Raw genomic sequence first — 53739 nt, 5'->3', positions numbered from 1 at the left:
GCTGAAGTCCTCCAGCGAGGGGCCGTGACCGTAGACCGGGGCGTTGTCGAAGTAGGGCCGGAACTCGTCGACCGCGTCCTGGGAGTTGGGCCGCATGAAGAACTGCCCACCCAGCCCGACGATCGCCTGGTCGGCGGTGCCGTGGCCGTAGTGCTCGAACCGCTGCCGGTAGAGCTGCACCATCTGCTTGGTGTGCGAGGCCGGCCAGAAGATGTGGTTGTGGAAGAAGCCGTCGCCATAGTACGCAGCCTGCTCGGCGATCTCGGGCGAACGGATCGAACCGTGCCAGACGAACGGCGCGACGCCGTCCAGCGGCCTCGGCGTCGAGGTGTAGCCCTGCAGCGGCGTACGGAACCGGCCGGACCAGTCGACGACGTCCTCGCTCCACAGCCGGCGCAGCAGCGCGTAGTTCTCGATCGCCAGGTTGATGCCCTGGCGGATGTCCTTGCCGAACCAGGGGTAGACCGGGCCGGTGTTGCCGCGGCCCATCATCAGGTCGACGCGGCCGTCGGTGAGGTGCTGGATCTTGGCGTAGTCCTCCGCGATCAGCACCGGGTCGGTGGTGGTGATCAGCGTGGTCGCGGTGCTCAGGATGATGTTCTCGGTCTTGGCACCGATGTAGGCCAGGGTGGCGGTCGGGTTGGAGGCGATGAACGGCGGGTTGTGGTGCTCACCGGTCGCGAAGACGTCCAGACCCACCTCCTCGGCGTGCTTGGCGATCTCGACGGTCGCCTTGATCCGCTCGTGCTCCGTCGGGGTCCTGCCGGTCGTCGGGTCCATCGTGACGTCACCGACGGTGAAGATGCCGAACTGCATACCCATGGTTCCCTGCCCCTTTCGTGGACATTTCCACGATAGTTGAAATCCGAACTACTCGGCAAACAGTTGCTGCATCAACGTTATTCCAGGAAACCCCTTGGCGTAGGCAGGCCCCGTTGTGCCAACGTACGTCAGGTGTCCGGGGCGCTGCATTCACAGCTGAGTCTGTATGCGGCGATCGCGACGAGCTCCTTCCGTCGCTACTCGACCTACACCGCGGCCACGCTCGCCGGGATCTTCACCAACTCGGTCTTCGGGATCATCCTCAGCTTCGCCTATCTGGCGCTGTGGGAGCAGAACCCGACCGCCGGTGGGTACGAGGCCGACCAGGCCGTCACCTTCGTCTGGATCGGGCAGGCGCTGCTGATGACCGTCGCGCTGTGGAGCGGCGGCTCGACCGACGAGCTCGCCGAGCGGATCCGCACCGGCGACATCGCCGTCGACCTCTATCGCCCCGTCAGCGTCCTCGGCTGGTATCTCGCCGCCGACCTCGGCCGCGGGCTCTACCACTTCACGACGCGAGGGGTGGCGCCGGCGATCGTCGGCGCGCTGCTGTTCGGGCTCGTCTCCCCCTCCCCCGCCGGCGCAGCCGGGTTCCTGGTCAGCGTCGTCCTCGCCGTGGTGGTCAGCTTCGCAGTCCGGTTCCTCTTCGCAGCCAGCGCCTTCTGGCTTCTGGACGCGACCGGGCCACGGGTGCTGCTGAGCGTGCTGACCACCTTCTTCAGCGGACTGACGCTGCCACTCACCCTCTTCCCCGACGGCCTGCGCCAGGTCGCGCTCGCGCTGCCGTTCGCCTCCTACATCCAGACCCCTGCCGACATCTGGCTGGGCCGCCACACCGGTCTCGACATGCTCGCCGCGATCGGGCTGCAGGTCGTGTGGGCGGTCGTCCTCCTGGGGGTCTGCGCGCTCGTGCTTCGCGCCGCGACCCGCAAGGTGGTGGTCCAGGGTGGCTGAAGCCGACACGCCGGCTGCGTACCTCGCTCACGCGGTGCGCTCCTACTGGCTCATCGCGGCGCTGTGGATCCGGGCGGCGATGGCCTATCCGGTCTCGTTCTGGACGATGACTGTCGGTGGCGTACTCATCACCTTCCTCGACTTCGTGGCGATCTGGCTGATGTTCAGCCACATCGACACCTATGGCGGCTTCACACTGCGCGAGGTCGCGCTGCTCTACGGAGTTACTTCGATCGCTTTCCGGGTCGCCGACATGCTGGTCGGGAGCGTGGAGAAGATCGGACAGAAGGTACGCAGCGGCGATCTCGACGCGATGATGACCAAGCCGGTCCCGGTGCTGGTGCAGCTGTGCGCCGACCGGTTCGAGCTGCGTCGGCTCGGCCAGATCGCCCAGGGCATCGCGGTCTTCGCGTGGGCGGCACCGATCGTGGACTGGAACCCACAGCGCCTGCTGGTGCTCGTGATGACGCTCGTCTCGGGTGTGCTCATCTACTTCTGCGTGTTCATCACCTTCTCGACGATCCAGTTCTGGACCACGGACGCCTCCGAGTTCGCCAACGCCTTCACCTATGGCGGCAACACGATCATGCAGTACCCGATGACGATCTTCCCGCGCGAGGTCGTCCGGTCGCTGACCTACCTACTGCCGCTGGCGTTCGTGAACTGGTACCCGTGCCTGTTCCTGCTCGGCCTCACCGACCCGTACGGCGCTCCGGACTGGTTCCGGTTCGCCTCGCCCCTGGCCGCGCTGGCGCTGGTCGGTCTGACCGCGCTCGTGTGGCGTCAGGGGCTCCGTCGCTATCGATCCACCGGGAGCTGATATGGCACTGATCGAGGTGCGGGACCTTTCCCGAGACTTCACGATCCGCAAGAAGACGGGTCCATTGAGACGTACGTCGGTGGTGAAGCACGCCGTCCACGATCTCTCCTTCGAGATCGACGCCGGTGAGATGGTCGGCTACATCGGGCCCAACGGCGCCGGAAAGTCGACCACGATCAAGATGCTCACCGGGATCCTGGTGCCCTCCGGCGGGTCGGCGCGGGTCGCAGGCCTGGAGCCCTCCCGCCAGCGCCGGGAGCTGGCCCGGCGGATCGGGGTGGTCTTCGGGCAGCGTACGTCGCTGTGGTGGGACCTGCCGCTGCGCGACTCCTTCGAGCTGCTGCGGCGGATCTACCGGATCCCGGACCAGACCTTCCGCCGCAACCTCGAGGACCACGTCGCGCTGCTCGACCTCGGCGAGCTGTTGGACACTCCGGTGCGGCAACTGAGCCTCGGGCAGCGGATGCGGGGCGACATCGCCGCCGCGCTGCTCCACGACCCCGAGATCCTCTATCTCGACGAGCCGACGATCGGTCTCGACGTCATCTCCAAAGGGCGCCTGCGGGAGTTCCTGCGCGCCCTCAATCACGAGCGTGGGACGACCCTGATGCTCACCACTCACGACCTGCAGGACATCGAGGCGCTCTGCGACCGGGTCATCGTGATCGACCACGGCACCGCGGTCTTCGACGGCCCGCTCTCCTCGCTGCGGGTCAACGGCGGGTCGTCTCGCACCCTCGTCGTCGACCTCGTCGACGAGGCCGCTCCGATCGACATCGACGGCGCCCGGGTCATGAAGGTCGAAGGCCCCCGGCAATGGCTCGCCTTTCCGGCCGGGGCCTCGGCCGCGCCGCTGGTCGCCCAGGTCGCCGCCGCCTACGACATCGCCGACCTGTCCATCCACGAGCCTGACATCGAGGACGTCATCCGGCAGCTCTACTCCCGCTGAGCCATGAGCCCGGTCATTCCGGTCGGGCACCGTCCGGGTTCGGTCCTACCCTGGCGACATGGCTACCCACTGGACGATCGGCGCCGACGCCCATGACCCGCAGCGGCTGGCACGCTTCTGGGCCGCAGCCCTCGGCTACGTCCTCGAACCCGGACTCGACGACCCGTCCGGCGCGTCGATCGTCGACCCCGAGGGTCGTGAACCCGCCATCGGCTTCCTGCGGGTGCCGGAGACGAAGACTGCAAAGAACCGGTTCCACATCGATATTCGCGTGGCCGGGGAGCCGCCCTGGGACTGGAGCGAGCGGACCACTCTGATTCGCGCAAAGGTCGCCGAGCTCGAGGCGAACGGCGCCACCAACGTTCGCGACGAGACCTATGCCGACGACGCCGGGCACTCCATCCTCGGCCACGTCGTCATGCTCGACCCCGAAGGCAACGAGTTCTGCGTCGCCTGAGGTCCTTCACAACCGCCGCCAGGGCATCCCGTGAACGCGTTCGCAAGGTCGGACCCTCTGTCATAGCCGTGCGCGACCTCCTAGCCGCCCTGCGCTGCCTGCCTGACGGGAGAGCTCGGTCAGGGTGTCGCGAAGGCGGTCGAGGAGCGAGTCGACGGACGCGGCCGCCGCCCCCGTGTCGGGGTAGCGGACACGGACGGCGAGGCCGGTGTGGGTGCGGGAGAACCAGATCTGGACGTCGTCGGCCAGCGTCGAGGCGGAGACGTGCTGCGCGTTGCGCTCGAGGTGGGCCGAACCACCGGGAACGTGGCGGTAGTCGACCCAGGAGACGACGAAGACATCGCTGCGGGTCTGCACCAGCGGCTCGGTGAGCGAGCCGAGGACCTGGTCGAGCGGCACCGACCCGAGGCGTACGCCGTGCCGGACCGCCTCACCGGCCACGGCCAGGCCCAGATCGGTGAGCGAGGCGGGCACGGTGAGCGGGACGGTGGTGGTGTACCAGCCGATGGAGCGTGCCAGAGGTTCAGCGGAGCGGGTGGAGACCGGCGCCATCGTGTCCAGGCGGTCACCCCCGCCGAGGTCGGAGAGCGCGGTGGCGAGGGCGGCCAGGACGGCGGCGTACGTCGAGGCGCCGTTGTTGCGGGCGCGGGTGCCGATGCGGTCCATCATGTCGGCGTCGGCCAGCGGCGCCACGGCGGTGGCCTGGGCAGCCCGCTCCCCCGGCTCGAGGCCGAGCGGCAGCGGGAAGGTCGGCAGCCGATGGCCGCGGCCGCTGAGGAACTCGCCCCAACCGCGCAGCAGCGGGTCGTCGGGGGCAACCCAGGCGGGGCCGTCGGATCCCTCTTCGACGGCGTCGAGGAACGACCTCACCGGTGGCAGCGACGGCTCTACGCCGCCTTCGGTGAAGGCGGCGTAGAGCTCGGCGAGCTCGTCGACCGCGACGGCGACCGAGTGGGCGTCGCAGTGCAGGTGGTCCATGCCGAGGACGATCGTGGAGCGGTCCGGGCGGGAGATGGCGGCCGGCAGGAACGCCGGGTAGGCGAACGGCCCGCACCGCTCGTCGAGGGCGGCGTGCAGCGCGGCTCGGGTCTCCTCGACGGTCGTGGTGTGGCCGACGGAGGTCGCCGACCAGGTCAGCGTGCCGGGGTGGTGCCGGCGGGCCTGCGGTCCCTCGGACCCGGCGACGACCTCGAGCTGCAGGCTGCCGTGACGGGCGAGGAAGGCACGCCAGGTGCGGGAGAGCGCGACCGGCTCGATGGGACCGTCGACGTCGAGGGCGGCCGCCAGCCACACGGTCGGCGCCCCGGCCATCGCCCCGGCCAGATGGTTGCGCTGGTTGAGCGAGAGGTCGGCCGGCACACCATGGGCGGTGGCGGAGAGGTCCCAGCGAAGCAGCGTGCCCGGCCGGGGCTCCCACAGGTCAGCGGTCGTGACCAGCATGCGCGGTCCCGATGATCCGGTCTGCCTCCACGGGACGCGCCGACAGACCGAGGTCGACGAGCACGTCGTGGACCGCCTCGAAATAGGTCGCCAGGGCGCGTCCGCCCTGCTCGGTGTCGGGGCTCTGGGTGGCCAGCTCGAAGCGGTCGGCGAAGCGGTTGACCCACAGGCTCGCGTTGGCGGTGCGGCCCTCGCCGGTGAAGTGCAGCCCGGTGTCGAACGGGGTCGTCCCGGCTCCGGGGAACTTGCGTACGTCGAGGTAGGAGACCATCTGCGGGCTGGTCAGCTCGCTCGGCGCGAGCACGCCGCCGGCCACCATGGCTCCCAGCGAGACGTGGACCGGGACCCGAGCGATCTCGCGGGCCGTCTCGAAGGCCTTCTCCGCCGCGAGCACGGTCTCGGCGAAGGTCTCCCCCAGCGACAGCGATACCGGGGCGAAGTTGCAGAACCAGCCGTGCGACATCGCGGTCTCCTGCGACCGGGTGCCCAGAACGGTGATCCCCAGATAGTCCGAGCCGCCGGTCAGCCGCTGCTCGGCGTGGGCCAGGAGCGCGAAGACGCCGCTGGTGAACCTTCCGCCGGCGGCACGGCACAACGACTCGAGCGCGTCCACCGCCTCACCCTCGAGAGCCGTCCACCGCCGGACCCGGACCGGCGCGGTCTCACCCGCGGCCAGTCCGAGGGCGACCGGGAACCGCGGCATCCGGCCGCCGTGACGCGAGACGATGTCGACCCACTCGCGCACTGCTGGTGTCTCCGCATCGCTCTCGGCAGCCAGCCGACGCTCGGCGGCTGCGTACGTCACGAAGCTGCCGGCCTCGGGCAGCGGCTCGACGTCGGCCCCCAGCGCTTCGGCATAGGCGGCGCCGAGCTCGGCCGGGACCATCAGCTGCGAGGCGCCGTCGGTGAAGGCGTGGTCGCAGCCCCAGAAGTAGGTGAAGCCCTCCTCGCGCACGATCGCGCCGAGCAGGAACGGCGCCCAGGAGTCGGGGCGGCACTGCTCGTCCCACAGGCTGACGAGCAGGTCCTCCCAGCCACCGGACCAGTCGGCCGGCGCCTCGACCACGGCGGCCTCGAAGGCGATCGCGTCAGCAGGCACCACGTGTCGCACCGGCGTGGCGCCGGAGAGGTCGAACCAGGTGCGCAGCCCTTCGTGACGGCCGACGAACGAGGTCAGCGCCTCGATGTAGGCCGTCTCGTCGAAGGCCACGTCGAACTCGCCGCACGTGCCGGTCCAGGCCCGGTGCACGCCTCCGGAGGCGGCCTTGGCGCGGAAGGCGTCCAGGTGGTCGGCCTGCAGGAACGAGGGGGCTCCGGGCGAGACCGGCGCCGAGTCGGCCGCCGCCCGGCACGCGACCGTCGGCCGCAGCACGACTACCCGGCCCGGCGCCGGAGCCAGCTCGGCGAGCGGCCCGATCCTCATCCCGCCGCCTCCGTCGAGGAGAGCAGAGCGATCTCGTCGAAGAGCGCGCTCATCCCGCTGATCAGGCCGCGTACGACCCGCTCCGCGGCGACCGTCTCCGGGTAGCGCGTCGAGACGTTGAGGCCGTCCCGGTCACGAACCAGCCAGAGATAGACCTCGTCGTCGGCGCGGACGGGGGCCCGCAGCGTACGCGCTTCCCAGTCGTTCCAGCGTTCGACGCCGGGAGTGAATCGGGTGTCGACGAAGGTGATCACGAAGTGCGGGGCGTCGTCGATCTCGAGCAGCTCCGCGACTCGCGCGAACGGCTGCCGGACCAGCGGCTTGGCCTCGGTGAGAGCCAACTGGACCCGGGTGGCGACCTCGGTCAGCGTCTCGGCACCGGTGATGTCGAGAGTGACCGGTGCCAGGCCGACGTACCAGCCGACCGCGGCGGCGTGCTCGGCGGCGTGGCGGGTGTGCATGGGCGCCACGAAGCGCATCCGCTCGACGCCGTGCTGGGCTCTCAGGACGTAAGCCATCGCGCCCATCATCCCGGCCTGGAACCCCACACCGGCGCTCTTGCACAGCTCGCCCAGGACCCGCGCCTGGCGGGGGTCGCCGAGCCACTGCGACAGGCTGGCCTGCGTCAGGGGCGATGCCGAGGCAGGTACGTCGGTGATGCCCGTGACCGGGAAGTCGGCGAACCGGCGTCGCCCGTCGGGACCGGTCAGCCAGTCCCGCCAGACCTGCACCGACTCGCTCTCCAGGGACATCGCCTCGCCGGCGGTCCGCTCCTCTGCGGCGTGGTCGATGTGGCTGCCGACGGCGGCCACGGCCAGCTCGGAGAACGGCTCGCCGGCCCGTGCCCGCTCGTAGAGCGTGGCGATCTCCTCGAACCAGAGCAGCTGGGAGTACGCGTCCATGACGCCGTGGTCGGCCCCGAAGACGAGGGTGAAGCCGTCGGCGTCGGCCACCGTCGCGAAGACGACGTGGGGCCAGGCCGACGGGTCGACGTGCTCGACCAGGAAGTCCGAGAGGCAGGATCGGGCGCCGAGGGCGTCGTATCGGCCCAGGACGGTGGCGCTCACCGACACGTCTGCAGGGGCGACCGTACGACGCCGGCGGCCGGCCGGGGTCTCCTCGACGGTCCCGCGCAACGCCTCGTGGCGTCCGATCCAGGAGCGGAGCGCGAGGGTCAGTGCTTCGCTGTCGAGCGGCCCGGTCAAGCGCATGATCGAGCCGATCCAGGAGCCGGCCTCGGCGGTGTCGAGGTGGAGCTCATGGTTGTGGGACAGTCGGCGGTCGTCGTCGATCCAGGTGGTGGGCGCCGCGGTGGGGATCCACGCGGTCACCTCGCCCGGAGGTACGTCGTACGCGGACAGCTCGGTGTACTCCATCGGAGGTGGAGCTTCCTCTCTGAGGTGGGGGATCGTTGCGGCAAAACGCCATCTCAGGGAGCTGAACGAACCTCAAGAACGCCGTAGCCCGAGAAGGCGACCCGCCTGTGATGACAGCAGATGTCGTCACATGTCGTCGTCCATTGTGCACACAGGTCCGGCCCCGAATTCGACCCCTCTGGAACGTGGTGATCCCCACACTCCGTTTGTTACCCCCAGGGGTTTACATGGGACATCAAGTTCGATTTACTCCTCCCCCTGCGCGCGCTTTCGCTGTGTGATCGTTCGACGGGCCTGTGCCCGGCCGCTCGCCTATCTCGAGGACCCCCCATGCCTGCTGTCATTCGTACGCCGATCGACAACTCCGGCCGCCTGCAGTTCGCCGACGATCTCTTCGCCCGACGCCATCGCGGCCTCGGGAGCCCGATCGCCAACCAGTGGATCTGGCGGCTCGAGAGTCCCTACGACCCCGACCGGCTCCGGCACATCGCGACCGGCCTCGCTGGGGGCGGACTGTCGCGGAGGCTGCACCGGGCGAAGCTCCCAGGCGCCCGTGACCTGTGGACGAATGCGGACCGGGAGCCGTCGATCGAGCTCTACGACGACACCCTCCCGGCCGCCGAGATCGCCGACTGGCTCCAGGAGCGTCACGGCGACCACCTCGACCCCCACGAGGGCCTGACCTACCGGCTCACCGCGATCAACCTCGACGACGGCACCTCGGTCGTCTCGCTGCTGCTCGCCCATGCGGTCGGTGACGGCGGCTCCGTCCTGGACGCGGTGTGCCGGGCCTCGCGCGGTGAGCCGCTGCGGCTGCCGCCCGTGCCGGCCAGCGGCTGGGACCGCCTCCGTGCGGAGGCGGCCGACAGCCGTGCACAGTGGCGTGCGGTCCGAGACTGGGCCACGGCACGTCGTCGGGCCAAGCAGGACGGCACCGCCGCACGCGCCACCAAGGCGCCCCGCGTCTACCCGAGGACCACTCCGAACCCGGACCCGCACGCCTGGCGGATGCCGCGGATGATCGCCGAGTTCGACACCGAGACGATGACGAAGGTCGCCGCCGAGCACGGCGGCTCGACCAACGCCTGGTTCATCAACGTGGTCGCCGACCTGCTGGTCCGCATCGACCACGTGCCGGTCGACCGTGGCGATGTCCCGGTCTCGCTGCCGATGAGCGACTTCCAGCCCGGGGACGTACGCGCCAACTCGACGCGCGTGGCCATGGTCGAGGTGCCTCGCGACGTGCTCGACAGGCGCGACCTCGCCGAGATCAAGAGGCTCTCCAAGGCGGCCTACATCCGGCTCGGTCAGGCGGGACCGGGCCTCGTGCCGGTGCCGCTGGCGATGATGCAGATGCTGCCCGACGCAGTCCTCGACAAGCTCCCCCAGCCCCCGGCCGCCGCGTGCATGGCCTCCAACCTGCCTCAGCTCCCCGACGAATACCGTTACGCGATGGGCGAGGACGTACGCCTCGTGGCCGGCCTCGCCGGTTACCAGAACGCGACCGCCCAGGACGCCTACGACGTCGGCGGCGGGATCATCTCCTGGCTGATCCAGTCGGGGCCGCGTACGACGCTCAACCTGGTCGCCGCCGAGCCCGACCGCGTACCCGATCTGGCATTCCTGAAGAGCCTGGTCGTCGAGGAGCTCGGCTCGTGGGGTCTGACCGTCGAGGTGTGGTGACCACGTGCCTGAGCCTGTGATCCTGCCCTCGCTGCCACCAGCGAGCCGCGGCGCTCGGCCGGCGCCGTTCGCTCCCGAGCGCACCAACCGGCTGACCTACGACGATGAGGTCTTCCTTCGCTCCGCGACCGTCATCGGCATCCCGGTCGTCAACCAGACCGCGTGGCGCTTTCCGACGGAGATCCCGGTCGAGGCGGTCCAGGAGCTCGTCGACGAGCTGGCCAGAGGTCCGCTCAACCGCCTCGTCGTACGCCCCAAGGTCCTCGGTGCACGCTCGCACTGGGTGCCGGCGACGAGGACCGAGCCGGTCCGCCTGCACCCTGACCGGATCGAGCCGGGCCAGCTGATGGCCTGGCTCGACGGCACCGCCGACGAGGTCCCGTTCGACCCGGTCGAAGGACCGCTGTGGGCGTTCTTCATGGCCCACAGCACCGATGGCGGCACGATCGTGGCCTACAACGCCTCGCACATCGTCTGCGACGGCGGGATGAAGCTCGGGGCCCTGATCGCGGCCGTACGCCGCCAGCGCCTGCCACAGCTCCCCGCGGCGTCCGCGGGCAGCCGGAGAGACGACTGGCGCGACGCCCGCACGATGGCGCGCGCTGCCGTCCGTGGTCTCCGCGCGGCGCGGAAAGCCGGGAAGCTCCCTGCGCCGGAGGCCCAGTCGTCCGAGAAGCGTCCGGTTCCTCCGCCACAGCCCGACGACGACGTGATCCACGAGGCCGCCTGCGTCGGCGCCGACTGCCCGCTCGGCGAGTGGGACGCCGCTGCCGAACGGGCAGGCGGCACCTCGAACGCCCTCCAGATCGCGATCTCGGTCGAGGTGCTGCTCGAGGCCGGGATCGTACGCCCCGGCGAGCCGGTCAAGATGTCGCTGCCCGTATCGTTGCGCGGTGAGGGCGACCTGCGTGCCAACGCCACCTCGGGCGTCTCGATCGCGGTGGAGACCGAGCTGCGCGACGGCGTCGGCCGGGTCACCGACCTCGCCCACATCCGGGAGCGGTCGAAGCAGGAGTTCTCCGCCCTCTTCAAGGGCACCCGGCCTGACGCGCTCGCGCACCTCGCGCCGCTGGCGCAGATGATCCCGGACAGGATCGCCCGGCCGCTGCTCAAAGACGTGGTCACACCGCTCGGCCTGGCTTCCAACCTGGGCCGGCCCGACCCCGACTTCATCGCCCCGTTCGGCGTGGCCGCCGACTCGATCCTGATCCGTGGCCTTGCCCTGGGCGCGACCCGTGGCGAGCTGCGCCGAATGCGCGGCGGAGTCGCCTCATGGTGGTCCGAGGTCGGCGATACGTGCAGCCTTGCCATCCGCGCACTCGACCCTGACGCCGTGCCCGACTCCGAGCGCCTCGAGGAGATCGTGACGAACGTCTACGGACGCTGGGGGCTCACACCTGGGTTCTGGTGAGAAGATGCGGTCATGACGATCGACGTACTCGGTGAGCCCTACACCGTCGAGACCATCGAGCTCGCAGACGACTTCGAGGGCACGGTCGTGGCCACGCTGGTCAAGCTCGCCGCCTATCCGGACGGCGACGACGACGCGAAGGGCGCCGTCCTCTACGTCCACGGGTTCTCCGACTACTTCTTCCAGAAGGAGTACGCCGAGTGGTGGACCGCGCGCGGCTACGACTTCTACGCCCTCGACCTGCGCAAGTACGGTCGCTCGCTCCGTGAGCACCAGTCGGGGACGTACATCGGCGATCTCTCGGAGTACTTCGACGAGATCGACGCCGCGTGGGAGCGGATCGCCGAGCGCGACGGTCACTCCCACATCATGCTCAGCGCCCATTCCACGGGCGGGCTGACCGTCTCGCTGTGGGCTGACGACCGCCAGCCCGACGCGTTGGCCGGGATGGTCCTCAACTCCCCTTGGCTCGACCTGCAGGGCTCGTTCCTGCTGCGAGAGCTGGCTACGCCGGTGGTTCGCCGGATCGGCCACCGGGTCCCGATGCGGGAGCTCGGTCGCGACGTGAGCGGTTTCTACACGATGTCGCTCCATGTCGACCACGACGGCGAGTGGGAGTTCGACCTCGGGCTCAAGCCGGTCGGCTCCTACCCGGTCCGGCTCGGCTGGCTCAAGGCGATCCGCGACGGCCACGCCAAGCTCCACCGCGGCCTGGACGTGAAGGCGCCCGTGCTGGTGCTCTCCTCCGACCGCTCCAGCAAGCCCAAGACGATGGGCGATCTGGTCCACTCCACCGACATCGTGCTCGACGTGCGCCAGATCAGGCGCTGGTCGACCGCCATCGGCAGCCACGTCACCTATGTCGCCGTCCCCGGGGCGAAGCACGACGTGATCCTGTCTCGTCCGGAGGTCCGCAAGCAGGCCTACGCCGAGATCGAGCGCTGGCTGGCTGCGTACGGCGTCTAGACGACCTCACTCAATTCCCGAACAGCTCTTCAAATGGCCCGACACAGTCGGGCCATCAGCTGTTGTCAATCTCCTGACCGTTTACCCCCGGTGAACGGAAGGCAACGCCGGTGCGCGTTAGGGTGCTGTGGTCCCGACCCCCGAACGGAAGGACACAGTGTGACTTCTGACAAGAAGACAGACAGTCCCAAACATTCCGACCACCATCCCACCGACCTCCTCAAGTCCCCCACGGGCGACGTCGTTCCACACCCAGCGTTGGACCTGCCGATCTCGAGCGACCAGGACCATCGCAAAGGTATTGACTGGGTCGTCTTCGGCACAGCCGCCGCCATCGCCATCGCCTTCATGGCTTGGGGGTTCATCAATACCGACGGTTTGAGCTCCGTGGCCAACAGCGCCCTTGGCTGGGTGCTCGACAAAGCGGGCTGGTTCTTCGTCCTGACGGCCAGCGGTTTCGTCATCTACATCATCTGGCTCGCCGTGAGTAAGTACGGCAACATCCCGTTGGGCCGTGACGACGAGAAGCCTGAGTTCAAGACGGCTTCGTGGATCGCGATGATGTTCAGCGCCGGCATGGGCATCGGTCTGATGTTCTACGGCGTGAGCGAGCCGATCTCGCACTTCGTCACCCCGCCTCCGGGCACCGGCGAGGCAGGCAACCCCGAGGCCATCCAGACGGCCATGGCGACCACCATGTTCCACTGGACGCTGCACCCGTGGGCGATCTACGCGGTCGTCGGCCTGGCGATCGGCTACGGCGCCTACCGCAAGGGTCGCGTCAGCCTGATCTCCTCGGCCTTCGCGCCACTGCTCGGCAAGAAGACCGTCGAAGGGCCGGCCGGCAAGGCGATCGACATCTTCGCGATCTTCGCGACCCTGTTCGGCTCCGCCACCTCGCTCGGCACGGGCGCGATCCAGATCGAGAGCGGCCTGCAGATCGTGGCCGGGCTCGGCGAGGTCGGCAACAACGTCCTCATCGGGATCATCGCGGTCCTGACCGTCTGCTTCGTGATCTCCGCGGTCTCGGGTGTGGCCAAGGGCATCCAGTGGCTCTCCAACATCAACATGGTGCTGGCGCTGTTCCTGGCGCTGTTCCTGTTCGTCGTCGGCCCGACGGTCTTCATCCTCGACCTGATCCCGACCTCGCTCGGCACCTACGTCGGCGACCTCGCCCAGATGTCTGCCCGCACCGGTGTCGGCGGCGAGGAGACCTCCGCATGGCTCGGTTCCTGGACCATCTTCTACTGGGCCTGGTGGATCTCCTGGACGCCGTTCGTCGGCATGTTCATCGCGCGGATCTCGCGTGGGCGCACCATCCGGCAGTTCGTCGCCGGCGTTCTTCTCGTGCCCAGCGCCGTCAGCGTGATCTGGTTCTGCATCATGGGTGGCACCGCCATCGACCTGCAGCGTGACGGCATCGTCGACATCGCCGGGCTCGGCGGGGTCGAGTCCCAGCTGTTCACCACCCTCGACCAGTTCCCGATGGCGACGGTCATGAGCGTCCTGGTCATGGTCCTGGTGGCGATCTTCTTCGTCTCCGGTGCCGATGCGGCCTCGATCGTGATGGGCACGCTCTCCGAGCGTGGCGCGGAGGAGCCCACGAGGCCCACCGTCATCTTCTGGGGTGTTGCGACCGGTGTCGTGGCCATCCTGGGTCTGATCGCCGGTGGCGCGGACGCGCTCTCCGGTCTTCAGACGATCACGATCGTGGCGGCGCTGCCGTTCACGGTGATCATGGTCGGACTGGCGGTCTCGCTGCAGAAGGATCTGCAGACCGACCCGCTGATCGTGCGTGGACAGTACGCCGCGGACGTGGTCGAGCAGGCCGTCATCACCGGTGTCACCGAGCACGGCGACGACTTCGCGCTCGCGGTCATCGAGGACGACCACAGCAACGGCTCCGGGTCCACCCCGGTGTCCGAGACCGGCGAGACTCCGACCGACAAGGTCTGATCTTCCAGGTCTGAAACTGATGGCGGGGTCTCGAGACCCCGCCATCAGTCGTCTGTCAGTGGTGTCCCGGCGTATGTCTCCAGGGTGACGAACTCCTCGACCGGCTGCCGCCTGAGCCGGGTGAGCTGCTTGACCGGCCTCCCGAGCGGGACGACGGCGGCGACGGCGTGGCCCTCGGGGGCGCCGAGAAGCTCCAGGAGCGCCGGCTCCTCCGCGACCGCCATCGTGGTGATGACCCCACCGAACCCTTCGTTGCGCGCGGCGAGGAGGGTGTTCCACACCAGCGGATAGACCGAGGCACCGGAGACGAGGCCCACCCGGTCCAGCTCGGAGTCGATCGAGGCCACCACGCCGAGGTCGACGAGGAAGACGAGCACCACCGCCGCGGTGAGCAGCGGCTCGGTCATCGCGCGTGGGACTCCGGTCGCAGCGATCTGATCGTCGGTGACAGCGCTCGGGTGCACCGTGTTCCACGGCATCTCCCCCGCCTTCTGCTGCGCGAGGTATCTGCGGGCGCCGGTCGCGCTCAGCTCGACCATCCGTTCGCGGGTCTCCCGGCTGCGTACGACCACCACGTGGGCGCCCTGCCGGTTGCCGCCGGAAGGCGCGAACCGGGCGTTGTCGAGGATCCTGGCGAGGATCTCGTCGCTCAGCTGGTCGTCGGTGAAGTCGCGTACGGCATGGGTGGTCCGCATCGCCTCGTAGAGCTCCATGGCTCCATCTCAGCAGACTCAGCCCAGGATCAGCCCACCAGGCTCAGCCCATTAGAAACATGACCAGTGCGGTGATGCCGACCACGACGATCACACCGCGGAGCACGTTGGGAGGTAGCCGGCGGCCGATCTTCGCGCCCAGCAGGCCACCGATCGTCGCGCCGACGGCGATCAGGGCGGCGATCTGCCAGTCGACGTCGGCCACGAGGGCGAAGATGAGCCCGGAGATGCCGTTGGTGATGGCGACCAGGATGTTCTTGAGCGCGTTGAGACGCTGAAGCGACTCGGCGACCCCGATGCCGATGATCGCGATCATCAGCACGCCCTGGGCAGCACCGAAGTAGCCACCGTAGACGCCGAGCATCGCGATCGCCGGCCAGACCCACCAGCGCTCGCTGCCATCGTCGGGCAGGTCGCCATGACGCTTGGCGACCCACCGGGAGATGCGCGGACCGGTGATCACCAAGACCACCCCGAGCCCGATCAGGACCGGGACGATGGCCTCGAAGGCGCCCGGCGGCAGCACGAGCAGCAGGACCCCGCCGACCGCGCCACCGATGAGCGCCGCGACCCCGAACCGCAGGATCCTCCTGCGCTGGCCGGCGAGCTCGCGACGGTAGCCCCAGGCCCCGGCCAGCGAGCCCGGGACCAGGCCGATCGTGTTGGACACGTTGGCGACCACCGGGGGTACGCCGAAGGCCAGCAGGGTCGGGAACGTGATCAACGTGCCCGACCCGACGGCGGCATTGATGGTGCCCGCCCCCACCCCGGCGATCAGGATGAGGGCGGCTTGGAGAAGATCCATCTAGGCCGTGGGCTCAGCCGGAGGCTGCGGAGCCTGCGGCCGGTTGGGAGCCTCTGCCTGCTTGGCCTCGGCGAGCGCCTCCTGGACGGCAGCGGCCGCAGAGGACTGCTCGAGGTCGATCGTCGGCTCGGCCGACCCCATGTCGACGCGCTTGACCGGGCCCTCGACCTCGTCCGGGATGCCCTGGAGGCTGTTCATCGTCGACCCGAGGCCCTCGAGCGCCTTGCCGATCTCGCTCGGCACGATCCAGACCTTGTTGGCGTCGCCCTCGGCGATCTTCGGCATCATCTGGAGGTACTGGTAGGCCAGCAGCGACTGGTCCGGGCGGCCGTCGTGGATCGCCTGGAAGACGGTCTGGATGGCCTGACCCTCACCCTGGGCGCGCAGGATCGCGGCCTCACGGTCGGCCTGCGCGGCCAGGATCTGCGACTCGCGCTGACCCTCGGCGTTGAGGATGGCGGACTGCTTGTTTCCTTCCGCGGAGAGGATCGCGGACTGGCGCTGACCCTCGGCAGTGAGGATCGCCGCGCGCTTGTCGCGGTCGGCGCGCATCTGCTTCTCCATCGCGTCCTTGATGGACATGGGCGGGTCGATCGACTTGATCTCGACGCGCTTGACCTTGATGCCCCAGCGGCCGGTGGCCTCGTCGAGCACGATCGAGAGACCGGAGTTGATCTGCTCGCGGCTGGTCAGCGTCTCCTCCAGGGTCATGCCACCGACGATGTTGCGCAGGGTGGTCATGGTGAGCTGCTCGACGGCCTGGATGTAGTTGGCGATCTCGTAGGTCGCCGCCACCGGGTCGTTGACCTGGAAGTAGATCACCGTATCGATCGAGACGGTCAGGTTGTCCTCGGTGATCACCGGCTGCGGCGCGAACGCGACGACCTGCTCACGCATGTCGATCATGTAGCGCACCTTGTCGACGAACGGGATCACCGCGTTCAGGCCGGGGTCACGCTTCGACTGGAACTTGCCGAAGCGCTCCACGATGCCGACCCGCGCCTGCGGGATGATCTTGATCGTCTTGGCCAGCGTGGTGATCACCAGCACCGCCAAGATGACCAGTAGGGCCAGGATGATGCCACCCATTGCCAATCAGTCCTTGTCTATTCGTTGTGCGTCAGGTTGCCCGGAAAGCTACGGAGTCCCGAGCTCCGGAAGAGGATGGACGTACGCCGTCGCTCCTCTGATCTCGAGCACCTCGACCGGCGTGCCGGCCGCGATCACGAGCGTCTCGTCATAGGGCTGAGCGGTCCAGATCTCACCGTCGAGCTTGAGCTGCCCGGGCTTGCGGGCGCTGATCTCGACGGTCGATACGGCCTGGACGCCGATCATCTTCTGGGCGCCGATCCGGATCTCCGGGCCGTTGTGGAGCCGTTTGGCCAGCCCGGGACGTACGACCGCGAGCATCGAGACCGAGACCGCCAGCGCGACGATCGCCTGGAGCACGAAGCTGTCGGTGAAGGCGCCGGTGAGAGCGCCCGCGAAGGCGCCGGTGGCGAGCATCAGCAGGATCAGGTCCAGGCTGAAGAGCTCGCCGACGACGAGCAGCGCACCGAGTCCCGTCCACAGCGCCCAATCCCAGTCCTGCCAGTCCATGGCGTCACCCTATCCACACGCGCCACACGTTGCGGGGAGGTTTGGGTACCGACTTCTTAACGTTCGGGCTACCGGGTGTGACGTGCGCGACGCTTGGCCCAATAACGGCCCTCGCTCGCCTCGAGCTCGAGCGGCATCCCGAAGGTCTTGGAGAGGTTGGCCGCAGTCAGAGTGTCCTGGATGAGCCCCTGGGCGGTGATCCGGCCGGCCCGCATCATCAGGACGTGGCTGAAGCCGGGCGGGATCTCCTCGACGTGGTGGGAGACGAGAACCGTGGCGGGGCTGTCAGGGTCGTAGGCGAGCGTGGACAGCGTGGAGACGAGGTCCTCGCGTCCGCCCAGGTCGAGGCCGGCCGCCGGCTCATCGAGGAGCAGCAGCTCCGGGTCGACCATCAGTGCGCGAGCCAGCTGGACCCGCTTGCGCTCGCCCTCGGAGAGGGTGCCGAACTTCCGCTCGCCGAGGTGCTTGATGCCGACCTCGATCAGCAGCTCCTGGGCACGGTCGTGGTCGAGGTCGTCGTAGTGCTCACGCCAGCGCCCGACCACACCGTAGGACGCACTCACCACGACATCGCGGACGAGCTCGTGGCGCGGGATCCGGTCGGCGAGCGCGGCGGAGGTCAGGCCGATGCGCGGGCGCAGCTCGAAGACGTCGATTCGGCCGATCTGCTCGCCGAGGATCTTCACGACACCCGACGTCGGGTGGAGCTGGGCCGCGGCGGCCTGGAGCAGCGTGGTCTTGCCGGCACCGTTGTGGCCGAGGATCACCCACCGTTCATCCTCCTCGACCACCCAGCTCACAGAGTCGAGAAGGGCGTTGCCCCCGCGGCGTACGGTGACGTCGGTGAACTCCAGCACAGCTGCCATGTCGGCAAATCTATCGGCAGGGGTTGCCTGGTCCGGGGTTAGGGTAGGCGGCTGTGAGTGTCGACGATTCCGAGTCGCTGGAGACCACCCCCGAGACCCTGCGCCTGGCCTGGTGGGTGACGGCGTGGCTGCGCGGCGAGGCGGTCACCGACCTGGTGCTCGATGCGGTGATCGGGCCTGACGCGACCCACACCGTCAGCGGGCTGGCCGTGCTCGGTCTCGGTGGCGCCGAGGGGGTCGCGGACACCCTGGTGAGCGGGATGGGACGGCTGCGTACGGAGGGGGCGACCGCCGTCGGGGTGGCCTTCCCCGCCGAGGGCGACCCGGTCGGCCTCGGTGGTCCCCGGGCCTTCAACGACGCCGCCCTGGAGGCTGGCGAGGCGGTCGTGTGCGACGCTGGCATCGGCCTAGTACCGGTCCGGGTCGGGGCGGTGCTCGAGTGGCAGGCGTACGCAGCCCAGCGACGTCAGCTCCCCGATGTCGGTGAGGCCGACCGGGCCCTGCGGCTCGCGCTGACCGAGTCCGCGACGGCGCTCGCCGAGCTCGACGTCGCCCGGTGGCGGCCCGAGGTCGCCGACCGGCTGATGAACCTCCGCCACCGGCCCGCGCTGGCCGGGGCTCCCGGGGTTCCGGCGCGGTGCGTGGAGCTCGCCGCTCGTGGCGTACAGGCTCGGGAGATCGTCGCGGTGGCGCTCGAGGACGAGGGTGGCGCCGTCTCCGCCTCGGAGATGATGCGGCGGCGACAGGCGCTGGTCGGCCTCGACCGCGCGGCGCGGAGGGCGCTCACGGCAGCGGGATCGCCCGAGGTGTGGCCGCCGAACTGAGACGCGGGCGCCGGCTCCACTATCGTTTGCAGAGATGACCGAGGAATTCGACGCGCTCGAGCGCCGTCCCGACACCCTGCTGATCACCCTCGCCGGAAATGACCGTCCCGGGCTGACCTCGGCCACCTTGGCGACGCTCGCGCTGGCGGGGGTCGACGTGGTCGACCTGGAGCAGATCGTGCTGCGGGCGCGGCTCGTGCTCGGGCTCCTGGTGACCGCACCCGCCGACGCGGCGAGCACCGACGCGCTCAAGCACGCGATCGAGGAGACCGCCCACGCCCTCGACATGACGGTCGAGATCGAGGAGGGCGTCGGCGACACCCCGCGCGAGCCCGCCGACCGCGCCCGGGTCACGGTGCTCGGTCTGCCGCTGAAGGCGGCCGCGCTGGCCTCCGTGACCCGCACCATCGCCTCGGCCGGCGGCAACATCGACCGGATCATCCGGCTGGCCCGCTACCCGGTCACCGCCTTCGACCTGCACGTCTCCGGCGCCTCTCCCGACGAGCTGCGGGTGACGCTCGCCGCCGAGGCCGCCGCCCAGGGCGTCGACATCGCGGTGCAACCGGCCAACCTGGTCCGGCGCGGTATGCGCCTGATCGTCATGGACGTCGACTCGACGCTGATCGACGGCGAGGTGATCGAGATGATCGCCGCCCACGCTGGCTACGAGAAGGAGGTCGCTTCGGTCACCGAGGCGGCGATGCGCGGAGAGCTCGACTTCGAGGAGTCGCTGCGCGGGCGGGTGAAGTATCTCAAGGGTGTCCCGGCGACGGCGCTGGACGAGGTCTACGCCGGCCTGCAGCTCAATCCTGGCGCGCGGACGATGGTCCGCACCCTGCGCCGTCTCGGCTACCGCTTCGCCATCGTCTCCGGTGGGTTCTCGCAGATCACCGATCGGCTCGCCGCCGACCTCGGCATCCACTACGCCCGTGCCAACGAGCTCGAGATCGTCGACGGCGTGCTCACCGGCGAGGTCGTCGGCGAGGTCGTCGACCGGGCCGGCAAGGCTCGGGCGCTTCGCGAGTTCGCCGCCGAGATCGGCATCCCCGAGGCCGCGACCGTCGCCATCGGCGACGGTGCCAACGACCTCGACATGCTCGCCGCCGCCGGCCTCGGCATCGCCTACAACGCCAAGCCCGCCGTACGTTCGGCAGCCGGGACAGCCATCAACGTCCCCTACCTCGACACGATCATGTATCTCCTCGGGATCTCCCGCGAGGAGATCGAGGCCGCCGACGCCGAAGCCGGCATCGTCACCCCCGCCCCTCCCCTCATCTGAGCCCTCCCGAAGCGTCACTCGCGTCGGCCGAAGCGTCACTCGCGTCGGCCGAAGCGTCACTCGCGTCGGGCGAAGCGTCACTCGCGTCGGCCGAAGCGTCACTCGCGTCGGGCGAGATGGCAGCGAGTGACCCCTCGGCCGACGTAAGCGACGCCTCGGCCGACGTAAGCGACCTCTCGGCCGACGGAAGTGACGCCTCGGCGGTCAGGCGCGGGCGACGTGGAAGGCGGTGACGGAGGCCTCTGCCTCGTCGAGCTCGGACCAGTCGCCGTCGTAGGTGAGTACGGCGACGGCAGCGGTCGGGAAGCCGAGGGCGAGCTCGTTGCCGGCCTCGTCGTCGCCCTCGCCGCTGTCCAAGAGCTGTACCAGCGAGAACATGGTGGGGTTGTGACCGATCACGACGACCGTCGAGTGGCCGTCCTCGACCCTGCGGACGAGGTCGAGCGCGGTGGAGGCGCTGGCGGCGTACAGACCTTGGTCGTACTCCGCCAGCGTCAGGTCCCACGACGCCCCGAGCGCGACGTCCTCCCAGGTCTGGGTGGTGCGGTCGGCCGCCGAGACCAGGACGTAGTCCGGGACCACGCCCTGCTCGGCCAACCACGCCCCCGCTGCGACCGCGTCGGCATGGCCGCGCTCGGTCAACTGCCGCTCGTAGTCGGTCGGTGCCGACGTCTCGGCCTTGGCGTGCCGCATGATGACAAGGGTCCGCATGCGGCAACCCTATGGCCTCACGCACCCAGCGAGTGATAGCCCCCGTCGACATGGATGATCTCGCCGGTGGTCGCCGGGAAGAAGTCCGAGATCAGCGCGCAGACGGCCTTCGCGGTCGGGCCTTGGTCGGTGTTGTCCCAGCCGAGCGGCGCCCGGCTGCCCCAGCCCTCGTCGAGCTCCTCGAAGCCCGGGATCGCCTTGGCGGCGAGGGTCTTGAGCGGACCCGCGGAGACGAGGTTGCAGCGGATCCCGTCGGGACCGAGATCACGGGCGAGGTAGCGCGAGGTCGACTCGAGCGCGGCCTTGGCGACACCCATCCAGTCGTACGCCGGCCAGGCGACCGTCGCGTCGAAGGTCAGCCCCACGATCGACGAACCCTCCGACATCAGCGGCCGGGTCGCCATCGCGAGGGACTTCAGCGAGTAAGCGCTGACCTGGACCGCCTGGGAGACGTCGTCCCAGGGGCCGTCGAGGAACTTGCCGCCGAGGAGGGTCTCGGGGTTGCCGTACGCGATCGAGTGCACGACCCCGTCGAGCCGCTCGACACCCTCGGCACGGAGCGCGTCGGCGAGGCCGTCGAGGTGCTCCTGGTTGGTGACGTCGAGGTCGAGGACCGGCGGCTCCTCGGGGAGCCGCTTCGCGATCCGCTTGGTGATCGACAGCGCACGCCCGAAGTTGGAGATCAGGACGCGGGCGCCCTGCTCCTGGGCGACCTTGGCCACCGCGAAGCCGATCGAGGAGTCCATCGTGACCCCAGCGACGAGAACAGTCTTGCCGTCCAACAAACCCATGATCAGTGCCCCATTCCAAGTCCGCCGTCGACCGGGATCACGGCCCCGGTCACATAACCCGCATCAGCCAACCACGTCACAGCCGAAGCCACCTCGTCCGGTGACGCGTAGCGACCCAGCGGCACCCGGTCCGTGATCGCCTTCTGCTGCTCATCGGTGAGGACCGCGGTCATCTCGGTCTCGACGAACCCCGGCGCGACCACGTTCGCGGTGATCCCCCGCGAGCCGAGCTCACGCGCGAGCGATCGGGCCATCCCGACCAGCCCGGCCTTCGACGCCGCGTAGTTGACCTGGCCCGGGTTGCCCATCAGCCCCACGACGGAGGAGATGAAGATGATCCGCCCGCGGCGCAACCGGAGCATCCCCTTCGAGGCGCGCTTGGCGAGCCGGAAGGAGGCGGTCAGGTTGGTGTCGATCACCGAGGTGAAGTCCTCCTCCGACATCCGAAGCACGAGGGTGTCCTTCGTGATCCCGGCGTTGGCGACGAGGACCTCGACGGGTCCGTGAGCGGCCTCTGCCGCGGCGTACGCCTCGTCGACGGCGGCGGGGTCGGTGATGTCGCACACCAGGTCCAGAGCCCCCTCCGGGGCCCCGCCCTTGCGGGAGGTCACGGCCACATGGTCGCCGTTGGCCACGAAGGCCTCGGCGATCGCACGGCCGATGCCACGGCTGCCACCGGTCACGAGCACCGAGCGAGGTGCCTTGGTTGTGGGGTTTTCACTGTCAGTCACAGGCGCGACGGTAGCGATTACTTCGGCGTACGACCAATGCCGTCGCTTTGCTTGTGAGAACCCTCCAACGTACTTCGGAGCGCCCCTGTCGGGACCACACCAACGGACGCGCGCCATCGGCCACGACCTAGACTGGCGGTATGTCCAAGGCGCAACCGATCAGGATCACGACCGCCGGCCGCAGCCGCGCCGAGGACATCGCGGTCCGTCAGAAGCGCTATGCCATCTCGATGTCGATCCGCTCGCTGTGCTTCATCGGTGCGGTCATCGCCGGCCTGGCCGGCATCGGCTGGCTGTGGCCGATCCTGATCGCGGGGGCGCTGATCCTGCCCTACATCGCGGTCGTCATGGCCAATGCGACCAACACCAAGAGCGACGAGATGAACCTGATGGACTCCCCCTACGGCCCGAGGCAGCTCACCAGCGGGCGCGAGCAGCAGCTCCGCGAGAAGGGCGAGCTCTGATGGGCGCGCTCGACTCCGACCTGTGCTCGGCCAAGGGCTGCCAGGACGCCGGATCCTGGGAGCTGCAGTGGAACAATCCCAAGATCCACACGGCCGATCGGCGTAAGATCTGGCTCGCGTGCGAGACGCACAAGCAATCGCTGAGCGACTTTCTGGGGGCGCGAGGCTTCCTCAAGGACGTCGTACCTCACTAGCCGTTGTCTCCGAGAGGTCGTGCGATGAACCCGATGCCCGTGCTCCTCGACTGCGACCCTGGCCACGACGACGCCATCGCGATCCTGTTGGCCCTGGGCAGCCCGCATATCGACCTGCTCGGCATCACCACCACCTTCGGCAACTGCCGGGTGGAGAAGGCGACCTACAACGCCCAGCGGATCCTGGCGCTGGCGGACCGGCCTGATGTCCCGGTCGCCACCGGAGCCGCCGCGCCGCTGGCCGGTGAGATCCACATCGGCGACTTCATCCACGGCGCGACCGGGATCGACGGGACCGACCTTCCCGAGCCGCTCGCTGCGCCGGTTTCGCTCGGAGCGGTCGAGTTCCTGCGTACGTCCCTCCTGGCCGCCCCCGACCCCGTCACCGTCGTCGCCACCGGACCGATCACCAACATCGCCCGCCTGCTGCGCGACAATCCCGAGGTCGGTCCGAAGATCGCCGAGATCGTCTTCATGGGCGGCTCGACCGAGCGCGGCAACACCACCCCGGCGGCCGAGTTCAACGCCTATGCCGACCCCGAAGCCCTCGACATCGTCCTCACCAGCGGCCTGCCGATCCGGATGGTCGGGCTCAACCTCAGCCACCAGGCGCTGGCGACGCCCGACGTCGTCGCACGGATGCGGGCCATGGAGAATCCGGTCGGGCGGGCGTGCGCCGACCTGATGGGCTTCTTCGGTGGCACCTACTCCGACGTCTTCGACTTCGCCGCTCCCCCGGTCCACGATCCCTGCACCATCGCAGCCCTCATCGACCCCGGGCTGATCACCTGGCAGAAGTCGTTCGTGGCCGCCGAGACCGAGGGCCGTTGGACCCGTGGAGCGACCGTCGTCGACCTTCACGAGCGCCTCGACGAGCCACCCAACGCGCAGGTGGCCCTCACCCTCGACGTCGAGGGCTACTGGGATCTCGTCCTCGACGCCCTCGACCGCGTCGGATCCTGACCCCGCCGAGGCGTCACTGCCGTCGGCCGAGGCGTCACTCCCGTCGACCGACACGTCACGGGATTGCCAACTCGGCCGACGGCAGTGACTTCTCGGCCGACGCGGATGACGCCTCGGCCGACGCGGGTGACTTCTCGGCTGGTGGTCAGCCGCCGATGGCGGACATGGGACGGTCGGGCTGCAGGAAGCCGAGGTCGTCGATGCCGTGGCCGGCGCGCTTGCCGGCCATCGCAGTGACCCACCGGCCGGCGAGGTCGGCGTCGGAGGCGCCGGCACGCAGCGGCGTACGCAGATCGGACTCGGTGCGCGCGAACAGACAGTCGCGCACCTGCCCGTCGGCAGTGAGGCGTACGCGGTCGCAGTCACCGCAGAACGGGCGGGTGACCGAGGCGATGATGCCGACCTTCGCCGCAGTGCCGCCGACATGGAAGAGCTCGGCAGGGGCGCTCCCTCGGGGTTCTTCGGCCGGGGTCAGGTCGAAGACGGCCGAGAGCGCCTCGAGGGTCTCGTCGGCGGTGACCATGTTGTCGCGCGACCATCCGTGCTGGGCGTCGAGGGGCATCTGCTCGATGAACCTCAGCTCGTAGCCCCGCTCGACCGACCAGCCGAGCAGCTCGGCGGCCTGGTCGTCGTTGACCCCACGCAGCAGGACCGCGTTGATCTTGATCGGTCCCAGCCCGGCCTCGGCGGCGGCCTCCAGCCCGGCGACCACGTCGTCCAGCCGGTCGCGTCGGGTGATGTCGGCGAACGTCTCGCGCCGGATCGAGTCGAGCGACACGTTGACCCGGTCGAGCCCGGCCTCCGCGAGCGTCTCGGCCATCCTGGCCAGTCCCAGCGCGTTCGTCGTGATCGAGAGCTCCGCCTCGGGAGCGACCTCGCGGGTGCGGGCGACGATGGAGACCAGGCCTCGGCGCACCAGCGGCTCGCCACCGGTGAACCGCACCTCCTTGACGCCGAGGTGCCCCGTGGCCACGCCGATCAGCCGCACCACCTCGTCATCGGTGAGGACCTCGTCCCCGGGCATCCAGTCGAGTCCCTCCGGCGGCATGCAGTAGGTGCACCGCAGGTTGCAGCGGTCGGTCAGCGAGACCCGCAGATCGGTAGCGACCCGGCCGAACCGGTCGACTAGCCGCGGCTGGGCCTGATCTGTCGGGGAGGTCGTCATCACACCAGTCTAGGCAGCCGCCACCCGGATCGTGAGCCATGACCGCATTCCAGTTAATCTCGTACGGTGAGTTCGTTCCGTTTCCTGCTCAGCCGACGCTGGGCCGGTTTCACGGTGTTCGTGCTGGTCCTGGCCTATGGGACGTGGTGGCTCGGCCAGTGGCAGTTCGATCGTCTCGAGGACCGCAAGGCCAGCAACCAGATCGTCCGCACCAACGAGCACGCCGAGCCGGTGCCCGTCTCGGACGTGCTCGCTCCCGGCGCGGACGTCGCGGAGAAGGACGAGTGGCGACGGGTGACCGCGACCGGGACGTACGCGGTCGACGACACGATCATCTGGCGTTACCGCACCCCCGAGAAGGCCAAGGGCGTCGACGTCGTGGTCCCGCTGGTGCTCGCAGACGGCACTGCAGTGCTCGTCGATCGCGGCTGGCTCCAGACCGACTCGCAGGACGAGTTCGACGACCTCCCTGCTCCGCCGGAAGGCGAGGTCACGATCACGGGCTGGGTGCGCGCCGACGGCACCGGCGACTCCACCGACGTCGCCCAGGTCGACGGCTACCATGCCACCCGCGCACTCTCCTCGGACCAGGTCGCCGAGGTCGTCGACGAGGAGCTGCTGACCGGCTGGCTCCACCTCGACACCGAGTCCCCCGAGCCCGCCACCCAGCTGCGCCAGGCCGACCTCCCCGAGCTCGACAACGGCCCCCACTTCTTCTACGGCCTGCAGTGGTGGTTCTTCGGCGTCCTCGCCCTCGCTGGGTTCTTCTACCTGATGTATGACGAACGGCGTACGCAACGCCGGGACGACCCAGTCGTGCATTCCGATGACGCCGCCGGCGACGATGACCAACTCGACGAGCGCGCCCGCGCGAAGGCCGCCAAGCTCGCCCAGAAGCAGGCCGTGAAGGCGGCCTACCAGGCTGCGTACGAGAAAGAGCGCAGCGGGAAGAGCTGATCCCGTCAGCGGCGGAACTGGGTCTCGTAGAGCTCCGCGTAGAGACCGCCGTCGGCGAGCAGCGACTCGTGGGTGCCGGACTCGACGACCCGGCCGGCCTCGATGACGAGGATGCGGTCGGCGGCGCGGATCGTCGAGAGCCGGTGGGCGATGACGATGGAGGTGCGGCCGGCCAGGGCGGCGTCCAGGGCGGTCTGCACCGCGGCCTCGGACTCGGAGTCGAGGTGAGCGGTGGCCTCGTCGAGCACCACGATGTGAGGGGCCTTCAGCAACAGCCGGGCGATCGCGAGACGCTGACGCTCGCCGCCGGAGAGGCGGTAGCCGCGGTCACCGACGACGGTGTCCAGACCGTCCGGGAGCGCCTTGACCACGCTCGCGATCTGGGCGGCCTCCAGCGCCGCCCACACGTCCTCGTCCGAGGCTCCGGGCCGGGCGTAGAGCAGGTTGCCCCGCACGGTGTCGTGGAACATGTGCGCGTCCTGGGTCACGTAGCCGACGGCGGCCTCGAGCGACTCCAGCGTCACCTCGCGCACGTCCAGACCTCCGACCTCGACCGACCCGGAGCGTACGTCGTAGAGCCGGGCGATCAGATGGGTGATCGTCGACTTCCCGGCACCGGAGGGACCGACCAGGGCGACCATCTCCCCCGGCTCGGCGGCGAAGTCGATGTCGGTCAGCACCTCGCGCACCTCGCGGCTCTCGGGCCGCGCGATGGTCTCCAGAGACGCGAGCGAGACCTCGTCGGCGCGCGGGTAGGTGAAGGCGACGTGGTGGAACCGCACCGAGGCCGCGTCCCGGGGCACCTCGGCCGCGCCCGGCTTCTCCTGGATCAGCGAGGGCAGGTCGAGCACCTCGAAGACGCGATCGAAAGAGACCAGCGCGGTCATCACGTCGATGCGTACGTTGGAGAGCGCCTGCAGCGGCCCCAGCAGCCTCACCAGCAGCAGGCCGAGCGCGGTGAGCGTGCCGAGCGTGACCTCACCGTTGATCACCATCCAGCCACCGACGCCGTAGACCAGCGCGGTCGCCAGCGCCGGGACCAGCTGCATCGTGGCTCCGAACATGCGGGTCAGCAGCGCGATCCGGATCCCCAGGCGGCGTACGACATCGGCACGCTGCGCGAAGGCGACATCCTCCTCCTCGCGACGGCCGAAGAGCTTCAGCAGCAGCGCCCCGCCGACGTTGAACCGCTCCGTCATCGTGGTCGCCAGCGCCGCGTTGCCGTCCATCTGCTCGCGGGTCAGCCCGGCCAGCCGGCGCCCGACCCAGCGCGAGGTCAGGAACAGGATCGGAAACAGCGCGACGCACATCAGCGTCACCTGCCACGACAGCACCAGCATCGCCGCGCCCACCACGACCACCGAGATCAGGTTGGAGACGCTGTTGGACAGGGTCGAGGTGAACGCCCGCTGGGCACCGAGCACGTCGGTGTTGAGCCGGCTCACCAGAGCGCCGGTCTGCGCCCGGGTGAAGAAGGCCAGCGACTGTCGTTGGACGTGCCCGAAGACCTGAGTACGCAGATCGAAGATCAGTCCTTCACCGATCCGCGTCGAGAGCCATCCCGAGACGACCCCGAAGACCATGTCGACCACGGCCACCAGCGCCATCGCGGCGGCCAGCCAGACGACCAGCGAGACATTCTTCTGGAGCACGCCGTCGTCGATGATCCGCTGGGTCAGCAGCGGGGTGACGACCACCAGCGCGGCGTCGAAGATCGTGAACAGCAAGAACGCCCCGAGCAAGGCGCGGTGGGGACCCGCGTAGGAGACGACCCGTTTCAGGGTGCCCTTGGGCAGTCCGCGCTCGAGAACCGTCCGGTCGGCACGCAGGTTGCGCATGATCCCGCCGCCGCCCATCGCCCCGCCGGAAGCACCGAAACCTGGACCCATTTGTGACACCCCGTCACCTTAGTCGGCCATGGCGGTTCGGCCGCGTCGAGGATGCATCGGCGAATTATGGTCAAAGTCACCTCAGAGAGGTGACCAAGCGCTCAGTTGGTGGTAAGAAGTGGGGCGCGTGTGTGCGCCGGTCTCTGAATGGCTGGATCAGGATTCCTCCAGACTGCTCCGACCCGCGGGTTCATGCCCTGACTGCCAGCCCCCACACCAGGTGCCTCCATGACCCGACCACTCCTGGTCCGACTCCATCGAGCCGGACCATGGTTCTGCAGTACCGCGATCCTCCTCTTCGTCGCGCTCTCGCCCGTCATCTTCGTCACCGCCCCCGGTGACCAGTGGATCTGGCGCTGGATCCTCGCCGGCGTACCCGTCGTCGCCCTCACCCTGTGGCTGACCGCGATGGCCTACGACCTCGCCCCCGAACGGGCGCCCGCCGAGGCGTCACCCGCGTCGGCCGAGGCGTCACGTACGTCGGTCGAGGCGTCAGGCCCGCAGGCCGAGACGTCGCTCGCGTCGGCCGAAGCGTCACCGGATGACACCTCGGCCGACGCGAGTGACGTCTCGGCCGACGTACGTGACGTCTCGGCCGACGTGCCTGACGTCTCGGCAGGGAGAGGCGGGGAGGCCGGGATGCGGGTGGCCGTGCTGTCGCTGTCTCGCAAGGTGCAGGCGTCGGCGCACCGGATCCAGGAGGAGTCGACGCGGATGGTGGCCAAGTTCCCGGCCGAACCGGACGTGCTCGAGGCAGGGATGCGGGTCGACCACGCGGCGGCGCAGCAGGCCCGGCTGGCGCAGAGCATCGCGACGTTGTGCGGGGAGCAGCCCGGGCAGCACTGGCGCGACCCGCTCCCGATCGCCGACATCGTCCGGGGTGCGGCCGGACGGATCACCGCCTATCGACGGGTCCGGGTGGAGGGGGACCCGCCGGTCGCGGTCCAGGGCGCGTACGTCGAGCCGCTGATCCATCTGGTCGCCGAGCTCCTGGCCAACGCGACCCAGTCCTCGCCGCCGGCGACGGAGGTGCTGGTCACCATCCGTTCCGTACGCCGCGGGGCGGCCCTCGAGATCGACGACGCCGGGGTCGGCATGGACGAGACCAACCTGGCCTGGATGCGTGAGATCGCCTCGGGCACCCGGCAGGTTCGCCTGCCCGACCTCGGCGAGATCCCGCAGACCGGCCTGGCGGTGGTCGGCACCTACGTACGCCGCCACGGGTTCCGGGTCGACCTGACCGAGTCCGTCCACGGTGGCCTGCGGGTCGCCGTCCTCGTCCCGGAGGCGATGGTCACCCCGATGAGCGCGGACGTTCCCGAGCAGCTCCCGCCGCGTACGCCGGCGTCGACCGCCCCCTCACCTCGAGAGCCGCACCAGCCGACGTCGTTCACCTCCGACGGCCTTCCCCAGCGCCGGTCCAGACGCGGCGAACGCCCTGCGCGCGGAGAGCAGCGAGCTGAGGGGAGCCCGGTCGTCGCTCCCCGCCCGGAGCCGACCGCCGAGCAGGCGGGCGCCTGGATGAGCAGCTTCCTCAGCACCACCACCGAGACCGAGTCCGCACCCGAGAGCCACTGGAGGAACCGATGACCGACGAGAACAGCTGGATGCTGGAGCTGGTCGCGGGAGTACGCGGCGTACGTCATGTCGTGGTCCTCTCCGCAGACGGCCTCGTCCGGGTTCGCACGAGCGAGACCTCACGCGAGGAGGCCGACAAGCTCGCCGCGGCATGTGCCGGTCTGACCTCCCTCGGCCACGGGATCAGCCGTCAGTTCGGTGCCGATGCCCATCCCCGGCAGGTGATGGTCGAGTTCAACGGCGGCTTCCTGTTCATCCGTGGTGCCGGGGACGGCTCGCGGCTCGCGGTGATCACCGAGATGAGCATCGACCCGGCGCTGGTCGCCCAGCAGATGCAGGCGACCGTCCTGATGATCGGGGAGCGCGCGATGAGCACCCCGAGGCGCTCGGTCTGACCCGAATCGACCAGAGCCGCGCCGATGCCCGACGCCCCCGAGGACGACTACGTCGACCACCCGATCCGGTCCTATGTCCGGACCGGTGGTCGCGCGCGGCCGACCCATCGGCTGACCCCGGCGACGCTCCTGATCGGCCACACCAGCCCGAGGGCCACCTCGGTCGGCCGGCAGGAGCGCGAGGTCCTCTCCCAGTGTCGGGGCGTGATCTCGATGGCGGAGATGGCCGCCCATCTGGGCCAGCCGGTCAGCGTCCTCGCGGTGATCGCCTCGGACATGATCGACGCCGGCCTGATCGGCGTGCGTCCCGACAGCGACACCGCCGCCGGCCCCTCCCGCGAAACCCTCCAGAAGGTCCTGCATGCTCTCAACCACCTCTGACGGCAACCACTATCTGGCGCCGACGGTCGTCGAGTCGGTCAAGATCCTGGTGGTCGGCTCCTTCGGAGTCGGGAAGACCACGTTGATCGGCTCGGTCAGCGAGATCGAGCCGCTGCGCACCGAGGAGACGATCACCCAGGCCAGCGAGGGGATCGACGAGCTCGAGGCGACCCCGAAGAAGACGACGACCACGGTCGCGATGGACTTCGGCCGGATCACGCTGACCGACGAGATCGCGCTCTACCTGTTCGGCACTCCCGGGCAGCGCCGATTCTGGGACCTGTGGTCCGGCCTCGCCGAGGGCGCCGCCGGCGCCCTGGTCCTCGTCGACACCCGCCGCCTGGCCGACTCCTTCGAGGTGCTGGACCAGCTCGAGACGCGTACGTCCCTGCCGTTCGTGGTCGCGATCAACCAGTTCCCCGACGCACCGAGCTACGAGCCCGACCAGATCCGCACGGCGCTCGACCTCGATGACGAGACGCCGATCGTGGTGTGCAACGCCAAGAACCGAAACGCCTGCGTCCGAGCGCTCGCCACGCTCGTGCGCCACGCCCTGAAGACGCGCTGACCCCGACCCACGACCGAACAGGCACCATCGCCATGACTCCCACCCGCACCGTACGTCTCACCGACCTCACCGACCTCGTCCAGGCCCCCGACACTGTCGGCCCGCAGGCGAGAGAGGTGCACCAACGGCTCCGGGCCGAGTGGGGTCCGGTCGCCCCCGGCGAGCTCTCCCCCGGCGTACGCCTCTGGTTCGCGATGGGCTACGCCGAGTTCAGCGAGGTCATCCGCAACGAGGAGGTCTTCTCCCGCAACGGCGACAACTGGAGCGCCGTGCAGGAGGGCAAGATCTCGCCGGACATGCCGATCTACCCGTTCGTGACCACCCGGCAGAACTCCTTCCACAACGACGGAGAGCTCCGCCGGCGGCTGCGCTCGCCGGTCGACCGAGCCCTCTCGCGGGTCGAGGAGCACAGCTACGCCGCGCAGGTACGCAGCATCTGCAACGACCTCGTCGACGACATGCTCGAGCGTGGCGAGGCCGACCTTGTCCAGGACTACGCCGTGCTGATCCCGCTGCTCTCGGTCGCCGCGATGTTCGGCATGGGCCGCGAGGTCGGCGACTCGATGCGCAAGGCGGCCCACAAGGTCCTCGGCGGCGGCCAGCTCGCCCAGGAGGGGGTCATCGAGCTCGCCGTGGAGATCGTCGACCACATCGCCAGGCGCCGCCGAGACCCGCAGGACGACCTCACCTCGCACCTGATCGACGACCCCGGTCTGTGGGACGACAACGAGGTCATGGAGGCGATGATCGTGATGATCATCGCCGGCAACGAGCTGACCATCGCGACCATCACCCAGACCCTGCTGCTGATGCTCTCCGACGAGCGTTTCGCCGGCCGCCTGCGCGGCGGTCGCCTCGACGTCGACCAGGCGATCGAGGAGGTCATGTGGCGCGACCCACCGTGCTACAACATCACCCCGCGGTTCGCGCTGCGCGACGTCGAGCTCGGCGGCCAGCTGATCCGCAAGGGTGACGCGGTGGTGCCGTGCATCGCGGCAGCCAACGTCGACCCGCTGATGACCGGCAGCGACCCGTGGCTCGAGATCGGCAACCGCGCCCACATGTCGTGGAGCGCCGGTCCGCACTCGTGCCCCGCGCAACGGCCCGGCACGATCATCGTCCAGGCAGCCGTACGCACCGTCCTGGAGCGACTCCCCGAGGTCTCCCTCGCGGTGCCGGCCGACCAGGTCGAGCGCAACACCGACTCGCTCTCCTACCGCTACCCGACCTCGATGCCGGTGACGTTCTCACGCACCCTGACCTGAGCGGTCAGGCGAGCGAGACCAGGTCGGCGTACTCCTCGTTCCACAGGTCCTCGACACCGTCGGGGAGGATGAGCACCTTGTCGGGCTCCAGCGCGTGCACGGCACCCTCGTCGTGGGTGACCAGCACGATCGCGCCCTCGTAGCGGCGGATCGCGTTGAGCACCTCCTCGCGGGAGGCCGGGTCGAGGTTGTTGGTGGGCTCGTCGAGCAGGAGCACGTTGGCCGCCGAGACGACCAGGGAGGCGAGGGCCAACCGGGTCTTCTCCCCGCCGGAGAGCACCCCGGCCGGCTTGTGCACGTCGTCACCGCTGAAGAGGAACGCACCCAGCACGGTGCGGGCCTCGGTGTCGGTCAGCTGTGGCGCCGCGGACTGCATGTTCTGCAGCACCGACCGCTTGGTGTCGAGCGTCTCGTGCTCCTGGGCGTAGTAGCCGACCTTGAGCCCGTGGCCGGGTACGACCTCACCGGTGTCGGGCTTGTCGACCCCGGCCAGGATGCGCAGCATCGTGGTCTTGCCGGCACCGTTGAGCCCGAGGATGACCACGCGGGTCCCCCGGTCGATCGCCAGGTCGACAGCGGTGAAGACCTCCAGGGCGCCATAGGACTTCGACAGGTCGTGGGCGGTGAGCGGAGTCTTGCCCGAGGGCGCCGGCGAGGGGAACTTGATCGCGGCGACCTTCTCCTGCTGCCGCTCGCCCTCGACGCCCGCCATGATCTTCTCCGCGCGCTTGAGCATGCTCTGCGCGGCGGTCGCCTTGGTGGCCTTGGCCCGCATCTTGTTGGCCTGGTCGGTGAGCGTCTTGGCCTTGTTCTGCGCGTTCATCAGCTCGCGCTTGCGGCGGGCCTCGTCGGTCTCGCGCTGGATCAGATACTGCTTCCACGGCATGTTGTAGATGTCGATCACCTCGCGGTTGCCGTCGAGGTGGAAGACCTTGTTGACCGTCTGGGCGAGCAGGTCGTTGTCGTGGGAGATCACGATGAAGCCGCCCTTGTAGGACTTCATCCAGTCGCGCAGCCAGATGATCGAGTCGGCGTCGAGGTGGTTGGTCGGCTCGTCGAGGATCAGCACCTCGGCGCTCGAGAAGAGGATGCGCGCCAGCTCGACGCGTCTCCTCTGACCGCCCGACAACGTCTTCAGCGGCTGGGTCATGATCCGGTCGGGGATGCCGAGCGACTGGGCGATCTGCAGGGCCTCGGTCTCGGCCGCATAGCCGCCGCCGGCGTCGAGCTCGTCGTGCGCGCGCTGGTAGCGCTTCATCGCCTTCTCGCGCAGCTTGGGGTCCTCGGAGCCCATCTCCTCCTCGGCGATCCGCATGCGGCGTACGGCATCGTCGAGGCCGCGCGCGGACAGGATCCGGTCCTTGGCGATCACCTCGGGATCGCCGACCCGCGGGTCCTGAGGCAGGTAGCCGATCTCACCGGTGTTGGACACCGTTCCGGCTGCTGGTAGGTGGTCGCCGGCGAGCACCTTCGTCAGGGTCGTCTTTCCCGCGCCGTTACGGCCGACGAGCCCGACCTTGTCGCCGGGTCCGACTCGGAAGGTGACGTTCTCCATCAAAAGTCTGGCGCCGACGCGGACTTCTAGGTCATGGGCAGTGATCATCTCCGTCACTAGTGTATGGGCGGGGCACTCGGTCCCACACATCAGCACCCCAGGGGGACAAGATGCGGTTCAACCCGAAGGCCAGACTCGACACCAGCCGGACCTCCGGCGGCGGTGGTCGCGGCGGGTTCGGTGGCGGCGGAGGCGGCGCCCGGATCCCGATCCCCGGCGGCAAGGCCGGCGGCGGGATCGGCACCGTCATCGTCCTGCTGGTCTTCTTCCTCATCACCCAGTGCACCGGCGTCGGCCCGCAGGTGCTCGGGGACGGTGGCAGCTCGTCATCGATCGGCACCGGCACCTTCGGCGGCATGCAGGGCGCCGAAGGCGGGGAGACCGGCGACTTCGGGGCGTGCAAGACCGGCGAGGACGCCAACAACGACGAGAACTGTGCCCTGGTGGCGCTGGAGAACTCGATGACCGGCTATTGGGACTCCCAGCCCGACCTCGCCGGCCGGTTCCAGCCCGAGCAGTCGGTCCACGTCTTCACCGACCAGGTCCAGACCGGCGGCTGCGGCTCCGCGTCGAGCTCCGTCGGCCCCTTCTACTGCCCGGCCGACCAGACCATCTACCTCGACCCGACGTTCTTCGACTCCATCTTCGAGCAGCTCGGCGGACAGGACACCACCTTCGTACGCGCCTACGTGCTCGCCCACGAATACGGTCACCACATCCAGAACCTGCTCGGCACCATGGGGCAGGTCCGCACCCAGCAGGGCCCCGACTCAGACGCAGTGCGCCTCGAGCTGCAGGCCGACTGCTACGCCGGCATGTGGACCGCCGCTGCGGAGAACGACGGTTTCGTCGAGGACATCACCGACCAGGACATCACCGAGGGCATCGACGCCGCTAAGACCGTCGGCGACGACCACATCCAGTCGAGGGCGACCGGCCGCGTCGACACCTCCTCGTTCACCCACGGCTCGTCCGAGCAGCGGATCGCCTGGTTCCGCAAGGGCATGACCACCGACTCGATCGCCGACTGCGACACCTTCAAGGCGCGCGATCTCGACAACCCGTAGGCCCGGGCAGGCTCACATCTCGAGCAGAGCCTCGACGAGCGGAGCCTGCTTCTGCAGCGTACGCAGATGCGGGGCGACCGCGGGATGACGGAACTTGGCGAGCAACGGACCCTCCCCCGGAGTGATCCGGCTGAGCGCCCACTCGGCCCGGCTCAGCGCGGTGTAGACGGCACAGATCTGCGCACCGATGGTCGCCTCCTCACGTGTCGCGAGGCCGGCGGGCAACCCCAGGACGTACGCCTCCAGCAGCGGTTCGAACGACTCCCTGGCGTGCAGCAGATAGAGGCCGAGGTCGCCACCGACGGGACCGCGGCCGAGGCTGGACCAGTCGATCGCGATCAGCCGCTCACCGTCCTCGGTGCGTCCGAGGAGGTTCTGCGGCGCGGGGTCACCGTGCTGGGCGACCTGAGGCAGCCGGTCGAGAAGGTCGATGAAGCGCCCGCGTCGCTCCCAGAGGACGTCGGCGATGTCCGCGGCAGTGGTCCGCATCAGGGTCGGCCAGCCGCCGCTGTATTCCACTCGCGCCATCCGATCGCGGAACTGGTCACGCGCGAGCCAGCGGACCTCGCCGAGGTCCGCCCCTGCGAAGCGCCCCATGGAGAGTGCCGCGAAGAGCCCGGAGTTGGCCGCGTCCTCGACCCAGTCGGTGGTCAGCGTGATCCCCTCGTCGTCCTCGGCGACGCTCGTGCGCACGCCGATCATGCCGGGGGTGTCGTCGACGAGACCCGAGGTGGCGACATCGGCAGCCCGCCGCCAGTAGGCGAAGTGTCGCCGTCGGCTCAGCTCGGCCGGATCGTACGTCCCCGGCTGCCCGAGCCGCTTGATGACCACGGGTTCCTCGCCCACCGCAGTGCGCCAGACCCCCAGCGTGGAGGGTCCGGTGCCTCCGGGAAGGACGAGCCACCCGGGATCGGGCTGCCACATGCTTGTCAAAGTAGCGCATCCTCGCAGGTCGCACCGGCATCCATCGCCGGGACGGCACGACAGGATGCAGAGTCCGGGGCTGGGGCCGATATGGTTGTGCTGATGTCCGAGACTGACTATTGCGAGCTGTGCGACCTGCCGAGGTCACAATGCATCCATGGGCGGCCCCCGGCCCCGCCCGCGCCGGCTCCGGTGAAGAAGCCGACAACCCGGGTGCGCAAGACCACGACGAGCTCGACGGCCGCCGCGCCGAAGGTCGTCACCAAGTCCGCTCCCCGCAAGTGGACCCCGCCGGCCGCCTTCGCGCCGCTCATCCTCGAGATCCTCGCCGACGCCGGTGGCTCGATGCCCGCCGACGACGTCCTCGACGAGCTCGAGACCCAGCTGGGCGACAGCCTTCTCCCCGGCGACTTCGAGACCACGCCGGAAGGCGAGCTCCGCTGGCGCTACGCAGCACGACGCGCCCGCCAGACGCTCTTGTCCGACGGCCAGATGACCAAGGGCTCCCCGGGAGTCTGGCAGCTCCCCTAGCACGCCGAGACGTCAGTTCTCGACGCCGAGACGTCAGTTGTCGGCGTTGAGAACCTCGATACGCACCTTCTGGGCGTCCTCGATGGCCTGATCGAGCACCGCACGGTTGGGATCCTGCACCGCGAGCCACGGTCCGGTCACCGAGAGCGACTGCAGTCGCCGGTCCCCGAGCACGTCGTCGACGCCGCCATGGTCTCCACCGGTGACGAGCGGACCGGTCAGCCCGTCGAGGATCCGGGCGGCGTGCTCGGCCGCTGCCTCGTACGCAGCGCTGGCCTGGTTCGCGCGACGGCGGGCGAAGCGCTGCTGGCTCCAACCACCAGCCTTGGTCTTCCCCTGGACATGGCGCCGCCCGATCTTGTGGTCGGCGATCTCGCCGCCGCTCATCCTCGCGATCGCGAAGCCGCCCTTGCGCACCAGGAGGATCCCCCAGTCACGCGGGGCCGCTGCGGCGGCGATGAAGGCCTCGACCTCGGCCGGGCCGGCGTACGTCTTCTCGAACGGCAGCGCAGCGATGAACGACGACCCGTCGGCCGCTGCACCGGTCAGCGCACCGGAGTCGACCGCGAGCCGGGCCTCGCCGTGGCGCGACGCGAAGTTGTCGACCCAGCGCTGGATCCGAACGATCGGGACGGCGACGTTGGGCATGTCCGTACGCTACCGGTCCAGGTCACGCAGCAGGCGCGCCGGCGCGATGTGCCGATAGGCGTCCTCGCAGATCTCGGCGACCTCGTCCCAGTCGACCTCGCCGCCGAGCCGCATCCCGATCCAACCACGACCGCCGACATAGGGAGGTACGAAGAAGCGCTCGGGCTCTGCGCCGACGACCTCGTCCTGCGCCCCCGGCGCCGCGGCCGCCCACAGGTGCGGCTCGTCGCGCCCGTGATGGCCGTGCGGCCACAGCATCACGAACTGCTTCCTCACGAAGAACCCCGGCGAACCGTGCGTGATCCGCTCGGCACTCTCCGGGAACCGGAGGCAGATCTCCCGGACCCGGACGGTCAGCTCGGTCGGTGTCATGGACCCATCATCGGATGTGTCGGATCACTCTCGCGGGCGTTCCCGCCGCGACGACCCGATCGGGCACATCGCTCAGCACGACGCTTCCCGCACCGATCTCGGAGTCGGCACCGATCCTCACGCCCGCACCGACGGTGACGCTCGTGCCCAGCCAGACGTTGGAGCCGATCTCGATCGGCAGCGCCCGCTCCCAGCCCTCACGCCGCTTCTCAGCGTCGTCGATGGGGTGCAGGGCGGTCACCAGCTGCGCGCCGGGGCCCATGCGGACGTCGGCGCCGACCCGGATCGGCGCGTCGTCCATGAAGAAGGCGTTGGCGTTGACGAACGCCCGATCACCCATGCGGATGTTGTAGCCGTAGGAGCACTGGAAACGAGGCACGACCTCGACGTCGGACCCGACCTCACCGAGCAGTTCGCGCAGCACCGTGTCACGTACGTCGTCATCGTCAGCCGCGGCGCCGTTGAACCGATCCAACCGCCGCCAGCAGTCACGGCGGAGGCGCTGGAGCTCGGCATCGTCGAGATACCACTCACCCGCCTCCAGGCGGGCCCGCTGCTCGCCCACGCGGGGTCACTCAGGCTTCGGCCAGACGAGCTCGAACTGCTCCATCACGACCGGCATGTCCTCGCTGAACTCCTGGTCGGGGCCGGCGAACTCGGTGAAGAACCGTTCATGCACCTCGCGCCAGTACTCGAGCGACAGGTCGCCCTCGCCCTCCAGCCGAGCGAACTCCTCGGGGACGTCACGGAACGGGGCGACGTCGACCTGGGTGGTGGCGATCAAGGCCCGCGGATGGCCGGCACCGTCGAGGATGATGCTCATCCCGCCTACGGTCGGGAACGGCTCGTCACCGCTCTCGAAGTCCCACTGGGCAGTGGCCGTCGCGGTCTTCACGCCCGCAAGGACGAGCTCGAGCAGCCCGTCAGCTTCCTCCGGCGTACCCCCGAACGCCCACGCCGGCGGCTGCAGCGCCTCCAACGGGGATGCGCCGAAGTATCCGGGCGCGGCGCTGAGGTGGGCATGGTGCTTGACGTCGTTCCAGAACGCGGCGATCTCTGCCTCTTGCTCCGGGTCGTTGGGGACCATCACCGCATCGTCGCTCATAGGCGACACTCAACCACAGTTCGGCCTAGCCGTGCCGAGACTCGACGGACGTCGGCGGCGTGGCCGATCGAGCCGTCACCAGACGGGCCTCGACGTGCCAGCCGAGGCCGGCGTAGAGGGGCTCGCCCAGATCGCTGGCGACCAGGAGACCTCGGGCCGCGCCCGCCTCTCGGGCGGCCGAGACCAGCAGGCTCATCACCGCGCCACCGAGCCCTCGGCTCCGGTGCTCAGGATCGGTATGGACCCGATCGGCGACGGCGTCGGTCCCGATGACCGCGATCCGTCCGGTGGCCGCCGCCCCCTCGCCGGCACGCACCGTCACCGTGATGACGCCGCCCTCGCGCTCCACCTCGGCGCGGTAGCCGTCCGGAAGCTCCCGCACCGCGTGGTCGACGAGATCGATCGACATCAGCGCCTCCTCCGTGTCGGCCTCAAGCCCGCCCTCGACGAACCAAGGACGTACGCCGCCCGGCGAGTCGGTCACCACCGACAACCAGGCCTCCGGCGTCGCACCGGCAGCGTCGACCAGGCCTGCGAGCGTGTCCGGGGCGTCTGTGGTCACCCACTCGACCCGTCGCCCCGGTTCCCCGACCTCGACACGTACGCCTCCAGGGACCGCCTCGGGACGCGGGAAGCCCCGCGAGTAGGCCCAACCTCGGGCCCACCGGGAGACCAGCTCGGGAAGGTCGGCGTGCTGCGCCGCGGCGGAGAGGGCGGCCCGGCGACCGCGATACCACTCCCCCAGCACCGTCGCGACCAGCACGAGCGCGGCGAGCCCGATCGCCAGGAGGTCCAAGGTCACCAGCCCGACCAGCGCGATCGCCACCGCGGCGATGTAACCGAACCAGATCCGACCGGGAGCCTCCACGTCCGCGGAGCCTACCCGCCGGCCGGCCTCCTCAAGCGATCCGCTCCCGCAACCTCGCCACCCCTGGTCCGTCGAGGTCCGCCAGCGCGATCGACCGCCCTGCGAGGGCCATCGCCAGGGCCTCGCTGGGTCCGGCGACCTCCGCGCCGTCGCCCCAGATCCAGTCCTGGTCGTTCGCCCGCAGCGCGAGCCCGTCGAGCCGTCCGGTCGGGACGACCCCGAGCGAGGCCTGCTTGGTCGGCAACCAGTCGAGCACCGCCCGCCAGTCCTCGAGCGGGACGTCCGCATCGAGACCGAGCGGCCGGACGCAGTCACGCAGGTGGATGCAGTGGTCGGTGAACTGCCCCATCGGGCCCACCCCCGGCGCGGGCACCCGCTTCTCCGCGTGCGTCCTGAGCAGCCCGGTCAGTTCGGCGACCGGCCGCCGCGCCTGCTCCTCCGCGATCGCGGCGGCGGCCCGGTCGATCGAGCCGCCGGCCAGCAACGTACGCCACAGCAGACGGCCGATCCCGACCGAGAACGGCATCGCGCTGTGGCCCAGCACCTCCCTCACCGTCCAGGCCGAGCAGAGGCTCTGGGTCTCCAGCTGGGACTCGTCGAGGCTGTCGAAGAAGTCGGCGAGCAGACGGCGGTTGACTGCGGTGCGGGCGGCTACGTCCATGGCTCCACCCTGCCAAACAAACCAGTGGCCGCGCAGGAGTCCGATCAGTAGCGTTGAGGACATGCGCGAGTGGATCAACACCTACGACGTCCTGGGCCAGCCGGTCCGGGACGTGGAGTTTGCGCGCATGGAGCCGCATCAGACGTAGGTGCTCACCGCACCCACCAGGGCCGCTCCGATCGACGGAGCGGCCCTTTCCGTGTTCAGCAGCATCACCAGGAGGTGAACGAGATGGAGATCATCACGCTATTCGGAGAGGGGTTCAGCTCCAAGACCTACGAGCTGACGCTGAAGCACCCGACTCCCCGGACCGACGAGTGGGCCTGCGTGGGCGAGGACCCGGAGCTCTTTCATCCCGACGACCTCACCCAGCTCGCCGAGGCCCAGCAGGTCTGCACGGGCTGCCCGATGCGCCAGGCCTGCCTCGACCTCGGTCTCGCCCGGCGGGAGTGGGGCGTCTGGGGCGGTGTGCTTCTGGAGAGCGGCAAACCCCGAGAAACCCCGAGGGTTCCGGGGAGAAAGCCCTACAAGCGCAGCCAGGAAGCGATCGCGAGAGCCGGAAGAGTCGCGTGAAATGACGTGGGAGTCCTGAGGCCACTCAGTGACCCAGGACTCCCACGTCGGTGGATTCTCAGACGTTGAACCCGAGAGCGCGCAGCATCTCGCGGCCGTCGGGGGTGATCTTGTCCGGGCCCCAGGGCGGCATCCAGACCCAGTTGATGTGCACGTCGTTGGCCATGCCCTCCAGGGCCTGCGAGGTCTGGTCCTGGATGACGTCGGTCAGAGGGCAGGCGGCCGAGGTCAGGGTCATGTCGAGGACCACGTTGGAGTGCTCCTCCACGTGGATCCCATAGACCAGTCCGAGGTCGACGACGTTGATGCCGAGCTCGGGGTCGACGACGTCCTTCATCGCCTCTTCGACGTCCTCGATCTTCAGGCTCGCGCCCTCGACCGTGGACGAACGCATGCCCTGCCACTCCGGGGCCTCGTGCCCGTGTCCATGGCCCGAGTGATCATGACCAGAGTGGTCGTGACCAGAGTGGTCGTGACCCGAGTGGTCGTGACCCGAGTGGTCGTGACCCGAGTGATCGTGGTCGGAGTGATCGTGACCGGCGTGGTCATGACCGGTGTGGTCGTGTGTGCTCTGGTCGGTCTCAGTCATCTGTTCTCCTCAGCGAGAGTCTTCGCGGTGGCGTCTTTCCAAGCCATCCACGACAACAGCGCGCACTTGATCCGGGCGGGGAACCTGGCGACGCCGGCGAAGGCGATGCCGTCCTCCAGAATGTCCTCGTCGGGCTCCACGTTGCCCTTGCCCTGCATCAGCCGCAGGAACTCTTCGTGGATGACCAACGCCTCATCGACCGTCTTGCCCACGACCAGGTCGTTGAGCACCGAGGCCGAGGCCTGCGAGATGGAGCAGCCAAGGGCGTCGTACGAGATGTCCTCGATCTTGCCGCCGTCGACGTGCACCCGCAGGGTGATCTCGTCACCGCAGGTCGGGTTGACGTGGTGAACCTCCGCCTCGAAGGGGTCGCGAAGACCCTTCCCGTGCGGGTTCTTGTAATGGTCCAGGATGATCTCCTGGTACATCGATTCTAGGTTCGCGGCAGTCATCACTTGTCCAACTTGAAGAAGCTACGTACGTATTCCAACCCCTCGACCAGCGCGTCGATCTCGGCGGGCGTGGTGTAGAGGTAGGACGACATCCGGTTGGAGGCTTGCACGCCGAACCGCTGGTGGGCGGGCTTGGCGCAGTGGTGCCCGGCGCGGATGGCGACGCCCTTGGAGTCGAGGACCTGGGCGACGTCGTGCGGGTGAACCCCGTCGAGCTCGAAGGAGATCGCACCGCCCCGCTTGGCCGCGTCGGCCGGACCGAGCACGGTCACACCCGGGACGGTCGCGAGACGCTCCAACGCGTACGCCGTGATCGCCTGCTCGTGGGCGTGGATGTTCTCCATCCCCACGTGCATCAGATATTCCAGCGCTGCACCGAGACCCACGGCCTCGGCGATCGGCGGGGTGCCGGCCTCGAACTTGTGCGGGATCGGCGCATAGGTCGACTTCTCCATCGACACCGTCGCGATCATCTCGCCGCCGCCGAGGAACGGCGGCAGCGCCTCGAGCGCGGCACGGCGTCCCCACAGGACACCGATGCCGGTCGGTCCGACGACCTTGTGGCCGGTGAAGACGAGGAAGTCGGGACGCTCCTCCTCCGCCATCGACGCCAGGTCGATCGGGAGCACCGGAGCAGCCTGGGCCGCGTCGATGACGACCAGCGCACCCACCTCGTGGGCCTTCCGGGTGATCTCGGCGACCGGGTTGATGGTGCCGAGCATGTTGGAGACCCAGGTCAGCGCGACGATCTTGGTAGCCGGGGTGATCAGCTCATCGATGTTCGACAGGTCGAGCTCACCGGAGTCGGTCAGCCCGAACCACTTCAACGACGCACCGGACCGCTGCGTGGCCAGCTGCCACGGAACGATGTTCGAGTGGTGCTCCATCTCGGTGGTCACCACCACGTCACCAGGGGCGAGCGGCACCGTGTTGGCGACCAGGTTGAGCCCCTCGGAGGCGTTCTTGGTGAAGATCACCTCGTCGCGCTCGGGCGCGCCGAGGAAGCGCGCGACGGTGTCGCGCGCCCCCTCGAACGCCTCGGTCGCCTCGGCGCCCAGGTGGTGCATCGCCCGGGCGATGTTGGCGTTGTGCCGCTCCAGGTGGTCGACCATGGTGTCGATCACGATCTGCGGCTTCTGCGAGGTGTTGGCGCTGTCGAGGTAGACCAACGGGGTCTCGCCGCCGTCGAAGGTGCGCTCCAGGATCGGGAAGTCCTTGCGGACCAGATCCAGGTCGGGCAGCAGACCCTTCATGTCAGACCGCCGCGCTCGTGAACCGCTCGTAGCCGTTGGCCTCCAGCTCCTCGGCGAGGTCCGGACCACCCGACTCGGCGATCCGGCCGGCCACGAAGACGTGCACGTGGTCAGGCTTGATGTAGCGCAGGATGCGGGTGTAGTGGGTGATCAGCAGGACCGACTTGCCCTCACGAGCGCGGAAGTCGTTGATCCCCTCGGAGACCACCTTGAGCGCGTCGATGTCGAGACCGGAGTCGATCTCGTCGAGCAGAGCGAAGGCCGGGTCGAGGATGTCGAGCTGAGCGATCTCGTGGCGCTTCTTCTCACCGCCGGAGAAACCCTCGTTGACCGAGCGCTGCGAGAAGGTCGGGTCCAGGTGCATCTTGTCCATAGCACCGTTGACGTCCTTGACCCACGTACGCAGCTTGGGGGCCTCGCCGGTCAGGGCCGTCTTGGCGGTGCGCAGGAAGTTGGCCACGCTCACGCCGGGGACCTCGACGGGGTACTGCATCGCGAGGAAGAGACCCGCCTTGGCGCGCTCGTCGACCGACATCTCCAGGACGTCCTCACCGTCGAGGGTGACGGTGCCGCCGGTGATGGTGTACTTCGGGTGGCCGGCGATCGAGTAGGCAAGGGTGGACTTGCCCGAGCCGTTGGGGCCCATGATCGCGTGGGTCTCGCCGGAGTTGATCGTCAAGGTCACGCCCTTGAGGATCTCCTTGGCGCCGTCCTCGGTCTCGACCGAGACCCGCAGGTCCTTGATCTCGAGCGTGCTCATGCGTTGTCCTTCGTGATCAGAGTGTTGATGTTTTTCGCGAGCTCGGCCTCGACCGTCGAGGTCAGCTTCTCCTCGAGCTCGGGGACGCCGATCTGGCGGATCAGGTCGTTGAAGAAGCCGTGCACGACCAGGCGCTTGGCCTCGGTCTCGGAGATGCCGCGGCTCTGCAGGTAGAAGAGCTGCTCGTCGTCGAACCGGCCGATCGCCGACGCGTGGCCCGCGCCCTCGATCTCGCCGGTCTCGATCTCCAGGTTGGGAACGGAGTCGGCCCAGGCACCGTCGGTGAGGATGAGGTTGCGGTTCTCCTCGTACGTCTCGATGCCTTCGGCCTCCTTGCGGATCAGCACGTTGCCGATCCAGACCGCGTGGGCCTTCTCGCCCTGCAGCGCGCCCTTGTAGACCACGTTGGACTTGGTCTTCGGGGCGGTGTGGTCGACGAAGAGTCGGTGCTCGATGTGCTGGCCGGCGTCGGCGAAGTAGAGGCCGAGCGCCTCCACGGAGCCGCCGGGGCCGGCGTACTCAGCGGTGAAGTCGTGGCGCACGACGTCACCACCGAAGCTCACCGAGACGTGCTTGAGGTTGGCGTCGCGGCCGACCTTGGCGTGCTGGGTGGAGAGGTGGACGGCGTCGTCGGCCCAGTCCTGGACGGAGACGACGGTCAGGTCGGCACCGTCCTCGACCACGATCTCGATGTTGTCGGCGACGATGGCGGAGCCCTCGAAGACCAGCACCACGGTCGCCTTGGCGAACTTCTCCGCCACGATCACCGCGTGACCGGCGCCGGCAGTCTGCGAGCCGGTGCCGTGGTGACGGATCACGGTCGCACCCTCGATGACGGTGTCGGTCGGGATACGCACGACGGTGGCCCCTGTCGACGCCGCCCAGGCCCGCGCCGAGACGCGGTCGGTCGGGACCAGGCCGGAGGTGCCGCGTACGGCGTCATCGGCCGCAACGGTCTCGACGGTCACGCCGGTGGCTGCCTCGACCTCCACCTTGGTCGCACCGTCGGCGAACGGCGCCGAGTCGTGGATGCCCTTGAGGCGCTTGAGCGGCGTGAACCGCCAGATCTCCTCGCGACCCTTCGGCACCTCGTGCGCCTCGACGTCGAAAGAGCCTTCGGGGTGGAGGTGGGACTCGACCTTGCCGAGCTCCAGAGCCTCCTGTACAGCTGCGGTCATCAGCCGACCGCTCCTTCCATCTGCAGTTCGATCAGGCGGTTCAGCTCGAGGGCGTACTCCATCGGGAGCTCCTTGGCGATCGGCTCGACGAAGCCGCGCACGATCATCGCCATCGCCTCGTCCTCGGCCATGCCGCGGGACATCAGGTAGAACAGCTGGTCGGCGGAGACCTTCGAGACCGAGGCCTCGTGACCCATCGAGACGTCGTCCTCGCGGATGTCGACGTAGGGGTAGGTGTCCGACCGGGAGATCTGGTCGACGAGGAGCGCGTCGCACAGCACGTTGGACTTCGAGCCGTGAGCGCCCTCGTTGATCTGGACCAGACCGCGGTAGGACGTCCGGCCACCGCCACGCGCAACGCTCTTCGACAGGATCGAGGAGGAGGTGTTCGGGGCGGCGTGGACCATCTTGGCGCCCGCGTCCTGGTGCTGACCCTCGCCGGCGAACGCGATGGAGAGCGTCTCACCCTTGGCGTGCTCGCCCATCAGGTAGACGGCCGGGTACTTCATGGTCACCTTGGAGCCGATGTTGCCGTCGACCCACTCCATGGTCGCGCCCTCTTCGCAGACGGCGCGCTTGGTGACGAGGTTGTAGACGTTGTTCGACCAGTTCTGGATCGTCGTGTAGCGAACGCGGGCGTTCTTCTTCACGATGATCTCGACGACCGCGGAGTGCAGCGAGTCGGACTGGTAGATCGGCGCGGTGCAGCCCTCGACGTAGTGAACGTAGGAGTCCTCGTCGGCGATGATCAGGGTGCGCTCGAACTGGCCCATGTTCTCGGTGTTGATCCGGAAGTAGGCCTGCAGCGGGATGTCGACGTGGACGCCCTTGGGCACATAGATGAACGAGCCACCCGACCACACCGCGGTGTTCAGCGCGGCGAACTTGTTGTCGCCGACCGGGATCACCGTGCCGAAGTACTCCTGGAAGATCTCCGGGTGCTCCTTGAGCGCGGTGTCGGTGTCGAGGAAGAGCACGCCCTTCTCCTCGAGGTCCTCGCGGATCGAGTGGTAGACGACCTCGGACTCGTACTGCGCGGCGACACCGGCGACCAGGCGCTGCTTCTCCGCCTCCGGGATGCCGAGCCGGTCGTAGGTGTTCTTGATGTCCTCGGGGAGGTCCTCCCACGAGGTCGCCTGCTTCTCCGACGAACGCACGAAGTACTTGATGTTGTCGAAGTCGATCTCCGAGAGGTCGGAGCCCCAGGTGGGCATCGGCTTGCGGCCGAAGAGCTTGAGACCCTTCAGACGCAGGTCGAGCATCCACTGCGGCTCGGACTTCTTGCCGGAGATGTCGCGGACGATGGCGTCGTTGAGACCGCGCTGTGCCGTAGCACCGGCGACGTCTGAGTCGGCCCAGCCGAACTCGTACTTGCCGATGCCCTTCAGCTCAGGGTTGAGCTCCTCGATGGAGGTCATGTCGTGACCTGCTCCTTCTTCTTCGAAACTTCGCCGGGACCGGAGGATCCAGGAGGGATGTGCGTCGTGCAGACACCGTCGCCGTGGGCGATGGTGGCCAAGCGTTGTACGTGGGTGCCGAGCAGCTTTGCGATGGCCTCAGTCTCCGCCTCGCAGAGCTCGGGAAACTCTTGGGCGACGTGCGCGACCGGGCAGTGCTGCTGGCACAGCTGCTCACCGGCGTCGTGGCCGTTGATCAGCGGCAGCTCCCTGACGGAGGCGGCGTAGCCGTTGGCGGTGAACACGTTCGCGAGCACCTGGGCGGGGCTGATATCCGTCTCGCTGGCGGCGATCCGATCCAGTCCCTGCTTGATGAACGCCGCGCGGCGCTCCGCGAATTCCCGCACTGCCTCTTCGCCTGCCACCTCGGAGAGGAACCGCAGCGCCTCGACCGCCAGGTCGTCGTACTTCTTCTCGAAGCCGTCCCGCCCCTGGTCGGTGAGCGCGAAGAGCTTGGCCGGGCGACCCCGCCCACGCGTGGACGCAGTCCGCGGCTCGCGCTGCTCCACGGCGTCCTCATCAGCCAGCGCGTCCAGGTGGCGCCTGACCGCGGCCGGGGTGAGATCGAGCCGCTTCGCGAGCGTCGCAGCCGTCTGCGGACCGTCGACGAGCAGCGAGCGAGCCACCCGCTGGCGGGTGCTCTCCTCGTTGGTCTCTGCGGGCTGCAGAGTGCCCTCGTCGAATTTCACAACACCATTGTGACGTTATTCCCCCAGGGGATTCAACGAAGGCAACCCTTACTTGCTCGCTGGCCGGTGACGACGTGTCGTACGTCACCCCGGATCAGCCCGTCGGCATCCCGTCAAGGGTCGGAGAGGCAAGGGCGGCGACGCCGACGTAGACAGCGTCGGGCGGCAGCCAGCGGGTGCCGCGGTCGGAGCGCAGGACCGTGCGACCACGTTCGAGGTCGAAGATGCCGACCCGGATGCGACCGCCGGAGCGTACGACCGCCACCTCACCGCGCTTGGGTCGGCGGGGGTTGATCACGAGGTCGGAGCCGGGCGGGAGGCCTCGCGACGTGAGGTGGGCGCCGACAAGACGGTGGACCAGAGTCTCGTCCTGAGGTGCAGGCGCAGGTGCCCGCCGCGCGGGCGTGGGCAGAGCACCAGGAACGACGTCGAACGGCAGCGGTACGTCACGCCGGGACGCGCCGCCAGTCGATCTCATGTTCGAAAGCGTACCCGTCCGCGACGGCCCACGGAACCGTGGAACGAGGACTCGTCATGCGCCCCGCTCTCCCACTCGTCGCGCTGGCCCGAGAGACTGTGGCCATGACGGTCAACGACCCCACCGACTGGGATACCGCCTACGTCCGCGGCACGACCGGCTGGGACCTCGGCGCTCCCCTGGCCTACATCGAGGAGAACGCGGCGCTCTTCGGCGAGCCCGGCACCGCCTTCGCGCCCGGCGCCGGTCGCGGGCACGATGCGGCAGGGTTGGCGGCTGCCGGATGGCGTACGACGGTCGTCGACCTCTCCCCCACGGCGGCCGCCTACGCCGCGGAGCACTACCCGGACGTCACCTACGCGGTCGGCGACGCTCTCGATGCCGACGTCGTCCTGGCCGCGACCGGCGGGCCGGTCGACCTGATGTGGGACCACACCTTCTTCTGCGCTCTGCCGCCCGACTGGCGCGGCCGCGTCGGCGACCTGGCCCGCGCGGTCGTACGCCCCGGCGGGCGCGTCGCGTCGGGGGTCTTCCCGATCGACCGGCCGAGCGAGGAGCCGGGCCCGCCCTGGACGTACGTCCCTGAGGACATGACCCGCGCGCTCGGCCCCGACTTCGACCTGGTCCACCTCTCCGGGCCGCGCCGGCTGAACGCGCGGCTGCCGTGGAGCCACCGCCTCGGGATCTGGCAGCGCCGCTGACCCGCCCCCGCCCGAGGGTTGTGAAGCCAAGGGTGACCAATAGGCCACCCTCAGCTTCACAACCTCAGCCCTTCACGCAGAGCAGCGTGCGCAGCCGGGCCTCGACCGAGACCAGATCGGTCTGCGCCTCGATGACGCTCTCCAGCGACTTGTACGCACCGGGGATCTCGTCGACGACACCGGCATCCTTGCGGCACTCGACGCCCTCAGTCTGGGCGGCGAGGTCTGCGACGCTGAAGGTCTTCTTCGCCTTCGTACGCGACATCTTCCGCCCCGCCCCGTGGGAGGCGGAGCAGTAGGACGCCTCGTTGCCGAGCCCGCGCACGACGTACGAACCGGTGCCCATCGACCCCGGGATCAGCCCGAACTCGTCGGACTTGGCCGAGATCGCGCCCTTGCGGGTGACCACCAGGTCGACGCCGTCGTACGTCTCCCGAGCGACGTAGTTGTGGTGGGCGTTGACCTCGCGACCCCAGGAAGAGCGTCAGCTCGCGGTCAGACGAGATGCCATGAGGACGGGGTATTTTACTTCTATGTTCGATGACCTGACGCGCCCTGACGCGGCCTACGCCAGGCAATTGAGTTGCGGCGGGCAAATACCGGGCGCGACCTCAGGCGAGGCGGGCGGGGAAGCCGCCGGTGGCGACCGGGCCCCAGCGCTTCGGGGTGATCCGGAGGAGCGACTTACCCTGCTCGACCATCGCCTGGCGGTACTCGTCCCAGTCGGAGTGCTCGCCGGAGATGTTGCGGAAGTAGGTGACGAAGGCATCCAGCGCTTCCCCACCGCTCGCCGCGTCGAGCACCTCGGCCTCACCGTCGACCTGGACCCAGGCGCCGTTCCACTCCTCGGAGAGGACCATCACGCTCACCTTCGGGCGGCTGCGGGCATTGCGGGTCTTGGCGCGTTCGGGGTAGGTCGCGATCACGATCCGCCCGTCGTCGTCGACGCCCCCGGTGACCGGCGAGAGCTGCGGGGACCCGTCGGCTCTGCTGGTCACCAGGATCATCTGGTGGCGGGGACGTACGAACTCCAGGAGCCCCTCGAGATCAACGGTCGTGTTCGTCGCGATCGTGCGTGCCATGGTCCCCAGCCTGCCAGGTGAACCCGTCCGGGTCGGTGAAGGCTTCGCCGCCACCTCCCAGGACGATCCCGTACGCAGCGGCCGGGTCGAGCGCGACGCCGGTCTCCTTCTCCAGCGCGTGCCGGGGGTAGATCGCGAGCTGGACGGCACCGGGAGCGGCCTCGAACTCGGCGTACTTGCCGCCGAAGCTCCGCTTCACGCCGAGCCCGCGCTCGGCGTAGAACTTCTTGGTCGCCTTGACGTCGGCGACGCCGAGGAGCAGGACGATGTCGTCGATCTCGCGGGTGGCGGGGCCGCGGTCCTTCTTCGCCGAGGTGGCGATCTTCCAGACGGAGCCGTCGGGGGCCTGGACGATGCCGCCGTAGCCCCAGAAGGACTTCTCGACCGGCTTGAGGGAGATGGCGCCGGCCGCGAGCGCCGAGTCGACGAGGCTGTCGACAGTCGAGGGCTGGCTGACGACCAGGGAGATCGTGAACGGGCGGCCGGTGCCGGTGCCCGGGCCCTGGCGTACCGAGATCTGGTCGGTGAGGCCGAAGGCCTTGTCGTAGAACGCCCGGGCGTCCGTGGGGTCGGTTGCGTCGAGGGTGATGGTCTGAAGAGTGAACATGTCTTGACCTTAGAAACCCAGGGACCTCGAGGCTTCTCGATTCCTGACCGCTCCTGACCCCCGCCCGCGACCGAATCGGGTTGTTGATCTTCTGTGCAGATCTTGTGGTTCTGCGATCACGTCATGACCCTGGGGGCATCGCCGTCTCATCCCCGCGTTGGCCGTCCTTCGGTGGGAGTTGGGCGGCCAACGTCCTTATAGACACCTAAGAATCCGCGGATGCACAGGTACGCGATTGGGCCGGTGGCGTGGGCCTTCCTAGACTGCCGCCGTGGAATCTTCCGTCGCCAGGCCCGCTGTCGAGGTACGCGACCTGCGCATGACCTACGGCGGCAAGAGAGCCGTCGACGGACTCTCGCTGAGCGTCGCGGCGGGCTCGATCACGGCGGTGCTCGGGCCGAACGGGGCCGGGAAGACGACCACGCTGGAGACGTGCGAGGGCTATCGCAAGCCCCAGCAGGGGACGGTGCGGGTGCTCGGGCTCGACCCGATCGCCGACCGCAAGCAGCTGCTCCCCCGGATCGGTGTGATGCTGCAGGGCCAAGGGGCCTGGAGCGGCGTACGCGCCATGGAGATGCTGCGGCACATCTCCCGACTGCACGCCCATCCGCTCGACATCGACTACCTGGCCGACCGACTGGGTCTGGACGAGTGCGGTCGCACCCCCTACCGACGGCTCTCCGGCGGGCAGCAGCAGCGGCTCGGGCTGGCGATGGCGCTCGTGGGGCGTCCGGAGCTGGTGTTCGTGGACGAGCCGACGGCGGGGATGGACCCGCAGGGGCGGCGTACGACCTGGGAGCTGTTGCGTGAGCTGCGCGCCGACGGTGTCACCGTCGTGCTCACCACCCACTACCTGGAGGAGGCCGAGGAGCTGGCCGATCAGGTGCACATCATCGACCGCGGTCGGATGATCGCCTCGGGCAGTCCGCTCGAGCTCACCCGCGGCCCAGGAAATGGGATGAGCGCGACCGCCACCGTGAGGCTGGTCGTGACCAAACCGTTCCCGCCCGGCGCCCGTGAGTCGCTGCGCAAGGCGCTCGGCGAGGACACCGAAGTCGTCCTGCTCGACGAGCGTTCGATGCGGGTCACCGGCAAGGCCGACCCGACCACCCTCGCCAAGGTGAGCCGCTGGTGCGAGGAGAACGACGTCCTCCCGGAGTCGCTGACGCTCGGCCGCAGAAGCCTCGAGGACGTCTTTCTCGACCTCACCGGAGAGCTGTATCTCACCGAGGGGGTCGAGCATGCCTGAGGCAGCCACGGGGATGTTCACCCCGAAACCCGGCAGCGCCCCGATCACCAGGCAGGTGGTCGCCCAGGCGCTGATGGAAGCCAAGCTGATGCTCCGCAACGGCGAGCAGCTCCTCCTGGCCGTCGTGATCCCGGTGATGGTGCTCATCGGCGGCGTCACCGCCGGCAACGCGATCGACCTCGACCTCGGCGCCGACCAGCCGCTGGTCGACCTCCTCACCCCGGGCGTCCTCGCCCTGGCGATCATGTCGACCTCCTTCACGAGCCTCGCGATCGCGACCGGGTTCGAGCGGCGCTACGGCGTGATCAAACGCCTGGGTGCCTCACCGCTCCCCCGGATCGGCCTGCTCGCCGGCAAGGTGCTCGCGCTCGGCTGCGTACAGCTCGTGCAGCTCTTCATCATCGGCGCCGTCGGCCAGATCCTCGGCTGGACCCCCGCCGCGGGGTTCGGCACCGTCCTCGCCTTTTTCCTCGCCATCGCGATGGGCACGCTGGCCTTCGCCTCGCTCGGGCTCTTCGTGGCCGGCGTGCTGCGCGCCGAGGCGACCCTGGCCGCGGCCAACCTCATCTATCTGCTTCTCCTGGCCGGCGGCGCCGTGGTGCTGCCGCTGACGGCCTACGGCGCCTACGGCGACGTGGCTCGCTGGCTTCCCTCGGGCGCGCTCGGAGAGGCCGTACGCACTGCGTTCCTCGACGGCGTCCCGGCCTGGCGAGACCTCGGCGTACTCCTGATCTGGGCCGTTCTCGGCTCCACCCTCACAGCTAGGACCTTCAAGTGGGAATGACGTCCACCGAACCCGCAACCGGCCCGACTCCCTCGGCCAAGGACAAGGTTCTCGACTGGCTCCGCGCGCACCTGTTCGGGCTGGCGGTGGCCAACCTGATCGCCAATATCGGGATCGTGGTCACCGGCGGAGTGGTCCGATTGACGGGCTCCGGACTCGGCTGCCCGACCTGGCCCAAGTGCACTGAGGAGTCCTACGTGGCTCACGAGGCGCTCGGGATCAATGGCGTCATCGAGTTCGGCAACCGGCTGCTGACCTACGTCGTGGCCGCGATCGCCATCACGGTCGTCGTCGCTGCCTGGAACCGTCGAGGTGTCATCCGCAACCTGGCGATCATCATCGCCTTCGGCGTCCCGCTCCAGGCGGTCCTCGGCGGATTCACCGTCCTCAGCCAGCTCAACCCCTACGTCGTCGCGCTCCACCTGCTCGCCTCGATGGCGATGGTCGGTCTGTGCGTCTGGCTGCTCGACGAGATCCGCTCCCCCGGGCGCGAAGCCGCGCCGCGCAACGTACGCGTCGCAGCCGTGGTCACCTTCGTCGTCGGCTGGCTCTCGCTCTGGCTCGGCACGGTCGTGACCGGCTCCGGCCCCCACTCCGGCGACCTCGAGTCCCGCCGCACCGGCCTCGACCCGGCGCTGGTGTCCCACATCCACGCCTACGCCGTCTACGCGCTCATCGCCGCGACCCTGATCACGCTGTGGCTCGGCCGCAAGAACGCGTACGTCCGCCGGGTCACCGTCGTCCTGCTGGTCATCGAGCTCGCCCAGGGCCTGATCGGCTGGGTCCAGTACCTCACCGACCTCCCTGTCCTCCTCGTCGGCTTCCACATGCTCGGCGCCGCCCTGATCTCCGCCGGCCTCGCCCGCGTCGTGGTCTCCACCCGCGCCCACACCGCCTGAGGATCGGCCAGAAGACCGGGTCAGCGGCGCAGCGCTTGTCGGCCGGCCGCGACCAGCCCGACGAAGATGAGCACCGCCTCGGGACCGCCCAGGTGCCAGGTCGACTCCTGATCCTCGTACGCCCCGATCCAGTCGCCTGACATCAGCAACGCCCAGGCGCCGACGACGAACGCGCTGCCGAGCAACAGGATCGCCAGCAGCACCGACTCCAGTCCACGTTCGATGGGAGGACGGTCGCTGGACGGTCGCCAGCCGATCAGCGCGAACAGGACGAGCAGGGCGCCCGCGGCGATCGGAACCCACTGGTAGAAGGGAGCAACCCGATCTGCCGTATCGGGCACGAGGCGGATGCTGAACCCCGCCGCGACCACCATCACGCCGGTGAGGCCGGCGCAGATCCGCGCAGCCGGCGGAGTGCGTATCAGCACCAAGGTGAGCACCCCACCCGGCAGACACGTCGCCGCCAGCATCGGGGCCCAGTAACGCAGCTCAGCGGGGAAGGGACGGCGCGGGTCGACCGAGGCCGCCTCGCCCAGCGACAACGTCAGCAGCAACCAGATCAGGCCTACCGCGACGGCAAACCACGCCAGCGCCTCCACCGCGAGGCGGACGGCACGCGACCACACCGCCTGGCGCCTTCGGGATCAGCGCAGGAGCGGGTCGACCGCGAGGGCCACGAAGAGCAGGCTCAGGTAGAGGTTGCTCGAGTGGAACAGCTGCATCGGGCGGATCTTGGTGAGGTCCTCGGTGCCCTTGGCGCGGGCGTGCAGCTGGTGGGCCTGGACGAGGAAGACGGCGCCGAGAGCGATGGCTGCGACCGGGTAGAGCCAGCCTGTGGAGGCGAGCGGCCACATCAGCAGCG

At 69.1% G+C, this 53739-nt stretch carries 60 protein-coding genes and 1 pseudogene (2 of these 61 cut by a window edge); 26 read left to right on the top strand and 35 right to left on the bottom strand.

The window, feature by feature from the left end; translation table 11 throughout:
- A protein-coding gene (locus tag IEY84_RS16295; protein ID WP_183546270.1) for an LLM class flavin-dependent oxidoreductase crosses the window boundary here: on the bottom strand, positions 1-816 show its 5' portion. Its footprint begins 360 nt before the window's first position; the window shows 816 of its 1176 coding nt (coding positions 1-816); its start codon is at positions 814-816; its stop codon lies beyond the left edge, outside the window.
- A 138-nt stretch (positions 817-954) separates the two neighbouring features.
- On the opposite strand from IEY84_RS16295, the gene IEY84_RS16290 reads away from it, so the two are divergent.
- From IEY84_RS16290 to IEY84_RS16275, 4 genes are read left to right on the top strand one after another with little or no spacing between them, the layout of a single operon-like run.
- Positions 955-1776, top strand: a complete 822-nt coding sequence (locus tag IEY84_RS16290; protein WP_229788736.1) for an ABC transporter permease — start codon at positions 955-957, stop codon at positions 1774-1776.
- On the top strand, positions 1769-2596 hold the full coding sequence (locus IEY84_RS16285; RefSeq protein ID WP_183545465.1) for an ABC transporter permease: 828 nt from the start codon (positions 1769-1771) through the stop codon (positions 2594-2596). The genes IEY84_RS16290 and IEY84_RS16285 overlap by 8 nt, the downstream gene beginning before the upstream one ends.
- Before the next feature lies 1 nt (position 2597).
- Positions 2598-3545 carry an ABC transporter ATP-binding protein gene (locus tag IEY84_RS16280; RefSeq protein WP_183545466.1) on the top strand — a complete coding sequence of 316 codons (948 nt, stop codon included), beginning with the start codon at positions 2598-2600 and terminating at the stop codon, positions 3543-3545.
- Between the two features lie 58 nt (positions 3546-3603).
- The gene (locus tag IEY84_RS16275) at positions 3604-4002 is read left to right on the top strand and encodes a VOC family protein (protein WP_183545467.1); all 399 of its coding nucleotides are present in this window, start codon (positions 3604-3606) and stop codon (positions 4000-4002) included.
- Positions 4003-4062: 60 nt separating this feature from the next.
- Here IEY84_RS16275 and IEY84_RS16270 read toward each other — a convergent pair whose 3' ends face one another.
- The 3 genes from IEY84_RS16270 to IEY84_RS16260 are packed head-to-tail and all read right to left on the bottom strand — an operon-like array spanning position 4063 to position 8241.
- Positions 4063-5442 carry a condensation domain-containing protein gene (locus tag IEY84_RS16270; RefSeq protein ID WP_183545468.1) on the bottom strand — a complete coding sequence of 460 codons (1380 nt, stop codon included), beginning with the start codon at positions 5440-5442 and terminating at the stop codon, positions 4063-4065.
- A complete protein-coding gene (locus tag IEY84_RS16265; RefSeq protein ID WP_183545469.1) occupies positions 5423-6865 on the bottom strand; it encodes a condensation domain-containing protein in 1443 nt (480 codons plus the stop codon). Before IEY84_RS16265 ends, IEY84_RS16270 begins: the two co-directional genes overlap by 20 nt.
- A complete protein-coding gene (locus IEY84_RS16260) occupies positions 6862-8241 on the bottom strand; it encodes a condensation domain-containing protein (protein WP_183545470.1) in 1380 nt (459 codons plus the stop codon). Before IEY84_RS16260 ends, IEY84_RS16265 begins: the two co-directional genes overlap by 4 nt.
- A 330-nt stretch (positions 8242-8571) precedes the next feature.
- Between IEY84_RS16260 and IEY84_RS16255 the strand changes: the two genes are divergently transcribed.
- The 4 genes from IEY84_RS16255 to IEY84_RS16240 all read left to right on the top strand — a co-directional run bounded on the left by IEY84_RS16255 (position 8572) and on the right by IEY84_RS16240 (position 14257).
- Positions 8572-9924 (top strand): hypothetical protein, encoded by a 1353-nt coding sequence (locus tag IEY84_RS16255; RefSeq protein WP_183545471.1) that lies wholly within the window; start codon positions 8572-8574, stop codon positions 9922-9924.
- Positions 9925-9928: 4 nt separating this feature from the next.
- Positions 9929-11335, top strand: a complete 1407-nt coding sequence (locus tag IEY84_RS16250) for a hypothetical protein (RefSeq protein WP_183545472.1) — start codon at positions 9929-9931, stop codon at positions 11333-11335.
- A gap of 12 nt (positions 11336-11347) precedes the next feature.
- Positions 11348-12301, top strand: a complete 954-nt coding sequence (locus IEY84_RS16245) for an alpha/beta hydrolase (protein WP_183545473.1) — start codon at positions 11348-11350, stop codon at positions 12299-12301.
- A 159-nt stretch (positions 12302-12460) separates the two neighbouring features.
- Positions 12461-14257 carry a BCCT family transporter gene (locus IEY84_RS16240; protein ID WP_183545474.1) on the top strand — a complete coding sequence of 599 codons (1797 nt, stop codon included), beginning with the start codon at positions 12461-12463 and terminating at the stop codon, positions 14255-14257.
- Between the two features lie 44 nt (positions 14258-14301).
- On the opposite strand, the gene IEY84_RS16235 is transcribed toward IEY84_RS16240, so the two are convergent.
- The 5 genes from IEY84_RS16235 to IEY84_RS16215 form a co-directional block, all read right to left on the bottom strand.
- The gene (locus IEY84_RS16235) at positions 14302-14970 is read right to left on the bottom strand and encodes a nitroreductase family protein (RefSeq protein WP_183545475.1); all 669 of its coding nucleotides are present in this window, start codon (positions 14968-14970) and stop codon (positions 14302-14304) included.
- A gap of 43 nt (positions 14971-15013) precedes the next feature.
- Positions 15014-15775 carry a sulfite exporter TauE/SafE family protein gene (locus IEY84_RS16230; RefSeq protein ID WP_183545476.1) on the bottom strand — a complete coding sequence of 254 codons (762 nt, stop codon included), beginning with the start codon at positions 15773-15775 and terminating at the stop codon, positions 15014-15016.
- Positions 15776-16864, bottom strand: a complete 1089-nt coding sequence (locus tag IEY84_RS16225) for an SPFH domain-containing protein (protein WP_183545477.1) — start codon at positions 16862-16864, stop codon at positions 15776-15778.
- A 48-nt stretch (positions 16865-16912) separates the two neighbouring features.
- Positions 16913-17374, bottom strand: a complete 462-nt coding sequence (locus IEY84_RS16220; RefSeq protein WP_183545478.1) for an NfeD family protein — start codon at positions 17372-17374, stop codon at positions 16913-16915.
- A 68-nt stretch (positions 17375-17442) separates the two neighbouring features.
- The gene (locus IEY84_RS16215; protein ID WP_183545479.1) at positions 17443-18240 is read right to left on the bottom strand and encodes an ABC transporter ATP-binding protein; all 798 of its coding nucleotides are present in this window, start codon (positions 18238-18240) and stop codon (positions 17443-17445) included.
- A gap of 53 nt (positions 18241-18293) precedes the next feature.
- On the opposite strand from IEY84_RS16215, the gene IEY84_RS16210 reads away from it, so the two are divergent.
- Positions 18294-19064, top strand: a complete 771-nt coding sequence (locus IEY84_RS16210) for an Rv1486c family protein (RefSeq protein WP_183545480.1) — start codon at positions 18294-18296, stop codon at positions 19062-19064.
- Positions 19065-19098: 34 nt separating this feature from the next.
- Positions 19099-20343 (top strand): phosphoserine phosphatase SerB, encoded by a 1245-nt coding sequence (gene serB / locus IEY84_RS16205; RefSeq protein WP_160022683.1) that lies wholly within the window; start codon positions 19099-19101, stop codon positions 20341-20343.
- A gap of 204 nt (positions 20344-20547) precedes the next feature.
- On the opposite strand, the gene IEY84_RS16200 is transcribed toward serB, so the two are convergent.
- From IEY84_RS16200 to fabG, 3 genes are read right to left on the bottom strand one after another with little or no spacing between them, the layout of a single operon-like run.
- Positions 20548-21054 carry a SixA phosphatase family protein gene (locus IEY84_RS16200; RefSeq protein ID WP_183545481.1) on the bottom strand — a complete coding sequence of 169 codons (507 nt, stop codon included), beginning with the start codon at positions 21052-21054 and terminating at the stop codon, positions 20548-20550.
- A gap of 17 nt (positions 21055-21071) precedes the next feature.
- On the bottom strand, positions 21072-21845 hold the full coding sequence (fabI, locus tag IEY84_RS16195) for an enoyl-ACP reductase FabI (protein WP_183545482.1): 774 nt from the start codon (positions 21843-21845) through the stop codon (positions 21072-21074).
- A 2-nt stretch (positions 21846-21847) separates the two neighbouring features.
- Positions 21848-22576, bottom strand: coding sequence for a 3-oxoacyl-ACP reductase FabG (fabG, locus tag IEY84_RS16190; protein WP_183545483.1), 729 nt, complete (start codon positions 22574-22576; stop codon positions 21848-21850).
- A 140-nt stretch (positions 22577-22716) separates the two neighbouring features.
- Here fabG and IEY84_RS16185 point away from each other — a divergent pair, with 140 nt between their 5' ends.
- Genes IEY84_RS16185 through IEY84_RS16175 form a run of 3 tightly spaced genes read left to right on the top strand, consistent with a single transcriptional unit; the run spans position 22717 to position 24197 of the window.
- Complete coding sequence (locus IEY84_RS16185; protein ID WP_183545484.1) at positions 22717-23040, top strand: DUF3099 domain-containing protein; 324 nt, start codon at positions 22717-22719, stop codon at positions 23038-23040.
- Positions 23040-23234 carry an acetone carboxylase gene (locus IEY84_RS16180; protein WP_183545485.1) on the top strand — a complete coding sequence of 65 codons (195 nt, stop codon included), beginning with the start codon at positions 23040-23042 and terminating at the stop codon, positions 23232-23234. Before IEY84_RS16185 ends, IEY84_RS16180 begins: the two co-directional genes overlap by 1 nt.
- 24 nt (positions 23235-23258) lie before the next feature.
- Complete coding sequence (locus tag IEY84_RS16175) at positions 23259-24197, top strand: nucleoside hydrolase (RefSeq protein WP_183545486.1); 939 nt, start codon at positions 23259-23261, stop codon at positions 24195-24197.
- A 145-nt stretch (positions 24198-24342) separates the two neighbouring features.
- Here IEY84_RS16175 and moaA read toward each other — a convergent pair whose 3' ends face one another.
- Entirely contained in the window at positions 24343-25362 is a 1020-nt protein-coding gene (gene moaA / locus IEY84_RS16170; RefSeq protein ID WP_183545487.1) for a GTP 3',8-cyclase MoaA, read from the bottom strand.
- A 66-nt stretch (positions 25363-25428) separates the two neighbouring features.
- Between moaA and IEY84_RS16165 the strand changes: the two genes are divergently transcribed.
- On the top strand, positions 25429-26319 hold the full coding sequence (locus IEY84_RS16165; protein WP_183545488.1) for an SURF1 family cytochrome oxidase biogenesis protein: 891 nt from the start codon (positions 25429-25431) through the stop codon (positions 26317-26319).
- Positions 26320-26324: 5 nt separating this feature from the next.
- Here IEY84_RS16165 and IEY84_RS16160 read toward each other — a convergent pair whose 3' ends face one another.
- Positions 26325-28208: an ABC transporter ATP-binding protein gene (locus tag IEY84_RS16160; protein ID WP_221208832.1), complete on the bottom strand. Its 1884-nt coding sequence runs from the start codon at positions 28206-28208 to the stop codon at positions 26325-26327.
- A 228-nt stretch (positions 28209-28436) separates the two neighbouring features.
- Here IEY84_RS16160 and IEY84_RS16155 point away from each other — a divergent pair, with 228 nt between their 5' ends.
- The 5 genes from IEY84_RS16155 to IEY84_RS16135 are packed head-to-tail and all read left to right on the top strand — an operon-like array spanning position 28437 to position 32395.
- A complete protein-coding gene (locus tag IEY84_RS16155; protein ID WP_221208833.1) occupies positions 28437-29798 on the top strand; it encodes an ATP-binding protein in 1362 nt (453 codons plus the stop codon).
- Positions 29795-30181 (top strand): roadblock/LC7 domain-containing protein, encoded by a 387-nt coding sequence (locus IEY84_RS16150; RefSeq protein ID WP_183545489.1) that lies wholly within the window; start codon positions 29795-29797, stop codon positions 30179-30181. The genes IEY84_RS16155 and IEY84_RS16150 overlap by 4 nt, the downstream gene beginning before the upstream one ends.
- 24 nt (positions 30182-30205) lie before the next feature.
- Positions 30206-30562, top strand: a complete 357-nt coding sequence (locus IEY84_RS16145) for a DUF742 domain-containing protein (protein WP_183545490.1) — start codon at positions 30206-30208, stop codon at positions 30560-30562.
- Positions 30543-31130: a GTP-binding protein gene (locus IEY84_RS16140; RefSeq protein ID WP_183545491.1), complete on the top strand. Its 588-nt coding sequence runs from the start codon at positions 30543-30545 to the stop codon at positions 31128-31130. Before IEY84_RS16145 ends, IEY84_RS16140 begins: the two co-directional genes overlap by 20 nt.
- A 32-nt stretch (positions 31131-31162) precedes the next feature.
- Positions 31163-32395, top strand: a complete 1233-nt coding sequence (locus IEY84_RS16135; protein ID WP_183545492.1) for a cytochrome P450 family protein — start codon at positions 31163-31165, stop codon at positions 32393-32395.
- Between the two features lie 4 nt (positions 32396-32399).
- Here IEY84_RS16135 and IEY84_RS16130 read toward each other — a convergent pair whose 3' ends face one another.
- Complete coding sequence (locus IEY84_RS16130; RefSeq protein ID WP_183545493.1) at positions 32400-33998, bottom strand: ABC-F family ATP-binding cassette domain-containing protein; 1599 nt, start codon at positions 33996-33998, stop codon at positions 32400-32402.
- 62 nt (positions 33999-34060) lie between these two features.
- Between IEY84_RS16130 and ypfJ the strand changes: the two genes are divergently transcribed.
- Positions 34061-35017 carry a KPN_02809 family neutral zinc metallopeptidase gene (ypfJ, locus tag IEY84_RS16125; RefSeq protein ID WP_183545494.1) on the top strand — a complete coding sequence of 319 codons (957 nt, stop codon included), beginning with the start codon at positions 34061-34063 and terminating at the stop codon, positions 35015-35017.
- A gap of 12 nt (positions 35018-35029) precedes the next feature.
- Here the strand turns inward: ypfJ and IEY84_RS16120 are convergent, their stop codons facing one another.
- Positions 35030-35941, bottom strand: a complete 912-nt coding sequence (locus tag IEY84_RS16120) for a phosphotransferase (RefSeq protein WP_183545495.1) — start codon at positions 35939-35941, stop codon at positions 35030-35032.
- 102 nt (positions 35942-36043) lie between these two features.
- Between IEY84_RS16120 and IEY84_RS16115 the strand changes: the two genes are divergently transcribed.
- Complete coding sequence (locus IEY84_RS16115) at positions 36044-36472, top strand: hypothetical protein (RefSeq protein WP_183545496.1); 429 nt, start codon at positions 36044-36046, stop codon at positions 36470-36472.
- Positions 36473-36505: 33 nt separating this feature from the next.
- Here IEY84_RS16115 and IEY84_RS16110 read toward each other — a convergent pair whose 3' ends face one another.
- Genes IEY84_RS16110 through IEY84_RS16085 form a run of 6 tightly spaced genes read right to left on the bottom strand, consistent with a single transcriptional unit; the run spans position 36506 to position 40126 of the window.
- A complete protein-coding gene (locus IEY84_RS16110) occupies positions 36506-37120 on the bottom strand; it encodes an acVLRF1 family peptidyl-tRNA hydrolase (protein ID WP_183545497.1) in 615 nt (204 codons plus the stop codon).
- 9 nt (positions 37121-37129) lie between these two features.
- Positions 37130-37492, bottom strand: a complete 363-nt coding sequence (locus IEY84_RS16105; protein WP_183545498.1) for an MmcQ/YjbR family DNA-binding protein — start codon at positions 37490-37492, stop codon at positions 37130-37132.
- Between the two features lie 7 nt (positions 37493-37499).
- Positions 37500-38057: a sugar O-acetyltransferase gene (locus tag IEY84_RS16100; protein ID WP_183545499.1), complete on the bottom strand. Its 558-nt coding sequence runs from the start codon at positions 38055-38057 to the stop codon at positions 37500-37502.
- Between the two features lie 6 nt (positions 38058-38063).
- A complete protein-coding gene (locus IEY84_RS16095) occupies positions 38064-38597 on the bottom strand; it encodes an ASCH domain-containing protein (RefSeq protein ID WP_221208834.1) in 534 nt (177 codons plus the stop codon).
- A gap of 25 nt (positions 38598-38622) precedes the next feature.
- Complete coding sequence (locus tag IEY84_RS16090) at positions 38623-39465, bottom strand: GNAT family N-acetyltransferase (protein ID WP_183545500.1); 843 nt, start codon at positions 39463-39465, stop codon at positions 38623-38625.
- 31 nt (positions 39466-39496) lie between these two features.
- Entirely contained in the window at positions 39497-40126 is a 630-nt protein-coding gene (locus IEY84_RS16085; protein WP_183545501.1) for a maleylpyruvate isomerase family mycothiol-dependent enzyme, read from the bottom strand.
- A 231-nt stretch (positions 40127-40357) separates the two neighbouring features.
- Here IEY84_RS16085 and IEY84_RS16080 point away from each other — a divergent pair, with 231 nt between their 5' ends.
- Entirely contained in the window at positions 40358-40699 is a 342-nt protein-coding gene (locus tag IEY84_RS16080; RefSeq protein WP_183545502.1) for a WhiB family transcriptional regulator, read from the top strand.
- Between the two features lie 58 nt (positions 40700-40757).
- Here IEY84_RS16080 and IEY84_RS16075 read toward each other — a convergent pair whose 3' ends face one another.
- From IEY84_RS16075 to IEY84_RS16040, 8 genes are all read right to left on the bottom strand, one after another.
- Positions 40758-41093, bottom strand: a complete 336-nt coding sequence (locus tag IEY84_RS16075; RefSeq protein ID WP_183546281.1) for a metal-sulfur cluster assembly factor — start codon at positions 41091-41093, stop codon at positions 40758-40760.
- Positions 41094-41284: 191 nt separating this feature from the next.
- Complete coding sequence (gene sufU / locus IEY84_RS16070) at positions 41285-41716, bottom strand: Fe-S cluster assembly sulfur transfer protein SufU (protein ID WP_275944481.1); 432 nt, start codon at positions 41714-41716, stop codon at positions 41285-41287.
- Between the two features lie 23 nt (positions 41717-41739).
- Complete coding sequence (locus IEY84_RS16065; protein WP_183545504.1) at positions 41740-42993, bottom strand: aminotransferase class V-fold PLP-dependent enzyme; 1254 nt, start codon at positions 42991-42993, stop codon at positions 41740-41742.
- Position 42994: 1 nt separating this feature from the next.
- On the bottom strand, positions 42995-43753 hold the full coding sequence (sufC, locus tag IEY84_RS16060; RefSeq protein WP_183545505.1) for a Fe-S cluster assembly ATPase SufC: 759 nt from the start codon (positions 43751-43753) through the stop codon (positions 42995-42997).
- Entirely contained in the window at positions 43750-44931 is a 1182-nt protein-coding gene (gene sufD / locus IEY84_RS16055; RefSeq protein ID WP_183545506.1) for a Fe-S cluster assembly protein SufD, read from the bottom strand. Before sufD ends, sufC begins: the two co-directional genes overlap by 4 nt.
- On the bottom strand, positions 44931-46349 hold the full coding sequence (sufB, locus tag IEY84_RS16050; protein WP_183545507.1) for a Fe-S cluster assembly protein SufB: 1419 nt from the start codon (positions 46347-46349) through the stop codon (positions 44931-44933). The genes sufD and sufB overlap by 1 nt, the downstream gene beginning before the upstream one ends.
- Positions 46346-47077 (bottom strand): helix-turn-helix transcriptional regulator, encoded by a 732-nt coding sequence (locus tag IEY84_RS16045; protein WP_183545508.1) that lies wholly within the window; start codon positions 47075-47077, stop codon positions 46346-46348. Before IEY84_RS16045 ends, sufB begins: the two co-directional genes overlap by 4 nt.
- Before the next feature lie 94 nt (positions 47078-47171).
- Entirely contained in the window at positions 47172-47555 is a 384-nt protein-coding gene (locus IEY84_RS16040; RefSeq protein ID WP_160022623.1) for a hypothetical protein, read from the bottom strand.
- A gap of 104 nt (positions 47556-47659) precedes the next feature.
- Between IEY84_RS16040 and IEY84_RS16035 the strand changes: the two genes are divergently transcribed.
- The gene (locus IEY84_RS16035; RefSeq protein ID WP_183545509.1) at positions 47660-48256 is read left to right on the top strand and encodes a methyltransferase domain-containing protein; all 597 of its coding nucleotides are present in this window, start codon (positions 47660-47662) and stop codon (positions 48254-48256) included.
- Positions 48257-48320: 64 nt separating this feature from the next.
- Here IEY84_RS16035 and IEY84_RS16030 read toward each other — a convergent pair.
- From IEY84_RS16030 to IEY84_RS16020, 3 genes and pseudogenes are all read right to left on the bottom strand, one after another.
- Positions 48321-48710: pseudogene (locus IEY84_RS16030) on the bottom strand (RtcB family protein); the annotation flags it as partial.
- Positions 48711-48867: 157 nt separating this feature from the next.
- Positions 48868-49338 (bottom strand): PPOX class F420-dependent oxidoreductase, encoded by a 471-nt coding sequence (locus IEY84_RS16025; RefSeq protein ID WP_183545510.1) that lies wholly within the window; start codon positions 49336-49338, stop codon positions 48868-48870.
- The gene (locus tag IEY84_RS16020) at positions 49304-49945 is read right to left on the bottom strand and encodes a VOC family protein (RefSeq protein ID WP_183545511.1); all 642 of its coding nucleotides are present in this window, start codon (positions 49943-49945) and stop codon (positions 49304-49306) included. Before IEY84_RS16020 ends, IEY84_RS16025 begins: the two co-directional genes overlap by 35 nt.
- 271 nt (positions 49946-50216) lie before the next feature.
- Between IEY84_RS16020 and IEY84_RS16015 the strand changes: the two genes are divergently transcribed.
- From IEY84_RS16015 to IEY84_RS16005, 3 genes are read left to right on the top strand one after another with little or no spacing between them, the layout of a single operon-like run.
- On the top strand, positions 50217-51194 hold the full coding sequence (locus tag IEY84_RS16015) for an ABC transporter ATP-binding protein (RefSeq protein WP_229788735.1): 978 nt from the start codon (positions 50217-50219) through the stop codon (positions 51192-51194).
- Positions 51187-51978, top strand: coding sequence for an ABC transporter permease (locus tag IEY84_RS16010; protein WP_183545512.1), 792 nt, complete (start codon positions 51187-51189; stop codon positions 51976-51978). The genes IEY84_RS16015 and IEY84_RS16010 overlap by 8 nt, the downstream gene beginning before the upstream one ends.
- On the top strand, positions 51975-52877 hold the full coding sequence (locus IEY84_RS16005) for a COX15/CtaA family protein (RefSeq protein WP_221208835.1): 903 nt from the start codon (positions 51975-51977) through the stop codon (positions 52875-52877). Before IEY84_RS16010 ends, IEY84_RS16005 begins: the two co-directional genes overlap by 4 nt.
- 20 nt (positions 52878-52897) lie before the next feature.
- On the opposite strand, the gene IEY84_RS16000 is transcribed toward IEY84_RS16005, so the two are convergent.
- Together IEY84_RS16000 and IEY84_RS15995 are read right to left on the bottom strand one after the other, a co-directional pair.
- The gene (locus tag IEY84_RS16000; RefSeq protein ID WP_183545514.1) at positions 52898-53503 is read right to left on the bottom strand and encodes a hypothetical protein; all 606 of its coding nucleotides are present in this window, start codon (positions 53501-53503) and stop codon (positions 52898-52900) included.
- 18 nt (positions 53504-53521) lie between these two features.
- On the bottom strand, positions 53522-53739 hold the 3' end of the coding sequence (locus IEY84_RS15995) for a heme o synthase (protein ID WP_183545515.1). It continues 721 nt past the right edge of the window; only the last 218 of its 939 coding nucleotides appear in the window; the start codon falls outside the window, past its right edge; the stop codon is at positions 53522-53524.

Source organism: Nocardioides albus, assembly GCF_014648255.1.
In the GTDB taxonomy this organism is placed as follows: Bacteria; Actinomycetota; Actinomycetes; order Propionibacteriales; family Nocardioidaceae; genus Nocardioides; species Nocardioides albus.
Note: the sequence above shows the minus strand (reverse complement) of the source record. Positions and strands in the feature narration are given on the sequence as shown.

What these genes read in the sequence shown, in the direction of transcription:
- IEY84_RS16280 (WP_183545466.1), top strand. Translation starts at nt 2,598, where the DNA reads ATGGCACTGATCGAGGTGCGGGACCTTTCCCGAGACTTCACGATCCGC.
- IEY84_RS16275 (WP_183545467.1), top strand. Translation starts at nt 3,604, where the DNA reads ATGGCTACCCACTGGACGATCGGCGCCGACGCCCATGACCCGCAGCGG.
- IEY84_RS16270 (WP_183545468.1), bottom strand. Translation starts at nt 5,442, where the DNA reads ATGCTGGTCACGACCGCTGACCTGTGGGAGCCCCGGCCGGGCACGCTG.
- IEY84_RS16265 (WP_183545469.1), bottom strand. Translation starts at nt 6,865, where the DNA reads ATGAGGATCGGGCCGCTCGCCGAGCTGGCTCCGGCGCCGGGCCGGGTA.
- IEY84_RS16260 (WP_183545470.1), bottom strand. Translation starts at nt 8,241, where the DNA reads ATGGAGTACACCGAGCTGTCCGCGTACGACGTACCTCCGGGCGAGGTG.
- IEY84_RS16255 (WP_183545471.1), top strand. Translation starts at nt 8,572, where the DNA reads ATGCCTGCTGTCATTCGTACGCCGATCGACAACTCCGGCCGCCTGCAG.
- IEY84_RS16245 (WP_183545473.1), top strand. Translation starts at nt 11,348, where the DNA reads ATGACGATCGACGTACTCGGTGAGCCCTACACCGTCGAGACCATCGAG.
- IEY84_RS16235 (WP_183545475.1), bottom strand. Translation starts at nt 14,970, where the DNA reads ATGGAGCTCTACGAGGCGATGCGGACCACCCATGCCGTACGCGACTTC.
- IEY84_RS16230 (WP_183545476.1), bottom strand. Translation starts at nt 15,775, where the DNA reads ATGGATCTTCTCCAAGCCGCCCTCATCCTGATCGCCGGGGTGGGGGCG.
- IEY84_RS16225 (WP_183545477.1), bottom strand. Translation starts at nt 16,864, where the DNA reads ATGGGTGGCATCATCCTGGCCCTACTGGTCATCTTGGCGGTGCTGGTG.
- IEY84_RS16220 (WP_183545478.1), bottom strand. Translation starts at nt 17,374, where the DNA reads ATGGACTGGCAGGACTGGGATTGGGCGCTGTGGACGGGACTCGGTGCG.
- IEY84_RS16215 (WP_183545479.1), bottom strand. Translation starts at nt 18,240, where the DNA reads ATGGCAGCTGTGCTGGAGTTCACCGACGTCACCGTACGCCGCGGGGGC.
- serB (WP_160022683.1), top strand. Translation starts at nt 19,099, where the DNA reads ATGACCGAGGAATTCGACGCGCTCGAGCGCCGTCCCGACACCCTGCTG.
- IEY84_RS16200 (WP_183545481.1), bottom strand. Translation starts at nt 21,054, where the DNA reads ATGCGGACCCTTGTCATCATGCGGCACGCCAAGGCCGAGACGTCGGCA.
- fabI (WP_183545482.1), bottom strand. Translation starts at nt 21,845, where the DNA reads ATGGGTTTGTTGGACGGCAAGACTGTTCTCGTCGCTGGGGTCACGATG.
- IEY84_RS16185 (WP_183545484.1), top strand. Translation starts at nt 22,717, where the DNA reads ATGTCCAAGGCGCAACCGATCAGGATCACGACCGCCGGCCGCAGCCGC.
- IEY84_RS16180 (WP_183545485.1), top strand. Translation starts at nt 23,040, where the DNA reads ATGGGCGCGCTCGACTCCGACCTGTGCTCGGCCAAGGGCTGCCAGGAC.
- IEY84_RS16175 (WP_183545486.1), top strand. Translation starts at nt 23,259, where the DNA reads ATGAACCCGATGCCCGTGCTCCTCGACTGCGACCCTGGCCACGACGAC.
- moaA (WP_183545487.1), bottom strand. Translation starts at nt 25,362, where the DNA reads ATGACGACCTCCCCGACAGATCAGGCCCAGCCGCGGCTAGTCGACCGG.
- IEY84_RS16160 (WP_221208832.1), bottom strand. Translation starts at nt 28,208, where the DNA reads ATGGGTCCAGGTTTCGGTGCTTCCGGCGGGGCGATGGGCGGCGGCGGG.
- IEY84_RS16155 (WP_221208833.1), top strand. Translation starts at nt 28,437, where the DNA reads ATGACCCGACCACTCCTGGTCCGACTCCATCGAGCCGGACCATGGTTC.
- IEY84_RS16150 (WP_183545489.1), top strand. Translation starts at nt 29,795, where the DNA reads ATGACCGACGAGAACAGCTGGATGCTGGAGCTGGTCGCGGGAGTACGC.
- IEY84_RS16145 (WP_183545490.1), top strand. Translation starts at nt 30,206, where the DNA reads ATGCCCGACGCCCCCGAGGACGACTACGTCGACCACCCGATCCGGTCC.
- IEY84_RS16140 (WP_183545491.1), top strand. Translation starts at nt 30,543, where the DNA reads ATGCTCTCAACCACCTCTGACGGCAACCACTATCTGGCGCCGACGGTC.
- IEY84_RS16135 (WP_183545492.1), top strand. Translation starts at nt 31,163, where the DNA reads ATGACTCCCACCCGCACCGTACGTCTCACCGACCTCACCGACCTCGTC.
- IEY84_RS16130 (WP_183545493.1), bottom strand. Translation starts at nt 33,998, where the DNA reads ATGATCACTGCCCATGACCTAGAAGTCCGCGTCGGCGCCAGACTTTTG.
- ypfJ (WP_183545494.1), top strand. Translation starts at nt 34,061, where the DNA reads ATGCGGTTCAACCCGAAGGCCAGACTCGACACCAGCCGGACCTCCGGC.
- IEY84_RS16120 (WP_183545495.1), bottom strand. Translation starts at nt 35,941, where the DNA reads ATGTGGCAGCCCGATCCCGGGTGGCTCGTCCTTCCCGGAGGCACCGGA.
- IEY84_RS16115 (WP_183545496.1), top strand. Translation starts at nt 36,044, where the DNA reads ATGTCCGAGACTGACTATTGCGAGCTGTGCGACCTGCCGAGGTCACAA.
- IEY84_RS16110 (WP_183545497.1), bottom strand. Translation starts at nt 37,120, where the DNA reads ATGCCCAACGTCGCCGTCCCGATCGTTCGGATCCAGCGCTGGGTCGAC.
- IEY84_RS16105 (WP_183545498.1), bottom strand. Translation starts at nt 37,492, where the DNA reads ATGACACCGACCGAGCTGACCGTCCGGGTCCGGGAGATCTGCCTCCGG.
- IEY84_RS16095 (WP_221208834.1), bottom strand. Translation starts at nt 38,597, where the DNA reads ATGAGCGACGATGCGGTGATGGTCCCCAACGACCCGGAGCAAGAGGCA.
- IEY84_RS16085 (WP_183545501.1), bottom strand. Translation starts at nt 40,126, where the DNA reads ATGGACGTAGCCGCCCGCACCGCAGTCAACCGCCGTCTGCTCGCCGAC.
- IEY84_RS16080 (WP_183545502.1), top strand. Translation starts at nt 40,358, where the DNA reads ATGGAGATCATCACGCTATTCGGAGAGGGGTTCAGCTCCAAGACCTAC.
- IEY84_RS16075 (WP_183546281.1), bottom strand. Translation starts at nt 41,093, where the DNA reads ATGCGTTCGTCCACGGTCGAGGGCGCGAGCCTGAAGATCGAGGACGTC.
- sufU (WP_275944481.1), bottom strand. Translation starts at nt 41,716, where the DNA reads ATGTACCAGGAGATCATCCTGGACCATTACAAGAACCCGCACGGGAAG.
- IEY84_RS16065 (WP_183545504.1), bottom strand. Translation starts at nt 42,993, where the DNA reads ATGAAGGGTCTGCTGCCCGACCTGGATCTGGTCCGCAAGGACTTCCCG.
- sufC (WP_183545505.1), bottom strand. Translation starts at nt 43,753, where the DNA reads ATGAGCACGCTCGAGATCAAGGACCTGCGGGTCTCGGTCGAGACCGAG.
- sufD (WP_183545506.1), bottom strand. Translation starts at nt 44,931, where the DNA reads ATGACCGCAGCTGTACAGGAGGCTCTGGAGCTCGGCAAGGTCGAGTCC.
- sufB (WP_183545507.1), bottom strand. Translation starts at nt 46,349, where the DNA reads ATGACCTCCATCGAGGAGCTCAACCCTGAGCTGAAGGGCATCGGCAAG.
- IEY84_RS16040 (WP_160022623.1), bottom strand. Translation starts at nt 47,555, where the DNA reads ATGAGATCGACTGGCGGCGCGTCCCGGCGTGACGTACCGCTGCCGTTC.
- IEY84_RS16035 (WP_183545509.1), top strand. Translation starts at nt 47,660, where the DNA reads ATGACGGTCAACGACCCCACCGACTGGGATACCGCCTACGTCCGCGGC.
- IEY84_RS16025 (WP_183545510.1), bottom strand. Translation starts at nt 49,338, where the DNA reads ATGGCACGCACGATCGCGACGAACACGACCGTTGATCTCGAGGGGCTC.
- IEY84_RS16020 (WP_183545511.1), bottom strand. Translation starts at nt 49,945, where the DNA reads ATGTTCACTCTTCAGACCATCACCCTCGACGCAACCGACCCCACGGAC.
- IEY84_RS16010 (WP_183545512.1), top strand. Translation starts at nt 51,187, where the DNA reads ATGCCTGAGGCAGCCACGGGGATGTTCACCCCGAAACCCGGCAGCGCC.
- IEY84_RS16005 (WP_221208835.1), top strand. Translation starts at nt 51,975, where the DNA reads ATGACGTCCACCGAACCCGCAACCGGCCCGACTCCCTCGGCCAAGGAC.